This is a genomic window from Pseudomonas oryzihabitans, from assembly GCF_032027545.1.
In the GTDB taxonomy this organism is placed as follows: domain Bacteria; phylum Pseudomonadota; class Gammaproteobacteria; order Pseudomonadales; family Pseudomonadaceae; genus Chryseomonas; species Chryseomonas oryzihabitans_F.
Genome location: NZ_JAVSJB010000012.1, coordinates 54,966 through 109,170 on the forward strand (window position 1 = coordinate 54,966; position 54,205 = coordinate 109,170).

Consider the following 54,205-nt stretch of genomic DNA (forward strand, 5'->3'; position numbering starts at 1 on the left):
CGGGGTGGCGGTCATGGCAGTGCTCCGGGAGGGCATCCTGTCGTCGGACCGCGATCCGGGACGGATGTTCGCTGAACAGGTCGATATCTGCCGGAGATCGCGCACAGACCTCTTCCAGGCCAGGCGCGCGCCATCCTGCCAGCGTCCCGTGCACGTCCCGGCAAGGCTTCACATCCGGAAAAGATAAAGCCTGCCTCGATACCAGGAATGCGTGGCGAGCCTCTTTCCAGAGACCTCCGCTGAACCTGTGCCAGCCCCCGGGTTCGTATGCGAGCATCTTTTCCTTCAGGCGATCAGGAACATCAACGTGGGTTTCATCGACCGCAAAGTGACCTTCCTTCGGCAGACCTTCTCCTATGTCGGCTGGTCGGTGTTCTGGCTACTGCTCTGGGACATCGCCGTGACCGTCGACTACATGATCTTCGTCGATCAACGCGCCCAGTTGCCCAGTATCCCGCTGACCCTGATCGGCTCGGCGCTGATCGTGCTCACCAGCTTCCGCAACACCAGCGCCTACCAGCGCTGGTGGGAGGCACGCACCCTCTGGGGTGGCATGGTCAACAGTTCGCGCAGCTTCGGCCGCCAGGTGCTGACGCTGATCGACGACGGTGACGAGCATTTCAACGCCATCAAGACCGTGCTGATCGAGCGCCACCTGGCCTATGTGCGTTGCCTGGCCTGCCAGCTCAGCGGCGATTCGCTGCCCAAGGAGGTCCGCAACTACCTGGGCAAGGAAGAGTGGGCGATGCGCAAGGAAACCAACAACTTCGCCAACGCCATCCTGAGCGGCTCGGCGAACCTCATCGCCCTGGAGTATCGCGCGGGACGGCTGGACAGCATCCGCCTGGAGCGCCTGGAGGCGACCTTCGTCGACATGTCCAACTGGCAGGGCGGCATGGAACGTATCGCCAACACCCCCTTGCCCTATCCCTACGTCAACTTCCCGCGGTTGTTCATCTTCCTGTTCTGCGCGTTGATGCCCATCGGGCTGGTGGAGAGCCTGGAGTGGTACACGCCGCTGGCGTCCACGGTGGTGGGCTTCATGTTCCTGGCCCTGGAGAAGGTCGGTACCGATCTGCAGAGTCCCTTCCAGCGCAGTCGCCACCAGATCACCATGGGCACCATCTGCACCACCATCGAGGGCAACCTGCGGACGATGCTGCGCGATGCCCGCGGCGGCTACGCCTCGGTCACTGAGATTGTTCGAGACTGTCGGACGTTATCAGACGAAAAGGAATCCAGCTGACGTGCTCCGATACCGGTTGGCCCTGGGCCATGGCCAGCGCCACGTCGACGGCCGTGCCACCCTGGCCCTTGGCATCCTGCAGCACGGTCACCGCCAGCTTGCCGGAACGCAGCTCCTGTAGGGCCTCGGGGGTGGCGTCGATGCCACCGATGAGTGCGTCCTTGGAATTCTTGCCCGCCTTTTCGAGTGCGCGAATGGCGCCCAGGGCCATCTCGTCGTTGTTGGCGGCGATGATGTCGAAGGCCATACCCTTCTTCAGCCAAGCGGCGACGGCATCGGTCGCCTGGTTGCGCTCCCAGTTGGCGGTGGTCTTCTGCACCACCTGCATCTCGGGATACTTGGCCACCACCTTCTCCACGTCCTCGGTACGCATCCGCGAGGAGGGATTGTCGGGGTCGCCCACCAGGATCGCGACCTTGCCACGGTAGTGCGCCCGCCGCGCCAGCTCTTCCATCTGCAGGGTGCCGGATTCCAGCTCGTTGGAGCCGACATAGGCGGCCTTGGCTGGCCATTGCTCGGGCAGGTACTGGCGATTGAGCAACACGATGGGAATGCCGGCAGCCGTCGCCTCGCGCAGGATGTCCGGTGCGGCCTTGATGACGGTCGGCACCACGATGAGGGCATCGACCTTGGCCGCGATCAGGTTCCGTACCTGGCGCTGCTGCAGGACTGGATCGTTGTTGGCATCCATCACGAAGGTATCGGCGCCGAGCTGGCTGGCATGCTGTTCCATGCTGCTGCGCAACAGGTTCTGGAAGTTGTCGCTCTTGGCACCGGCGATACCGATCAGGGGTGTCGCCCCCAGGGTCGGGACCAGCCAGGCACTGGCGAGGAGGGCGACGAGCAGGGAGCTGAAACGGATAGGAGTCATGGCGAGGTCCCTTCAGACAGTAAAGCGATGCAGGAGTTGGCGTTGTCCCTGGGCCATCCGCGCCAGACCGTCGCTGCTGCGTGCGGTATCGTCCGCGCCCTGGGCCACCTGGGTGGCTGCGGTGCTGATATGCACCATCATGCGGCTGGTTTCCTGCACCGTGGTGCTCTGCTGTTCGGTGGCGGTCGCGATCTGCACGTTCATATCGCGGATGGTCGCCACCGCCTCGCTCATTACCTGTAGTGCCTGCTGGGAGCCGGAGGCGCGCTGCACGCAGTCGTCCGATAGCGCCTGACTGGTTCCCATGACGCTGACCACCGACTGAATCTTCTGCTGCATTTGCCCGATCATCTGCTGGATCTCGCTGGTGGAGCCCTGGGTCCGGCTGGCCAGGGAACGAACCTCGTCCGCCACCACGGCGAAGCCACGGCCTTGCTCGCCGGCGCGGGCCGCCTCTATGGCGGCATTGAGGGCCAGCAGGTTGGTCTGTTCGGCGATGGTACGAATGGCATCGACGATGCCGTCGATGCTCTGGCCATACCCCTGCAGCTCATGGGTGGCGCCGGTCGCCCGCTGGATCTGTTCAGCCTGCTGCTGGATGCCGCTGATGGTATCGCTGACCGCTGTCTGTACGCGCTGGGTGAGGCCGAGCGTCTGGTCGACCGCCTCGCGGGTTTCGTGGGCGCGCCGGGCGACTTCCTGGACGGTGCTTTCCATCTGGGTCATCGCCGAGGACGTCGACTCCAGGTGCTGGGTCTGAGCCTCCACCGCCGCCGTGGTGCGGCCGCTGACGGCCGCGTTCGTGTCGGCGGTACTCGCCAGGTCATCGGCGGATCGGGTCAGCTCGCCGAAGGTACCCCGCAGCATCTCGGTGAGTTCGTTGAGATAGCCGCCCAACTCGCCGAATTCATCCCGGCTGCCGGTATCGAAGCGAACCCGTAGATCGCCAGCGGTGACCTGGCGCAGGGCTTCGCGGAAGCGCCGTAGCGGACGGCGCAGGCCGCGCGCCACCCACAGGCCGATCAACAGGGCCGCGGCCACTGCGGCGGCGCTGGCGATCAGCAGCACAAGGCGGCTGCTGTGCACGGTCGCATCGGTGTCCTGCTTGCTCTGGGATGCCATGTCCACGGCCTGGGTACTGAGTTCACCCAGTTTCGCCAGCACGGCGTTCAGCGCCTGCTCGGTGCTCTGGCGCTGGGCGTTCAGGCGGGTCTGCATCGCGTCCTGCTGGCGGTAGGCCTGATAGAGCCCGTCCGGGGCTTCGAGATCGTGCAGCAGGCCGGTGACCATCACCCCGACATAGCGGGCCGTCCGCGGGTCGACGACGGCCAGAGCCTTGAGACGGTCGCGGATCACGTCGGTCTGCCCGGTGAGGGTACGATCCAGCTGGGTCTGGTCCGGCTTGGTCGCCTGGGTGGCGAAGCCGCCATAGGCCTTGGCCGTTTCCACCAGCAGCAGTTCGGCCAGGCGCGCCGCTTCGGCACCTTCGGTAGCCTTCTGCCGCGCGGCATAACCTTGCAGGTAGCGCGTCAGGCGATCACCTTCGGCGGTGGCATAGCCCTGCAGTGTCAGGACCTTGTCCTGCGCCGCCAAGACCTCCTGCTGCAACCGTGCCAGCTGACGGCCCTGGTCCGCATAGGCCTGGCCCAGTTGTTTTTCCTGTTGCAGGGTAGCAGCCAGTTGCGGATAGCCTTCGAGCAACGCCGGAATCTGGCCGAGCGCCTCTTCGTAACGCTTGATCTGCTCATCGAAGGTCTTGAGGGAGACGGCGACCTGAGCTTCGCTCCGGACGGCCAGTAGGCTGAGGATGGCCTGGTTGGCGCTGAGAATGCGCACACCGAGTTCACTGGTGGTGCGACCGAGAGGTGCGGATTGGTTGGTGATGACCGCGAGGCGATCCTGGATCGAGGCGGTACTGCGGTAGCTGACCGCGACGATGCCAAGCAGTACCAGGAGCAAGAGGCCGAAACCGCCGGCGACACGTTGCAGGATTGTCATTGTGTTATCCCCGGAGTGAAAGGTCCGCGGGATTCGAGCGGATCGAGAAAGCGGCTACAGTCACTTCCATCGACCTACCCTGGACACAACCCGCCACCAGGCTATCGGCAGCTCTGGGGCGGGCTTTAGAACGGTTTTACAAAAAGTTTCTTGGGGCGGATGGCGTCACTTGAAATCCCATTGCATCTGGGCGGGAATGCTGATGTCGCGCGAGGAATTCACGCAGACGTCCAGGTAGTCGGTGAAGCGGGGCGGGGCGGCGATGCCTTCCTCCAGCAGACGCTGGTTGTCGAACAGGTAATTGAGGTCGGCGAAGCCACCGTAGAGCTTCAGGGCACGCAGCACCAGGCGCGGGTTGGCCGGGCCGATGCGCTCGTTGAAGTCCGCGGCCAGCTCCTTGAGGTCGGCACTGTCCACCTGCCGATAGCGCTCGCCTACCGGGGCATCGCCCATGGCGCCGGCGTAGGCTTGGTCGATCTCGCCGAAGGTGCAGGCGCCGGCGTGCCCAGCGGAGATGTGGTAGAGGCCATGGTTGAGCGCGGGTTTCAAGGCCAGTTCCACCAGCGCCTCGGCGCAATAGTCCACCGGGATGACATCGATCTGCTCGTCGAGGCCGCAGGTGAAGCGCTCCAGGGCGAAGCCCATGCGGAACACCCAGAAGATGCTGCCCGAGGCCTTGCAGCCCGAGCGGCGATGGCCGACCACGATGGACGGCCGGGCGACCACCAGCGGCAGCTGCGGCAATTCGTTGCGCAGCTTCAGCTCGATGGCGGCCTTGGAGGCGGTGTAGTCCACCAGCTGTTGCTCGGGCTCCGGGAAATCCCAGGTCTCGGCGACCGGTGACTGGCGCTGGGGACCGCAGGCCATGGCGGTGCTCACGTGCAGGAAGCGCTTCAGGCGTTTGGACTGGGCGCACGCCTCGGCGAGGGCGAAGGTGCCTTCGACGTTGACCGGCCAGATCTTCGGATTGCGCGAGAAGGAGGCTACCGCCGCGCAGTTGATGACCTCGTCCAGCGCTGTCAGCTGCGGAAGGGCCGCTTCGATCCACTGGGTGTCCAGCAGGTCGCCGCAGATGATCTGCTCGGGCTGCAGCAGCGCGGCCAGGCGTTCGTCGACATCGTGCATGCGCAGATTCTGCAGGAGGCGCTCCAGGCCTTCCGCCTGGTTGGCCGCGCGGACCAGGAACCTCAGCCCCTCAACGTGGCCCAGCTCCAGCAGGCGCTGGGTGACGGCGCCGCCAAGAAAGCCGGTAGCACCGGTGACGAGAATGCGACGCGGCGCGGGGGTGAACTGGATCGAGGAGGAGACAAGCGACATGGCAAAGGCCCTGGTTGGGGTGAACGTGGGCCAACCTTAAGGCGTGACGCTGAAGGAATTATTAAGGCCGGGGAACCCCTTGAGGCTGACGTCTTTCTAGATGCCAATGCTCACCGACCGCCACTTGCCTGGAGACCGCCATGGAATTGCCCGTTCACGACCTGACGACCCTTTTCGAACAGCTGGGCCTCGACTCGGACCCTGCCAGCATCGATGCCTTCATCGCCAGCCACTCCCCGCTGCCGCAAGAGGTGAAGGTATCGGAGGCCGACTTCTGGTCACCCGCGCAGAAGGCCTTCCTGAAGGACGAGATCATGGAGGACGCCGACTGGGCACCGATCGTCGACGAGCTGAACGTCCGCCTGCATCGCCGGGACTAATCAGAAGGGCAGGATTTCCTGTTCCTCATTTTGCCAAGCATCGCCTGGAGAAGCGCCATGAATGCCGTATTTGCCCAGCAACAGCCCCAGGATCCGCCCGTCGACGACGAAGATGAGGTGAGCGAAGAGCAGCTCGACGAATCCGTCGAGGAAACCTTTCCCGCCAGCGATCCGATTTCGCCCTGATGATTTCTTGGCGCCGTTCTCACGGCGCTTTTCTACCCTTGATCCTGCTTTCCGGTGCATTCGTCGTACCAGTCCGCCCCAGTGACCAGCACCGAGCCCTGCGGCTGCTAAGGTGAGGGCGTCGCAACCGCACCATTCGTGGGCTGGCGTGCGACCTGATGGATCGTCAATCGCAGGGATTCCCATGACCAAACGCTTCTTCGCTACCCTGGCCGTTGCGCTGCTCGGTAGCGCCGCCTGGCCGGTGCTGGCCGACCCCGTCGTCATCAAGTTCGCCCATGTGGTGAACGACGATACTCCCAAGGGCCGCGGCGTCCTGCAGTTCCAGAAGCTCGTGCAGGAGCGGCTGGGTGGGCAGGTGAAGATCGAGGTCTATCCCAACTCCACCCTGGTGGGCGACGCGGACGAACTCGAGGCTCTGAAAGCCAACAAGGTACAGTTGCTCGCGCCTTCGGTATCCAAGCTCAATGGCATGGCCAAGGGCCTGCAGGTCTACGATCTGCCCTATCTGTTCGACAACCTGGAAGCGGTCAAGCGCTTCCAGCGCCGCGACAAGAGCCGCGAATTGCTCGGCAGCCTGGTAGCACACGGCATCACCGGGCTCGGTTACTGGAACAACGGCGGTCGGCAGCTTTCCGCTACCCGCGACATCCGCACCCCGGCTGACCTCAAGGACCTGACCTTCCGCATCGAGTCTTCCGACGTCCTCGCCGCCTATTTCCAGCAACTGGGCGCTCAGGCGGTCAAGCTGCCGTTCGCCCAGGTCTACGAAGCCCTGCAGAGCGGCAAGGTGCAGGGCGCGGAGAATCCCTGGTCCAATCTGCTGGGACAGAAGCTCAACACCGTCCAACCCTATATCGTCGAAGACAACCACAGCTTCCTGACCTACATGGTCATCACCAATACCAACTTCTGGAATGGCTTGCCGTTCGGGATCCGGGCGGAGCTGGAAGCCATCCTCGACGAGGTGACGCTCTCGGTGAACCGCGATGCGGAGGCCATCAACGCCAGGGCCCGCGAGCGGGTGGTGGCCGCCAACACCAGCAAGATCCTGGTGCAGACCCCGGCCGAACGTGAGGCCTGGCGAGCGGCCGTGGCGCCGCTGGTCAAGAGATACGAAAGCGAGGTGGGCAGCGATGTGCTGCGGGCGGCCGAGGCGGCCAACCGGCGCTGAGATTGCACGGGCGTCCACCCCCGATTTACGGCAAACTGGCACGGCGTCATCCTGACAACAAGAGGAATAGCCGTGCAGCACGCGGTCATCAGCGGTAGTGGGCTCTATACGCCGCCCGAAAGCATCTCCAACGACGAACTGGTTGCCTCTTTCAACCAGTGGGCTGGCCAGTGGAATGCCGAGCATGCCGAAGCCATCGCCCAGGGCACCCTGGCCCCCCAGCCGGAGTCCAGTGCCGCCTTCATCGAGAAGGCCTCCGGCATCCGCAGTCGCCATGTGGTCGACAAGACCGGCATCCTCGACCCGGCGCGCATGGTGCCGCGCATCCCCGAGCGCAGCAACGACGAGCCTTCGATCCTCTGCGAGATGGGCGTCGCCGCGGCCCGTGAGGCCCTGGCACGTGCCGGGCGTACCGCTGCCGACATCGATGGCGTCATCGTCGCCTGCTCCAACCTGCAGCGCCCCTATCCGGCGGTGGCCATCGAAGTCCAGGCCGCCCTCGGTATCCAGGGCTACGGCTTCGACATGAATGTCGCCTGCTCCTCGGCGACCTTCGGCCTGCAGACCGCCGCCAATGCCGTGCAACTGGGCCAGGCCCGGGCAGTGCTAGTGATAGATCCAGAAATCTGCACGGGTCACCTGAATTTCCGCGACCGCGACAGCCACTTCATCTTCGGCGACGCCGCCACCGCCCTGGTGGTGGAGCGCGCCGACCAGGCGACCTCGGCGCACCGCTTCGAGATCCTCGGTACGCGCCTCTTCACCCAGTTCTCCAACAATATCCGCAACAACTTCGGCTTCCTCAACCGGGCGGCGGAGGAGGGCATGAGCAGCCCGGACAAGCTGTTCGTCCAGGAAGGCCGCAAGGTATTCAAGGAAGTCTGCCCCTTGGTGGCCGAGTTGATCGCCGCTCACCTGGCCGAACTGGACATTCCGGTAGCGCGGGTCTCGCGCTTCTGGCTGCACCAGGCCAACCTGGCGATGAACCATCTCATCGTCAAGCGCCTGCTGGGTCGCGAACCAGAGCCCAACGAAGCCCCGGTGATCCTCGATACCTACGGCAACACCAGTTCGGCAGGTTCGGTCATCGCGCTGCATCTGCATCATGAAGACCTGGCCAGCGGCAGCCTGGGGGTGCTCAGCTCCTTCGGCGCCGGTTATTCCATCGGCAGCGTGGTGCTGCGCAAGGTCTGATCGGCGGCAGGAGTCTTCCCCGGTCGTCCGTTGTCGGACCTGGGAAGACGTCTGCGAGAAAATAGGGAGGCCACGTGCAGCCAGGACACCTGCTCAGGGTACAGCTGCGACAGCTGCGCCCCACCCAGCCCGCCATCGGTCACGACCAGGTGCTGTACAAGCTCGGCAAGTACGCCAGCGACCGGCGCAAGCTGTTCGATGACTACTGTGAAGCCAACGGCCAGCATCTGAGCGGTGGCTTCCAGCCCGCCACCACCTTGCGCTCGGCAGACGACAGCCTGGGGGCCCGGCCACCCGGCAGCTATCCGGACGAGATGAAGACCGTCGTCATCGGGCCGGGGCAGCAGCCTTATCTCACCGATGGGCATCACACCTTTTCTGCCTTTTGGGAGCAGCCGGGGGGTGGTCCGGACACCTGGGTCTGGGTGAGGGTGACCGACGATTTCAGCCAGAGCGCCAGCCCGGCAGAGTTCTGGATTCGCCTGCTGGAAGAGCGCAAGGCCTGGCTCAAGGACCCCCAGGGCCGGCCGATCCTCCCCGAGCAATTGCCGCTTTCCCTCGGCCTCACCGCCATGGCGAACGATCCCTACCGGGCCCTGGTGTATTTCACCCGGCAGATCGGCTACGACAAACCGCGCACGCCAGACGGCCGGGTCCTGCCTTCGGAGTTCCTCGAGTTCTACTGGGCCGAGTGGCTGCGCATGCTGTTGCCGCTGCAAGACTACGACCTGAACGACCGCAAGAGCTACGCCAGGGCCGTGGAGCGGGCCGCCAGGTTGATGGTGGCCAATCCCGGCATGGTGATCGGCAGCTCGGGGCGGACGGCGCTGGAAATGGGCGCCTATCGCGCCTTGGACAAGAAGGTCCTGCGCAAGCTGTCGACGAGCGACGGCAAGTTCGCCTATCTGTTGGCCGCCCGTGCCCAACGTGCGGCCCTGTCCCGGGCGATTTGAGCGGAGCGGGGCATAAGTGTCTGTTACTAGCAGCTTTTTTGCTTTTTGGTGTTGACAGTGAAGGCGAGGCCTCTTAACATGCGCCCCGTCCTGACCGACGGGGCTATAGCTCAGCTGGGAGAGCGCTTGCATGGCATGCAAGAGGTCGACGGTTCGATCCCGTCTAGCTCCACCAAATTTCGGTTTCGCCTGCGGGGGAAATCGGTAGAAGGTTTCGTCCCCTTCGTCTAGTGGCCTAGGACACCGCCCTTTCACGGCGGTAACAGGGGTTCGAGTCCCCTAGGGGACGCCATATCAGTCACGTATCCCAGGCGTGGCGAATGTTGTACGCGGGGCTATAGCTCAGCTGGGAGAGCGCTTGCATGGCATGCAAGAGGTCGACGGTTCGATCCCGTCTAGCTCCACCAAATTCGTGATCCGTAAGGGTCGCACCAGGGTAACGTCCCCTTCGTCTAGTGGCCTAGGACACCGCCCTTTCACGGCGGTAACAGGGGTTCGAGTCCCCTAGGGGACGCCATATCGGTCACGCAGCCCAGGCGTGGCAAGATGCTGTACTTGGGGCTATAGCTCAGCTGGGAGAGCGCTTGCATGGCATGCAAGAGGTCGACGGTTCGATCCCGTCTAGCTCCACCAAATTCGTGATCCGCTAAGGATCGCACCAGGGTAACGTCCCCTTCGTCTAGTGGCCTAGGACACCGCCCTTTCACGGCGGTAACAGGGGTTCGAGTCCCCTAGGGGACGCCACACGCGAAAGAAACCGCCTCAAGGCGGTTTTTTTTCGTCCGCACGAAAGCCAGCCGTCAGGGTCTTTCCCAGGTGCCCATCGCGGCGCTCAACTGTGTTAGAAGCTTTTCACGATCTCGCTAGCTAGGGCCAAACAAGGCGAAAATGCCTGAGGAAGCGGAGTTTGCGAGTGGTAAATGAGCATTCCGAAGGCATTTTCAACGCCGTTTGGCCGACGCGCAGCAGATCGTGAAAAGCTTCTTAGACCTGTACGCCGAGTCCAAGCGAGGGGAGTGGGATGATCGTCGAGTATCTGCACAGCCTGGCCCAGTTGCCCGCGGACCAGTGGAATGCGCTGCTGGCGGATGACCAGCCGTTTTTGCGCCATGAATTCCTCGCCACCCTCGAGGATAGCGGTAGCCTCGGCAAGGGTACCGGTTGGCAACCGGCGCACCAGATCCTCAAGGACGCCCAGGGGCGACTGCTGGCGGCGATGCCGGCCTATCTCAAGGCGCACTCCTACGGCGAGTACGTCTTCGACTGGGCCTGGGCCGATGCCTGCCGCCGCGCCGGGATCGACTACTATCCCAAGTTGCTGGCCGCGGTACCCTTTTCGCCAGTGCAGGGCGCGCGCCTGCTGGGCGAGCCGGCCGCCTGCGCGACCCTGCTCGACGCCACCACGGGTAGCCTGGCCGGCCTGGAGCTGTCCGGCTTGCACATCAACTTCACCGATCCGAAGGCCGACGCCGTGCTTCAAGAGCGCGAGGACTGGCTGGCGCGTATCGGCTGTCAGTTTCACTGGCACAACCGCGGCTACCGGAACTACGCCGATTTCCTCGCGGCCCTGACCTCGCGCAAGCGCAAGCAACTGCGCAAGGAACGTGATCAGGTGGCTGGCCTGGGCGTGACTTTCGACTGGCGCACGGGAGGCGAGCTGAGCGAAGCGGAGTGGGACTTCGTCTATGCCTGCTATGCCAATACCTATGAAGTGCGGGGTCAGGACCCCTACCTGACGCGGGCCTTCTTCAGCCTGCTGGCCGAGCGCCTGCCGCAGGCCATCCGCGTGGTACTCGTCCACCAAGGCAATCGGCCGGTGGCCATGGCCTTCTATCTCAAGGACCAAACGACTCTCTATGGCCGCTACTGGGGCTGCCTGCAAGAATTCGACTGCCTGCATTTCGAGACCTGCTTTTACCAGGGCATCGAATACGCCATCGCCCAAGGGCTGCAACGCTTCGACGCCGGGGCCCAGGGCGAGCACAAGCTGATCCGCGGCTTCGAGCCGACCCTGACCCGTTCCTGGCACTACTTGGTGCATCCCGGCTTGCGAGCGGCGGTGGCGGAGTTTCTCGACCAGGAGCGCGCCGGGGTCCGGGCCTATGCGCGGCAGGCCGTCGAGGCCTTGCCCTATCGCCAGGAGGATGGCGCGACCCCATGCTGAACTACCTTTGGTTCCTATTGGCTGCGCTGTTCGAGATCGCCGGCTGCTATGCCTTCTGGCTCTGGCTGCGCCTGGATCGCAGTCCCTGGTGGATAGCACCGGGGCTGGCCAGCCTGGTGCTCTTCGCCCTGTTGCTGACCCGCATAGAAGCGGCCTACGCCGGGCGGGCCTATGCCGCCTATGGCGGTATCTATGTCATGGCGTCCCTGGGCTGGCTGGCACTGGTCGAACGCACCCGACCGACTTGGACGGACCTGGCCGGAGGCTTGCTGTGCGTGGCAGGGGCGCTGGTGATCCTGTTGGCGCCGCGAGGTAGCGCCTAGCCGGATTTTCAGCCTAGTCGTCCAGCAATTCGCGCGGCACGTCGCGGCGCAGGACCAATTGGCAGAGGGCGCTGTCCGGATCGAAGAGGATCACCGCCTCGCCACTTTCCAGGGCGCGACGGGCGCGTTGGGTACGGGTCGCGAGAGGGGTGTCGTCGCCGTTGTCCGTGCCGTCGCGGGTGACGAAGTCTTCCAGCAGATTGTCGAGGGTGGCGGCGGCGAGTTGGTCGTGGGGAATGATCATCGAGAGGAGCCTGGGAAAAGGCGCCCAGGATATCCCAGACGCCGTATTCGAGCGCTATTTGCTACCGTCGCCGACGACCTCTTCCAAAGGCGGTAGCTGCGTCTGGTTGTCCAGGTGGGTGTCCTCGGGCAGCAACTGGTGGCCGAAGCGCTCCAGGGAGCTGTCGGCGGGCTGGGCATCGCTGTCGAACACCGGCGGACTGAGGATGTAGCCGGTCAGCAACTGGCTCAGCGCGGCCAGACTGAGGATATGGGTGCGCTCGTAGCCGTGGGTCGCGTCGCAGCCGAAGGCCAGCAGGGCGACCCGTACGTCCTGCCCGGAGCTGATCGCCGAGTGGGCATCGCTGTAGTAATAGCGGAACAGGTCGCGCCGTACCGGGATATCGTTGCGCTCGGCCAGCCGCAGCAGGTGCCGCGACAGATGATAGTCGTAGGGCCCCGCGGAATCCTGCATGGCCACGCTGACGCGATGCTCGTCGGAGCGTTGCCCCGGGGCCACCGGGGCGATGTCGATGCCGACGAATTCGCTGACGTCCCAGGGTAGAGCGCCGGCCGCGCCCGAGCCGACTTCCTCGGTGATGGTGAACAGCGGATGGCAGTCGATCGGCGGCGTCTGGCCGGATTCCTTGAGCATCTTCAGCGCGGTGAGCAGGGCGGCGACGCCGGCTTTGTCGTCGAGATGGCGCGAGCTGATGTAGCCGCTGTCGGTGAATTCCGGCAGCGGATCGAAGGCGACGAAATCGCCGATCTGCACGCCCAGTTTCTCCGTTTCGTGGCGACTCTTGGTCACGGCGTCCAGGCGCAACTCGATGTGGTCCCAGCTCACTGGCATCTTGTCGATCTCGGTGTTGAAGGCATGCCCGGACGCCAGTAGCGGCAGCACGCTGCCCCTCAGGGTGCCATCGTCGGTGAACAGGCTGACGCGGCTGCCTTCGGCGAAGCGGCTCGACCAATGGCCCACGGCCGCCAGACCCAGGCGGCCGTTGTCCTTGATCTCGCGGACGATGGCGCCGATGGTGTCCAGGTGCGCGGAGACCGCGCGATCCGGACTTTCCTTGTGGCCCTTGAGGGTGGCGCGGATGGTGCCGCGGCGGGTCAGCTCGAAGGGAATGTCCAGTTCGTTGAGCCGCTCGGCGACGTACATGACGATGGTGTCGGTGAAGCCGGTGGGACTGGGGATCGCCAGCAGGTCCAGCAGGACCTTGCGCAGGTAATCCAGATCCGGTTCGGGCAATCGATTCATAGCGGAACCTCCCGGGACAGCGGGAACAGCAGGTCGATGAAGCGTTCAGCGGTGGGGCGCGGCTCGTGATTGGCCAGGCCCGGCCGTTCGTTGGCTTCGATGATGACGTAGTCGGGCGCGTCGGCAGCGGGAACCAGCAGGTCCATGCCCGTCACTGGGATGTCCAGCGCCCGCGCCGCCTGGACGGCGGCGTCGGCCAGTACCGGATGGAGGACGTCGGTGACGTCCTCCAGGATGCCGCCGGTATGCAGGTTGGCGGTCTTGCGCACCGCCAGGTGGGTGCCGGCAGGCAACACGCTATCCCAGTCGTGACCGGCGCCGCGGATGGTGCGCTCGGTTTCCTCGTCCATCGGGATGCGCGACTCGCCGCCGGTAGCTGCCTGACGGCGGCGGCTCTGGGCTTCGATCAGGTCCCTGACGCTATGCTGGCCGTCGCCGATAATCTCCGCCGGGCGGCGGATGGCTGCAGCCACCACTTCATGGCCAATGACCACCACGCGCAGATCGAGCCCCTGGTGAAAGCTTTCCAGCAGCACGCGATCGTCATGGCGCTGCGCCGCCTGGATAGCGGTGGCGAGATGCTCGGCATCGCGGATATCCACGGCCACGCCCTTGCCCTGCTCGCCGTTGACCGGCTTGACCACCAGAGCGCCGTGCTTCTCCAGAAAGGCGGCGTTGTCTTCGTCGCTGCCTGCCAATTGCTGCTCCGGTACCTTCAGCCCGGCACGGGCCAGGGTGCGGCTGGTCAGCACCTTGTCTGCGCAGAGTGTCATGGTCACGGCGGAGGTGAGGTCGGTGAGGGATTCGCGGCAGCGGATGCGCCGGTTGCCCTGGATCAGGGTGAAGAGGCCGCCTTCGGCATCGTCCACCTGCACCTCTATGCCACGTCTCAGGGCTTCGTCGACGATGATCCGGGCATAGGGGTTGAGATCGGCGCCCGGGCCGGGACCGAGGAACAGTGGCTGATTGATACCGTTCTTGCACTTGATGGCGAAGGTCTGCAGCGGGCGGAAACCCAGCTTGTCGTAGAGCCGCTTGGCCTGCTGGTTGTCATGCAGGACCGACAGGTCCAGGTAGGCCAGGCCCCGACTGGCGTAATGCTCGATCAGGTGACGGACCAGCGCCTCGCCAACGCCAGGGCGACTGCAGTCGGGCGAGACCGCCAGGCACCAGAGCGAAGAGCCACCGTCGGGGTCCCGGAAGGCCTTGACATGGTTGAGGCCCATTACCGAGCCGATGATGGCGCCGCTGTCGTCGTCTTCCGCCAGCCAATAGACCGGCCCGCCCCTGTGCCTGGGCGTGAGGCGCTCGGTGTCCACCGGCAGCATGTGCCGCTGCTGGTAGAGCCGGTTGATTTCGCTCCAGTCCTGCGCCGAGCAAGCGCGGCGGATGCGAAAGCCGCGGTAGATACGGCGGGCGGGGCGATAGTCGCTGAACCAGAGGCGCAGGGTATCCGAAGGGTCGAGGAACAGCTGCTGCGGCGCCTGGGCCAGCACCTGGTGCGGCGCGGCGACGTAGAGGGCGATATCGCGCTCGCCCGGCGTTTCCGCCAGCAGTTCCTTGGCCAGGCTGGCGGGGTCGGGATAGGTGTGGCCCACCAGCAGTCGACCCCAGCCGCAATGCAGGCAGAGCGGCTGGCAGTCGGGGTGGTCGCCTTCCGCCAGACGCGCCTGCAGGCGTTCGTAGGAGGGTGTCTGGGCGCGTTGCAGGCGCTGGTTGTAGCTAGAGGCTTTCATGCGTCTTGCACCCTTAAAGTCCGTGTTCGCTCAGCCAGAGGTTGAGCGCCGCCAACTGCCATAGCTTGGACCCGCGCAGGGGCGTGATGCGATCAGCCGGATTGGTCAGCAGGCGATCGATCTCGGCGGTCTCGAACAGGCCACGATCCTGGCTGGGGTCCAGCAGCAACTCGCGGACCCAGGTCAGGGTATTGCCTTCCAGGTGCTTGAGACCCGGTACCGGGAAATAGCCCTTGGGTCGGTCGATCACCTCGTGGGGAATGACCTTGCGCGCCGTGGCCTTGAGCACCTGCTTGCCGCCGTCGCCCAGCTTGAATTCGGCGGGAATGCGCGCCGATAGCTCGGCCAGGCGATAGTCGAGGAAGGGCACCCGGGCTTCCAGGCCCCAGGCCATGGTCATGTTGTCGACTCGCTTGACCGGGTCGTCCACCAGCATCACGGTACTGTCCAGGCGCAGGGCCTTGTCGACTCCGGCACTGGCGCCTGGTTTGGCGAAGTGCTGGCGGACGAAGGCTTCGGCCGCATCCTCCTCCAGCCGCACGCCAGCCTGCACCGTGGCGGCGTACTGGGCGTAGTCGCGGTCGAAGAAGGCGGCGCGATAGGCGGCGAAGGGATCGGCGGCGCCATGCACCTGGGGATACCAGTGGTAGCCGGCGAAGAGTTCGTCGGCGCCCTGGCCGCTCTGCACCACCTTGCAGTGCTTGGAGACTTCCCGCGACAGCAGGTAGAAGGCGATGCAGTCATGGCTCACCATCGGCTCGCTCATGGCGGAGAAGGCACGCGGCAACTGCTGGATGATCTCGTCTTCGGCGATGCGCAACTGGCGGTGACGGGTGCCATAGTGGTTGGCGATCAGGTCGGAATACTGGAATTCGTCGCCGCGCTCGCCGCCGGCATCCTCGAAGCCGATGGAGAAGGTCAGCAGGTCCTTGACCCCCGAGTCGTGCAGCAGGCCGACCAGCAGGCTGGAATCCACGCCGCCGGACAGCAGCACGCCCACTTCGCGCGCGGCGCGCTGGCGGATCGCCACGGCATCCTTCAGGCCGTGGAGGACCCGTTCGGCCCAGTCGTCCAGGGTGAAGCGGCGTTCGTCCTCGTGGGGACCGTAATCCAGGGTCCACCAGGTGTCCTGCTGCTGCTTACCGGAGGCGTCAAAAGTCATCCAGGTCGCCGGTGGCAGTTTCTGCACCCCTTGCAGGATGGTGCGTGGGGCCGGGACCACGGCGTGGAAGTTCAAATAGTGGTTGAGAGCGACCGGATCGATGCGGGTATCGATGTCGCCGGCTTCCAGCAGTGCGGGCAGGCTGGAAGCGAATCTCAGGCGCTTGTCGGTGAGGGACAGATAGAGCGGCTTGATGCCCAGGCGGTCGCGGGCGATGAACAGCCGGCCGCTGTCGCGCTCCCAGATGGCGAAGGCGAACATGCCATTGAGCTTGGGCAGCATGTCCTTGCCCCAGGCATGATAGGCCTTGAGCAGGATCTCGGTATCGCCACCGGAATGGAAGCGATAACCCTTGGCCTCGAGTTCGGTACGGAGCTCTGGATAGTTGTAGATGGCGCCATTGAACACCATGGACAGGCCCAGTTCCGGCTCGATCATGGGTTGGCCCGAGGCTTCCGCCAGATCCATGATCTTCAGCCGCCGATGGCCCAGCGCGACAGGACCCTGGCTATGAAAGCCCCAGGCGTCGGGTCCACGCTGTTCCAGACGGTGGGTGATGCGCTCCACCGCGCTGATGGCTGCGGGTTGTTGATCGAAACGAAGCTCGCCGGCGATGCCGCACATGGTTCTGTGCCTCTTGAATCCTTGGGATGCGGCGCGGTGGGTTCAGTCCCGAACCCGGCGTGCGCATCCAATGCGTGTGGACTTCTCTGCGTCCTTGAGAAGCCAATGCAGGGCGCTGTGCGTGCAGGTAGGGCGCGGAAGAGGGCAGCTCGTCTGCCGGAGATCATCGGCCTGGCCGCACGCATCGACCGGCGGCGGGTCTCATGGAACGTGGAGATGCCGCCAGTCAGGGCCTCAGGTTACGAGCCCCAAGCGCGGCGGATGGTTCCATGGCAAGGCCCAGAGCTGTCGCTGACGTCACAGGCAGGGCTGCAAGAGTCTCACCTATATGTTATAATGTATCTTTATCGAGCGCGCCGATGGACATTCCGTCGCAGGTGCCCAGAGCAGGAGAAGCAACATGAAACCCGGTATCCATCCCAACTATCGCCCGGTGCTGTTCCATGACACCACTTCGGACACCTACTTCCTGATTCGCTCCACCGCCGAGAGCGACCGGACCCAGGAATACGAAGGCCAGACCTACCCCTACATCAGTCTCGACGTGTCCAGCGCCTCCCACCCCATCTATACCGGCGAGCAGCGTCAGATGAAGGTCGAAGGCCGTGTCTCGAGCTTCAACAAGAGATTCGCCGGCTTTCCGGGTGGCAACAGCAAGTAAGCCCCAGAGCAGCGCGCCGGCTCAGCGCGCGCTGCTGACCCCTTCGAGGGTAGCGAAGGAGGTGTCCTTGGCCGTCAGCAGGAAGTCCTGCATGAAGGGCGCCTCCAGCATGTCTTCGCGGATCGCCGCATAGAGCGTCGCATAGAGCCCTTTCTCTCCCAGCCGGCGCGCCGTCACATAGCCGCGCGAGCTGTACTCGTGGATCGCCCAGTTGGGCAGGCAGCAGACGCCGCGGCCCGAGGCCACCAGTTGCAGCATCATCACCGTCATCTCCGCCGTACGAATCGACAGGGGTTCGACATCGGCCGGATCGAGAAAGCGGGTGAAGATATCCAGCCGATCGCGCTCCACCGGATAGGTGATCTGGGTCTCTTGGGCGAGGTCCTCGGGCACGATATAGGGCCGCTGTGCCAGTGGATGCTGGTTGGCTACCGCCAGCAGGGCTTCGTAGGTGAACAGCGGCACATAGGTGACCCCAGAGAGGTCCACCGGATCGGCTGTCACCACCAGATCCAGATCGCCCCGCGCCAGCGCAGGCAAGGGTGCGAAGGAGAACCCGGAGGCCAGGTCCAGCTCCACTTCCGGCCAGGAGTCGCGAAACTGGTCTATGGTCGGCATCAGCCACTGGAAACAACTGTGGCATTCGATGGCCATGTGCAGGCGACCCGCCGTTCCGCCCACCAACCGCGCCAGATCCCGCTCCGTACTGCGCAGGTGGGGCAATACCGCATCGGCGGTCTGCAGCAGGCGCAGGCCGGCACTGGTGAAGCGGATGGGCTTGGTCTTGCGGATGAACAAGGGTGTGCCCAGGCGCTCTTCCAGTTCCTTGAACTGATGGGAGAGGGCGGACTGGGTCAGATGCAGGCGCTCCGCGGCTTCCACCAGGCTGGAGGATTCGCGCAGGGCGTGCAGGGTCTTGAGGTGGCGAAGTTCGAACATGGCTCGGGCACAGGCACTAAAGGCGCATCATGAAGGTTTTTCATGTTGCTGCCTATGCCCCGCTGGGGAAGCTGCATCGACCGCGACGTCGGCAGACGTCGCGGCCAGTGCTGCCGGCGATCAGGCTGCGTTGCTGCCCTTGGCGGTCTGGACCAGCGGCGCGGAATGGGCGAGGAAATCCTCCAACGCCGAATGCTCGGCCTCGGTGAAGGTCAAGCCCAGCTTGGTCCGCCGCCAGAGGATGTCGTCAATGCTGATGACCCACTCGTGACGTTGCAGGTACTCCACCTCGCGAGCGTGCAGGTCGGCGCCCAGTACGGTGCCCAGGTCGTCCACGGAGCGGGCATCACCGAGCAGTGTCCAGACCCGGCTGCCGTAGGTGGTCGCCCAGCGCTGGGCCAGGGCAGGCGTCAGGCCACTGACCTTGTCCAGCAGTTCGCGAGTGAGGGCCTGGGGGGTGGTCATGTTCTCGCCGCCGGGCAGCGGCTCGACCGCCGTCCAGCTGCCGCCCAGGGCCGGGAAGTAAGGCTGCAACTGAGCCATCGCCGACTCGGCGAGCTTGCGATAGGTGGTCAGCTTGCCGCCGAATACCGACAGCAGGGGCGCTCCCTGTTCTTCGGCCAGCGACAGGGTGTAGTCCCGGGTGATGGCCGAGGGATTGTCCGACTCGTCGTCACACAGCGGACGAACACCGGAGAAGCTGTGCAGCACATCGTCACGGCTGAGCTGCTTGCGGAAGTGGGCATTGGCCACCCCCAGCACGTAGTCGATTTCCTGTTCGGTAATGGTCACCTTGGCCGGATCGCCCTGGTATTCGCGATCCGTGGTGCCGACCATGGTGTACTGGCCTAGGTAAGGAATGGCGAAGACGATGCGACGGTCTTCGTTCTGCATGATGTAGGCCTGCTCGCCTTCATACAGCTTGGGCACGATGACATGGCTACCCTGGATCAGGCGAATGCCGTAAGGCGATTTTTGTTGCAGATCCTGGCGAATGAAGCTGGCTACCCAGGGGCCGGCGGCGTTCACCAGAGCCTTGGCGCGAATCTGTTGGCGACCTGCGGGTCCTTCGAGCTCCACCTCCCACTGGCCGTCCACTCGACGGGCACTGACGCAGCGGGTGCGGGTGACGATCTCGGCACCTTTCTCTCGTGCCTGCATGGCGTTGAGCACCACCAGGCGGGCGTCATCCACCCAGCAATCGGAATATTCGAAGCCGCGCTTGATCTCGGCCTTGAGCGGACCGTGAGCGTCGAATTTCAGACCACGGGAGCCCGGCAGCTTCTCGCGCTTGCCCAGATGGTCATAGAGGAACAGGCCGGCACGGATCATCCAGGCCGGACGCAGATGCGGGCGGTGGGGCAGCACGAAGCGCATTGGCTTGACGATATGCGGCGCCTTGGCCAGCAGCACCTCGCGTTCGGCCAGGGCTTCGCGCACCAGGCGGAACTCATGATGCTCCAGATAGCGCAGGCCACCATGGATCAGCTTGCTGCTGGCGGAGGAGGTATGGCTCGCCAGGTCGTCGCGCTCACAAAGGAACACCGACAGGCCTCGTCCTGCGGCGTCGGCGGCGATGCCGACGCCGTTGATACCACCGCCGATGACGGCGAGGTCGTAGGTCCGGGGAGTTACGGTGGGTGCCTGGGCCATGGTGCCTCCTTTGAAACGAACATAATTATTCGGTTTCGAACATCATAGCCCAGAGAAATTGGCTGTTCTAGCTGGACTCCTCTGCTGAGACCACTAAAACGAAAAAAAACGAATATATGCGAAGGTTTGGCGACGAATGGTCGTCGCCAGGGGCGTCAGCGCGGACGTGCCACTTCCACCTTCACCTGCCACTCCTTCAGGCAGCGGGCAAAGGCCGGGGAGGGCTCCCGCTCGGTGAAGAGGTGATCGATCTGCTCCAGGCTGCCCAGGCGGATCATGGCGCTACGGCCGAACTTGCTGGAATCGGCGGCGAGAAACACCTGGCGGGCGTTATGGATGATGGCCTGGGACACGCAGACTTCCTGGTAATCGAAGTCCAGTAGCGTGCCGTCCTCGTCGATCCCGCTGATGCCGACCAGGGCATAGTCGACCTTGAACTGCTTGATGAAGTCGGCGGTGGCCTGGCCGACCACGCCGCCGTCGCTACGCACCTTGCCGCTGGCGATGAGGACGTCGAAGTCGTCCTTGGCACTGAGGATGTTCGCCACGTGCAGGTTATTGGTGATGACCTTGAGGCTGCGATGCCCGAGCAGGGCATGGGCGATGGCCTCGGTAGTGGTGCCGATGTTGATGAACAGCGAGGCATGGTCGGGCACCGCGGCGGCCACGGCTTCGGCGATCAGGCGCTTCTCTTCGCGCATCTGGCCGGCCCTCATGCTGTACTCGGTGTTTTCCACGCTGGAGTCGTGGGCGGCACCGCCGTGGTAGCGCCGCAGCAGGCCGGCTTCGGCGAGCTGGTTGATGTCGCGACGGATCGTCTGGGGGGTGACGGAGAAATGTTGCGCCAGTTCTTCGATGCTGACGTAGCCGCGCTCACGGACCAGTTCGAGAATCTGCTGTTGGCGAGGCGCCAGGCTCATTGCGGCTTCCTTGAGGTGATCGAGTAAATTCACAGAGGATGCCGGAGGTCTTTCAACGTGGAAAGCGCTTGTCGCGCAAAGCAAGACCGGCGTCGGAAGACGCCGGTCTCGTTGGGTGCCGTCTGAAGCCGTCAGGCAGATGCCGACAGCCCCCAGATCAGCTTCATTCAGTCGAGTGCCCAGCCGCGGGTACGCTCGACTGCCTTCTTCCAGCCTTTGTAGAGGTGGTCACGCTTGCTGTTGTCGCAGGCCGGCTCGAAGACGCGCTCGATGGTGCTCTTGCTGCGCAATTCGTCCAAGCTGCTCCAGAAACCGGTGGCCAGGCCCGCCAGGTAGGCCGCGCCCAGGGCGGTGGTCTCCTTCATTTCCGGGCGCTCGACACGGGTGCCGAGGACGTCCGCCTGGAACTGCATGAGGAAGTTGTTGGCGGTGGCGCCGCCGTCCACGCGTAGCGACTTGAGCGCCTCGCCGGCATCCTGCTGCATGGCATCCAGCACATCGCGGGTCTGGAAGGCGATGGATTCCAGGGTGGCACGGATGATGTGATCCACCTTGACGCCACGAGTCAGGCCGAACAGCGCACCGCGGGCATAGGGGTCCCAGTAGGGGGCGCCCAGACCGGTGAAGGCGGGTACCAGGTAGACGCCATTGCTGTCGGTCACCTTGGTGGCGAAGTATTCCGAATCCAGGGAGTCGTTGATCACCTTGAGTTCGTCACGCAGCCACTGCACGGTGGAACCGCCGTTGAAGATGGCGCCTTCCAGGGCATAGTTGACCTCGCCGCGCGGGCCGCAGGCGATGGTGGTGAGCAGGCCGTGCTGGGACTGCACGGCTTTTTCACCCGTATTCATCAACAGGAAGCAGCCGGTGCCGTAGGTGTTCTTGGCCTGGCCGGGCTCCACGCACATCTGGCCGAACAGGGCCGCTTGCTGGTCGCCGGCGATACCGGCGATGGGGATGCCGGTGGTCTGGCCGCTGCCCAGATGCGCCTGGCCGTAGACCTCGGAGGAAGACTTCACCTCCGGCAGCATCTCGCGGGGGATATCCAGCACTTCCAGCATAGTGGCGTCCCACTCGCGCTTGTGGATGTCGAACAGCAGGGTGCGCGAGGCGTTGGTGTAGTCGGTCACATGGGCCTGGCCCTGGGTCATCTTCCAAATCAGCCACGTATCCACGGTGCCGAACAGCAGCTCGCCGCGACGGGCACGTTCACGGCTGCCCTCGACGTGGTCAAGGATCCACTTGATCTTGGTACCGGAGAAGTAGGGGTCGATCACCAGGCCGGTGGTCTTGCGGATATGGTCTTCCAGGCCGTCGCGCTTGAGCTGGTCGCAGATCGCGGTGCTCTGGCGGCTCTGCCAGACGATGGCATTGTAGATGGGGCGACCCGTGGTCTTGTCCCAGACGATGGCGGTTTCACGCTGGTTGGTGATACCGATGGCCGCGATCTGTTCGTTGCTGATGCTGGCCTGGGCCAGCGCCTCGACGAAGACGGCGCTCTGGGTGGCCCAGATCTCCATGGGGTCGTGCTCGACCCAGCCAGCCTGCGGGTAGATCTGCGCGAATTCGCGCTGGGCGATGGTCACCACGTTGGCATTGCGGTCCAACACGATGGCGCGCGAGCTGGTGGTGCCCTGGTCGAGCGCGACGATGTACTGCTTGTTCTGGTCGGTCATGGTCTTGTTCCTTATTGTGATTCGCGGCGATCAGGACGCTTTGGAGGCGGAGGTCACTTCGGTGCGGGCACTGTCCTCGGCCTTGGCCGGGACGTCACAGGCACCCGAAGCCAGGCCGGGCAGATGGCGGCAGATCAGCGCCTTGTAACCGGCGGCGCCCAGGCAGGCCCCGACGATGGGCGCGAAGATCGGCACCAGGAAGTAGGGGATGTCCCGGCCACCGGTGAAGGCGATCTCACCCCAGCCGGCGAAGAAGGTCATCAGCTTCGGCCCGAAATCCCGCGCCGGGTTCATGGCGAAGCCGGTCAGCGGACCCATGGAGCCGCCGATCACGGCGATCAGCAGGCCGATCAGCAGGGGCGCGAGCGGGCCACGGGGCAGGCCGTTGCCATCGTCGGTGAGGGCCATGATCATCGCCAGCAGGATGGCGGTGATGACGGTTTCCACCAAGAAGGCCTGGCCGATCGACAGGGAAGGATTGGCGTAGGTGGAGAAGACGCCGGCCAACTCCAGGCTCGCCTGGCTACCGCGGATCATGTGGTGCGTCTGTTCATAATCGAAAAACAGGCTGCTGTAGAGGCCGTAGACCAGCGCCGCGCCGCAGAAGGCACCGGCGACCTGGGCCAGGATGTAGGCCGGGACCTTGCGTCTTTCGAAGCCGCCGAACAGCCAGAGGGCGATGGTGACGGCAGGGCTGAGGTGCGCACCGGAGACGCCAGCGGCGAGATAGACCGCCATGCTCACACCCACGCCCCAGATGATGCTGATTTCCCACAAGCCAAGCGTCGCACCGCCGACCTTCGCCGCGGCCACGCAACCGGTACCGAAGAAGATGAGCAGGGCAGTGCCGAGGAACTCGGCGATACATTGACCGCGTAAGGTTGGAGCGAGGGGAGTACTCATTGGGGAGCCTCGTGTTGTTGTATTTATTAAGGGGTAGCTGGATAGCTATTTGTTCGCAACCGAAAATCTAATTTCAAATTCGAAAACTGTCAAAGCCCCTGAGCGCAAAAACAGTGACGACGTTCGACAATTCATTGCCAAGGCGACGGTGCCTGCTACCTTGGTCAGGTAGGTCCGCGAGACGAATTCCACGTTGCCAGGTCTGACGTACTGCCCGTCGATGCCGGCCCAGCCTAGGGAGGGCGCAGGTACCGCCGACTTTCGCCGTTCATCCTTCTCTGCTCAGGAAGCGTGCATGTCCCTAGAATTCCATCAGGTCGATGCCTTCACCGATCAGCTCTTCCGTGGCAATCCCGCCGCCGTGTATCGACTGGAGAGCTGGCCAGCCGACGAGCTGCTGCAACGCATCGCCGCCGAGCACAACCTTTCGGAAACCGCCTTCGTGGTCCGCGAGGGCGATACCTGGCGGATTCGCTGGTTCACACCGCGCGTGGAAGTACCGCTCTGCGGTCACGCCACCCTGGCCGCGGCGCACGTGCTGTTCGAGATATACGGGGAGGCGGGTGATCGGCTGGAGTTCATCAGCCAGTCCGGCACCCTGAGGGTGTTCCGGGAGCCGGACGGCTTGCTGGCGCTGGATTTTCCCGCGCTGGTGCCCTCGGAGCTGGGGGTCACGCCGGAGCTGGAGCGGGCACTGCGGGTGTCGCCGGTGGATGCCCTGGCGGCCGATAAGTTGCTGGTGCTGCTGGAATCCGAGCAGGCGGTGCGTGACTGCACACCGGACCTCGCCGCCATCGCCCGGCTACCCTGGCAGGGCGTCATCGTCACGGCTCGCGGCCAGGAGGTCGATTTCGTGTCGCGCTTCTTCGCGCCGGCGGTGGGGGTGGCCGAAGACCCGGTCACCGGCTCGGCGCATTGCAGCCTGATTCCCTACTGGTCGCGACGACTGGCCAAGCGGATGCTCACCGCCCAGCAACTATCGGCCCGGGGTGGGCAGCTCTGGTGTCGTCTGGATGGGGATCGCGTCAGTATCGCCGGGCGGGCGGTAACGGTGTTCAGCGGGCGCCTGCTGCTCTGATCCGGGGGCTTCGGGCATTCGCTATGCCCGAAGTCTCCGCACGATCAGACGTGCAGCGGCGGCTTGATGAGGAATTCCAGCAGGGCCTTCTGCGCGTGCAGGCGATTCTCGGCTTCGTCCCAGACCACGGCGCGGGGATCATCCAGCAAGGTGTGGCTGATTTCTTCGCCGCGATGGGCCGGCAGGCAGTGCATGAAGAGCACGTCGGGCGCCGCGCCGTCGAGCAGTTCCGCGGTCACCTGGTAGGGTTTGAAAGCCGCCAGGCGCAGGCGGGTTTCCTCTTCCTGGCCCATCGAGGTCCAGACGTCGGTGCTGACCAGGTGAGCCTGGGCCACGGCTTCGCGCGGCTCGCGAACCACCCGGACCCGTTCGCCCGCGCGGGCAAGGAAGCGCGGATTGGGCTCGTAGCCCTCCGGACAGGCGATGCGCAGGTGGAAGTCCAGCTGTTCGGCGGCCTCGATGTAGCTGTTGCACATGTTGTTGCCGTCGCCGATCCAGGCCACCGTCTTGCCCTGGATGTCGCCCCGGTACTCGAAGAAGGTCTGCATGTCGGCCAGCAGTTGGCAAGGATGCAGATCGTCCGACAGGCCGTTGATCACCGGTACCCTGGAGTTGGCCGCGAAGGTGGTGAGCATCTCGTGGGCGAAGGTACGGATCATCACCCCGTCGAGCATGCTGGACATGACCCGGGCACTATCCGGTACCGGTTCGCCGCGGCCGAGCTGGGTGTCGCGGGAAGACAGGAAGATCGCCTGGCCGCCGAGCTGGATCATGCCGGCCTCGAAGGAGAGGCGGGTACGGGTCGAGGCCTTCTCGAAGATCATGCCCAGGACACGATTGCGCAGGGGCTCGTGCAGGACGCCCTGGTTGCGCAGGGCCTTGAGTTCGATGCCGCGGTTGATGAGCTGGCGCAGTTCCGCGGGGGAACAGTCCATGAAAGAAAGAAAATGGCGAACCGTCATTTCGTTACCCTAGCGTCCCATCCAGGTAACGGCCGCCCGGGAAGGGCGCGGCGAACCTGAGAACATGCCGTTTCGAACGGCGGAAAGACCAAAGGCGAAATGGTATAAGTTCATGTCGCATTTTACCACCATCGCACGCCTGGGCTTTTCCGGCATGCCGGGCGTGCGGTGGGGGCCAAGCCCTCGGCGGGCGGCCTGGCTGAGCCTTACAGCAGATCGGCCGGCACGTTGCCGCCGTTATCGGCGAGCTTCTGCAGTACGGCCTTGTGCAGCCACATGTTCATCTGGGCGGAGTCGCCCAGCTTATCGGCCGGGCAGTTCAGCTCCTTGGCCAACTCCTGACGGGCGGCGAGACTACTGTCCAGGTCGAGTAGCTTGAGCAGGTCGACGATGGAAGTCTTCCAGTTGAGCTGTTCGCCCTTCTGGGCGGCCAGGGCATCAAGCTTGGCGGTGACGTCCACCGGGCTGATGGGCGCAGCGCCACCGGCCGGAGCGGTGCTGCCAGCCGGCGCAGCGGTGTCGGTCGCGCCGGTGGTAGGCGCTGCGGCGGGGGTGTCCGCCTGGGCTTCGCCGATACCGAGCTTGGAAAGGATCTTGCTGAACAGGCTCATGGAGTTCTCCTGGGATCATGAAACAGGCGCACCGAGCGGCGCCTACCCTTAACCTGACCACAGGTCCGGCGGCAAAGTTTGCTGGCCGCTGATCGGGCGTGCTGTCGCGAACGGCCGGGCCGGCGCGTGGTCGATTACCCATTCGAGGCACGCCGGCAAAGGCCTGCCGTCATGGAAATTCCGGCGTCTGACGGGCCTTTCCGTTACAATCGTCCCACCGTATTAGCGAGGTGCATCGTGGACATCATCGATACCATCAAAGACCAGATTGCCAACAACCCCGTGCTGCTCTACATGAAGGGTTCGCCGAACGCGCCTCAGTGCGGTTTCTCGTCCCGTGCCGCCCAGGTGCTGATGGCCTGTGGCGAGAAGTTCGCCTATGTCGACATCCTGCAGAACCCGGAAATCCGCGCCAACCTGCCCAAGTACGCCAACTGGCCGACGTTCCCCCAGCTGTGGGTCGGTGGTGAACTGGTCGGCGGCAGCGACATCCTGGCCGAGCTGTACGAAAAGGGCGAGCTGCAAACCCTGATCAAGCAGGCCGTGGAGCAGAAGGACGCCTGATTCCTTTTCCTTTGCCCATGAAAAAGCCCGCATCAAGCGGGCTTTTTCATGGGCGCGATTCACTCAGTCATCGTCGTCGTGCATCTGCGACTGGATGTAGTTCTCGATGCCGACGCTGGCGATCAGGGTCAGCTGGGTCTCCAGCCAATCGATGTGCTCTTCCTCTGACTCGAGGATGTCCTTGAGCATGTCGCGGCTCACGTAGTCGCGCACGCTCTCGCAGTAGGTGATGGCTTCGCGCAGGTCGGCCACGGCACTGATCTCCAGGCGCAGGTCGCACTGGATCATCTCCTGGGTATTCTCGCCGATCATCAGCTTGCCCAGGTCCTGCAGGTTGGGCAGGCCTTCCAGGAACAGGATGCGCTCGATCAGACGATCGGCGTGCTTCATCTCGTCGATGGATTCCTTGTACTCGTGGTGGCCGAGCTTGCGGATACCCCAGTCGTTGTACATCCGCGAATGCAAGAAGTACTGGTTGATGGCGACCAGTTCATTGCCGAGGATCTTGTTCAAATGCTGGATGACGGTGATATCGCCTTTCATGGCCTGACCTGCGAATGGGTGGGATTGCCGCGAGTCTGAGCGTCGAAAAGGCCTTTGTCAAAAGCTTAAGTCGTTGAAAAATCGACGAAAATCGAACGGTAATCGAAAGCTTTTCCATCCTTTTCGTAAGCGTTTGATTAGACAATAAAAAAGCCGGACACAAGGTCCGGCTCTTTTACAAAAAATCGCCTAGACGCGGGGTACGTCCAGGGCATAGGCGAGCTGCTGTGCGCCATGCAACTCGCCAAGGGTCTCCTTGACCACTTGCTTGGCAAGGCAGGCGCACTTGCCACACTGGGTGGCGCAACCGGTGCTTTCCCGAACTTCCCGATAACTGCAGCAGCCGTCATAGATGGCTTCACGGATCTGCTTGTCGGTCACGCCACGGCAAAGACACACGTACATGGATCGCCTGCTGAATGAGTGGAGGTGCCGCCAAAGCTAATGACAATGAGAATGATTGTCAAAGTTGTAGGAGGCAAAATCTCATCAAAGGCGGTCCAGGCGACGAGTGGTCAATCGAGATCGACCCAGCCACCCATCTCACGCCAGCGGTTGACGATGCCGCAGAACAGCTCGGCAGTCTTCTCGGTGTCGTAGCGCGCGGAGTGGGCCTCGCGATTGTCGAACTCGATACCCGCCGCCTGGCAGGCCTTGGCCAGTACCGTCTGGCCATAGGCCAGGCCGGCAAGGGTCGCGGTATCGAAGCTGGAGAAGGGGTGAAAGGGGTTGCGCTTCAGGCCGCAGCGCAGCACCGCGGCATTGAGGAAGCCGAGGTCGAAGCTGCTGTTGTGGCCGACCAGAATGGCTCGCTTGCAGCCGCTGGCCTTGAGCGACTTGCGCACGCCCTTGAAGATCTCGCTGAGCGCCTGCTCTTCGCCGACCGCCATGCGCAGCGGATGGTCGAGCTTGATGCCGGTGAATTCCAGCGCCGCCGGCTCGATATTGGCACCGGCGAAGGGCTCGACGCGGAAGAAGTAGGTGTGGTCCGGATAGAGCACGCCTTCGTCGTCCATGGCCACGGTGGTGGCGGCGATTTCCAGCAGCGCATCGGTGGCGGCGTTGAAGCCGCCGGTCTCGACGTCCACCACCACCGGCAGGTAGCCGCGGAAACGTCGCGCCATGGGGATGCGCGAGTCGGACATCGGCTGGCTGGCGTCCAGTTCGTCGCTGAAGGTCTCGTCCATGCTCATGCGCCCACCTCCAGGCGCCAGCGTAGGGTCTCGCCCGCACGCAGGGGAATCACTTCGTGATCGCCGAAGGGCAGGGACGCCGGTGCCTGCCAGTCTTCGCGGACCAGGGTGACGGTCTCGGTGTTGCGCGGTAGGCCGTAGAAGTCCGCGCCGAAGTGGCTGGCGAAGCCTTCCAGGCGCTCCAAGGCATTGCGGCTCTCGAAGGCCTCGGCATAGAGCTCCAGGGCGCCGTAGGCGGTGTAGCAGCCGGCGCAGCCGCAGGCCGCTTCCTTGGCATGACGAGCGTGGGGCGCCGAGTCGGTGCCGAGGAAGAACTTGGGATTGCCGCTGGTGGCGGCGTCCAGCAGGGCGCTCTGGTGGGTATTGCGCTTGAGGATCGGCAGGCAATAGAAGTGCGGCCGGATACCACCCACCAGCATGTGGTTGCGGTTGTACAGCAGGTGGTGGACGGTGATGGTGGCGCCCACGTTGGCTGGGGCCTCGCGCACGAAGGCAGCGGCATCGCCGGTGGTGATGTGCTCGAAGACCACCTTCAACGTCGGGAAGCGCTGGACGATGCGCACCAGGTGCTCGTCGATGAACTTCTTCTCACGGTCGAAGACGTCCACCTCGGCATGGGTGACCTCGCCGTGCACCAGCAGCGGCAGGCCGATCTCGGCCATGGCTTCCAGGGTGGGAAAGAGGTTGTCCAGGGAGGTGACACCGGAATCGGAATTGGTGGTGGCGCCGGCCGGATAGAGCTTGGCGGCATGCACGAAGCCACTGGCCTTGGCGGTGCGGACGTCTTCCGGACTGGTGCGGTCGGTGAGGTAGAGCACCATCAGCGGCTCGAAGCGGCTGCCAGCCGGGCGGGCGGCAAGGATGCGCTCGCGATAGGCGGCGGCCTGCCCGGCGTTGCGCACCGGCGGCACCAGGTTGGGCATGACGATGGCGCGACCGAATTCGCGGGCGGCGTCGGCGACGGTCTGCTGCAGGGCGGCGCCGTCGCGCAAGTGAATGTGCCAGTCGTCGGGACGGGCGAGGGTGATCCGGTCGGTCATGCGGGATTCCAGGCTGCGGGAAAGTAGGGAAATGCTACCGGAAAAGGCGGATAGCCGGCACCCGTGAGGCCTATCGGTACTCAAGTTTTCCGCCTGCCCGACCGATAATAAGCCCAAGTACCTTTCGCTCCCGGAGCTTCGCCGTGCGCCCGCGCTACCTCATCCTCACCACGCTACTGCTTGCCGTACCGGCCTGGGGGACCACCTTCCAGAGCCGGCTCGAGAGCGTGGAATGGAAGGTGGAGGGCGATATCTTCGCCTGTCGGCTGGTACAGCCCATCCCGCGCTTCGGCAGTGGCGGCTTCCTGCGCCGCGCTGGCGAGGCCACGGTGTTCGAGCTGCGCCCCAGCGGCCAGTGGCTGCCGGCCGGCAGCGCCAGCCTGAAAGCGGCGGCGGTGCCCTGGAAGCCGGGGTTGGGCGACATCAATCTTGGCTCGGTGCAGGTGGTGGAGGGCGAGCAGGCCCTGGCGACCACCGCGCAGCAGGCCCAGCGCCTGCTGTCGGGGCTGATGGAGGGGCGTATGCCCCAGGTCAGTCGACCAGGTGCCCTGAACGAGCACGTCGAGGTGCGGCTGCTGCCGGTGCGTTTCGAGCCGGCCTACCAACAATTCCAGGCCTGCACCCAGAAGTTGCTGGCGGTCAACTTCGAGCAGATCCGCCGCTCCCAGATCAATTTCCCAGGCGGCGGCGATACTCTGGATGACGTCGCCAAGGCCAAGCTCGACCTCATCGACGACTACCTGAAAGCCGATCCGACGGTCAACCACGTCATCGTCTCCGGCTACAGCGACAACCAGGGCACGCGCCTGGACAATCGCCAGGAATCGCGCCTGCGCGCCATCGCGGTGATGGAGTACCTCAAGACCAAGGGCTTCGCCGCCGAGCAGATCGAATTGCGCTTCTTCGGCGAGCAGTATCCGGTGGCGCCCAACAACAGCAAGACGAATCGAGCGCTGAACCGGAGGGTGACCCTGGTGTTCTCGCGGGTGCCGCCAAGCAGCGCCCCGGCGCCGGCGACCCCTACCAGCACGGCGGCCAATCCCGCCGAGCCGGCGGCGCCTACCCCTGCACCGCCGGCCAAGCCCAAGGGCTAGTTACCCGGGCGCGGATGTCGCTCAGACATCTGACCGGGTCGCACCCCTATAAAAGGTGCGCCACGACCAGTAGAATTGCCGCTTTCCGACTCAACGCAACACACGGGAGCGAACGGCATGGCGGATGTGAAGAAGGTTGTCCTGGCGTATTCCGGCGGCCTGGACACCTCGGTGATCCTCAAGTGGCTGCAGGATACCTATAACTGCGAAGTGGTGACCTTCACCGCTGACCTCGGCCAGGGCGAGGAAGTCGAGCCGGCCCGCGCCAAGGCCAAGGCCATGGGCGTCAAGGAAATCTACATCGACGACCTGCGCGAGGAATTCGTCCGCGACTTCGTCTTCCCGATGTTCCGCGCCAATACCGTCTACGAAGGCGAATACCTGCTGGGCACCTCCATCGCCCGTCCGCTGATCGCCAAGCGCCTGATCGAGATCGCCAACGAAACCGGCGCCGACGCCATCTCCCACGGTGCCACCGGCAAGGGCAACGACCAGGTGCGTTTCGAGCTGGGCGCCTATGCGCTCAAGCCGGGCGTCAAGGTGATCGCCCCCTGGCGCGAGTGGGATCTGCTCTCCCGCGAGAAGCTGATGGACTACGCCGAGAAGCACCAGATCCCGATCGAGCGCCACGGCAAGAAGAAGTCGCCGTACTCCATGGATGCCAACCTGCTGCACATCTCCTATGAAGGTGGCGTGCTGGAAGACACCTGGACCGAGCACGAAGAAGACATGTGGCGCTGGACCAAGTCCCCGGAAGCCGCGCCGGACACCCCCGCCTACCTCGAGCTGACCTACCGCAATGGCGACATCGTCGCCATCGACGGCAAGGAGCTGAGCCCGGCCACCGTGCTGGCCGAACTCAACCGCATCGGCGGCGAGAACGGCATCGGTCGCCTGGACATCGTCGAGAACCGCTACGTGGGCATGAAGTCCCGTGGCTGCTACGAGACTCCCGGCGGCACCATCATGCTCAAGGCTCACCGTGCCATCGAGTCCATCACGCTCGACCGCGAGGTGGCCCACCTCAAGGACGAGCTGATGCCCAAATACGCCAGCCTGATCTACACCGGCTACTGGTGGAGCCCCGAGCGCCTGATGCTGCAGCAGATGATCGACGCTTCCCAGGCCAACGTGAACGGCGTGGTGCGTCTGAAGCTGTACAAGGGCAACGTCATCGTCGTCGGTCGCAAGTCCGACGAATCGCTGTTCGACGCCAACATCGCCACCTTCGAAGAGGACGGTGGCGCCTACAACCAGGCCGACGCCGCGGGCTTCATCAAGCTCAACGCCCTGCGCATGCGCATTGCCGCAGGCAAGGGTCGCACCCTGCTGTAAGGGTGGTTCAGTGTGCAAAAACCCCAGCCTAGGCTGGGGTTTTTTCTTGGCTCAAAGATCGAAGTCGTATTCGGAGATCTGCTTCTTCAGGCGCCGCTCTTCGAGCATGTTGTCGATCAGCCGGCGCTTGGTCAGGTTGGTCTTGCTGACCACGGGCTCGACGGCCTCGGGCGCCTCGCCGTCGGTCTCGAAATCCTCGTCTACATCGATGTCGCTTTTGTCTTCGGCCATGGGTAACTCCTGCAAGGCTGGACAGGGTCACACGCCAGTCATCGACGGGGCTGCGAACCTTTTCGCCGACCTTATAGCGACAAAGCAGAGGCCGGTAAAAAAGATTTTTTCAATCGCTGAAGGGCTTTGATACGCCCTTTTTCAATCGTCCGATGTTTTCGCCTTGTATTCGCAGAGATCCTCGATGCGGCAGCTGCCGCAACGGGGTCTGCGCGCCTGGCAAACGTAGCGGCCGTGGAGGATCAGCCAGTGATGGGCATCCAGCAGGTAGTCCCTGGGTACCACCTTGAGCAGCTTGAGTTCGACCTCCACCACGTTCTTGCCGGGGGCGAGGTTGGTGCGGTTGCTGACCCGGAAGATATGGGTGTCCACCGCCATGGCAACCTGGCGAAACGCGGTGTTGAGCACCACGTTGGCGGTCTTGCGTCCCACGCCGGGCAGGGCTTCCAGTTCCTCGCGGGTCTGGGGTACCTCGCCGCCATGGCGTTCCAGCAGCAGCCGGCAGGTCTCGATGACGTTCTTGGCCTTGCTGTTGTAGAGACCGATGGTCTTGATGTACTCCGACAGCCCCTCCACGCCCAGCTCATGGATGGCCTGGGGCGTGTTGGCCACCGGATAGAGGCGCGCGGTGGCCTTGTTGACGCTGACGTCGGTGGCCTGGGCGGAGAGGATCACGGCGATCAGCAGCTCGAAGGGCGAGGCGTAGGACAGCTCCGTCTTGGGATCGGGATTGTCCTCGTGCAGGCGACGGAAGATCTCCAGGCGTTTGGCGGCGTTCATGGGGCGGTTCGCTCTTCCAGGGCGGCGAGGTGGTGGGCGGCCTGCCGGGCAGCGCCACGTAGCGCTTCCAGTTGGGCGGCTTGCTCGGGGGTAGGCATGACCCCGAAGGCGCGCTCGGCCTTGGTCAGCTGGGCGCGGGCCAGGGTGGCGGCGATGCGGGCCTGCTTGAGGGCGGCAGGGTCCTGGACAGGAGGCGTCCGTGCAGTCGCCGCCGGATCTACCGGCGCCTGCTGGGCCTGGTCCAGCGCTTCCTGGGCCTGTCGAGCGGCCTCACGCAACTGCTGAACCTGGGCCGTCAGGGCTGGCGTACCGTATTGGGCCAGTTGCCGCTCGGCCTTCTGCAGGGCGACGCGGGCCATGGCGGCGGCGATCTTCAGGGACTTGAGCGGGGCTTCCGCGGCGGCGTTCGCCGGGGATGGGGCGATAGCGGCTGCCGGTGCCTGGCGCCGCTGACGCTCGGCCTCCAGCCGCTCGCGCTCTCGCTGCAGGCGCGCCTGCCGAGCGTCGAAACGGCGACGATAGTAACGCGCGCGCTGGCGCGACGCTTCTCGATCCGCAGGTTCCACCATGGGTACCAGGTCGATGCAGTCCACCGGACAGGGTGCCAGGCACAGCTCGCAGCCGCTGCATTCGCTGGCGATTACCGTGTGCATCAGCTTGGCTGCGCCGAGGATGGCGTCGGTCGGGCAGACCTGGATGCACTTGGTGCAGCCGATGCACTCGTCCTCGCGGATCACCGCGCGCTGGCTCGGCGTGACCGGATAGGGTGAATCCAGCGGCAGCGCTGGCCGTTGGAGCAGGGCAGACAGCTCGAGGATGGTGGCCGCGCCGCCGGGCGGGCACTTGTTGTGCGCCTCGCCCGCGACGATGCCCGCCGCATAGGGCTGGCAACCGGGGTGGCCGCACTTGCCGCACTGGGTCTGGGGCAGCAGGGCATCGATGGCGCTGATGAGGTTGGCTTGGGCGTTCATGGTCGTTGCATAGGAGGAAGAACGGCGCCCTGAGGCGCCGTATTCATCACATCACCCGCTGGCCCGGCTTGGCGCCGCTGTCGGGGCTGAGCAGGTGGATCTCGGTGCCGCCAGGGCCGGCGGCCAGGACCATGCCTTCGGAGACGCCGAACTTCATCTTGCGCGGTGCCAGGTTGGCGACGTAGAGGGTCAGGCGGCCTTCGAGCTTGCTCGGCTCGGGGTAGGCGCTCTTGATGCCGGAGAAGACGTTACGCTTGGCATCGCCGATGTCCAGGATCAGGCGCAGCAGCTTGTCGGCACCTTCGACGAATTCGGCCTTCTCGATCAGGGCGATGCGCAGATCGACCTTGGAGAAGGTGTCGAAGTCGATGGTCTCGGCCAGAGGGGCCTTGGTCAGTTCGCCGTTGCCGGCGGGTTGGGGCGCGGCCTGGGCGGTCAGGTCTTCCTTGGAAGCGTCGATCATGGTCTGCACCTTGGCGGGTTCGATGCGGGTGAGCAGGGGCTGGAAGGCGTTGAGCTGATGGTTGGCCAGGCGCGTCCCGAGGTCGGCCCAGGTCAGGGGGGCGACGTTCAGGAAGCTCTCGGCGGCAGCGACCAGGTTGGGCAGCACCGGCTTGAGCAGGATCGCCAGCTGGCGGAACAGCTCGATGCCCTGGGCGCAGATGGCCTGGACCTCGTCCGCCTTGCCGTCCTGCTTGGCCAGGCTCCAGGGCGCCTTATCGGCGATCCAGGCATTGGCGCGGTCGGCCAGGGCCATGATCTCGCGCATGGCGCGGCCGAAATCGCGGGTCTCGTAGGCTTCGGCGATGCTCGGCGCGGCGGCGCGGAAGGCGGTTTCCAACTCGGGCGCGGCCTGGGCATCCACCAGCAGGCCGGCATTGCCCTTGTGGATGAAGCCGGCGCAGCGGCTGGCGATGTTGACCACCTTGCCCACCAGGTCGGAATTGACCTTCTGCACGAAGTCCTCGAGGTTCAGGTCGATGTCTTCGACATGGCGCGAGAGCTTGGCGGCGAAGTAGTAGCGCAGGTACTCGGGATTGAGGTGATCCAGGTAGGTGCGCGCCTTGATGAAGGTGCCACGGGACTTGGACATCTTCTGGCCGTCGACGGTGAGGAAGCCGTGGACGTTGAGCGCGGTCGGCTTGCGGTAGCCGGCACCTTCGAGCATGGCCGGCCAGAACAGTGCGTGGAAGTTGACGATGTCCTTGCCGATGAAGTGGTACAGCTCGGCGCTGCTGTCCTTGTTCCAGAAGGCATCGAAGTCCAGGTCGTCGCGGCGGGCGCAAAGATTCTTGAAGCTGGCCATGTAGCCGATGGGGGCGTCCAGCCAGACGTAGAAGTACTTGCCCGGGGCGTCGGGGATCTCGAAGCCGAAATAGGGCGCATCCCGGGAGATGTCCCACTCCTGCAGGCCGGCGTCTAGCCATTCGGCGATCTTGTTGGCTACCGATTCCTGCAGGGCGCCGCCCCGGGTCCAGCCCTTGAGCATGTCGGCGAAGTCGGGGAGCTTGAAGAAGAAGTGCTCGGATTCGCGCAGCACCGGCGTCGCGCCGGAGATGGCCGACTTCGGGTCCTTCAATTCGGTGGGCGCATAGGTGGCGCCGCACTTCTCGCAGTTGTCGCCGTACTGGTCGGGGCTACCGCACTTGGGGCAGGTGCCCTTGATGAAGCGGTCGGCCAGGAACATCTGCTTGTCCGGGTCGAAGTACTGGGTGACCGGGCGGGTGGCGATGTGACCATTTTCCCGCAGCTTCAGGTAGATGGCGCGCGACAGCTCGCGATTCTCTTCCGCATGGGTGGAGTGGAAGTTGTCGAAGGCCACGCCGAAGTCGGCGAAGTCGGCGCTGTGCTCGCGCTTGACGTTGTCGATCAGTTGCTCGGGCGTGATGCCTTCGCGCTCGGCGCGCAGCATGATGGCCGAGCCGTGGGCGTCGTCGGCGCAGACGTAGAGGCACTGGTTGCCGCGCAGCCGCTGGAAGCGGGCCCAGATATCGGTCTGGATGTACTCGACCATATGGCCGAGGTGGATGGAACCATTGGCGTAGGGCAGGGCGCTGGTGACGAGAATCTTGCGGGGCTCGGTCATGGTCTTGGCTGGATCGCGACGCTGATAAGGTGACCGACCATCATAGCGAAATGGCCGGTCGGTTTCATCCGTGGGGACGGGCGAGGGCAGGAGCAGGCCTAGAGATCGGCCAACTGCCAATACAGCGCACTGACCATGGCGGCGCCCAGGGCGGCGCTACGGGCGCCGTTCCAGCCGACGTCCGGACGCGGATCGTTGGCGTTATCCTTGAACGGCAACTCCAGGGTCAGGGCCAGGCAGCCATGGGTATGGCCGACGTACTTGGTGGCGAGCTTCAGGGTCTCGCTGCCGAAGTGACCGCGAGGGTAGCCATAGCGAGTCTGGAAGTCCGGGCTGGCGCGCAGGAAGCGTTGCAGGAAGGCCCGCTGCTCGGCTTCTTCGCGCTCGCCGAAGTTGGGCAGGCCGTTGCAGCCGTCGACGAAGACATAGGGCAGGGCCTCGTCGCCGTGGATGTCGAGGAAGAGATCGCAGCCGGTCGCGGCGATGGCGCGACGTACCGCCAGTACCTCGGGACTGCGCTGTTCGTCCGGCTCCAGCCACTCACGGTTGAGGTTGGCACCGGCGGCGTTGGTGCGCAGATTGCCCAGTGCCGAACCGTCGGGATTCATGTTGGGCACCACGTGCAGCACCGCCTGCTCCAGCAGCTTGGCGCCGACCGGATCGCCCTGATGCTCGCCCAAGCCGAGCAGGCGTCTCACCAAGCCTTCGACGAACCACTCGGCCATAGGCTCGCCGGGATGCTGGCGGGCGATGATCCAAAGGTTCTTCTTCTCTGCGCTTGGCGTGCCGATGCGCAGCAGGTCCAGCGAACGCCCCAACAGTGAGCGACCGACGGTTTCCAGACGGACGGCGGGGTGACGCTGCGCTTCGCCCATGAAGGCCAGGTGACGACTCTCGGAATAGGGCTCGAAGTAGGCGAAGAACAGGCTGTCGTATTCCGGTGTCACCGTCCAGCTCAGGGTCTTGCCGTCGTAGCGGGTGGGGATGCGGAACCACTCCCGGCCGTCGTGGCTGGCCACCACGCCGTAGTCGCGCCAGCCCTCGGGGTAGGCGCACTCGCCGGCGTTGTCGAAGCTTAGCCGGCAGGGCAGGCCGCGGGCGCCTTCCAGGCGGAAATGGAACCACTGGGTGAAGGGCGAGGCGCTGTCGGGGCGGATGCGCAGGCGGATGTCGGCGGGGTCGGCCAGGGACAGCACCTCAACGGCGCCGCTGTCGAAGGTGGAACTGATGTGCAGGGAAGGGGTGTTCACACGGGGCTCCGCGAGAGGGACATAAGCCCGGAGTGTAGCGCCGCGCGGATAGGCTTTACCAAGGACAGTGGGTAGCATAGGCCGCAGCTGCTTTTTCCTATCCGTCGTTTCCGGGAGTCTGCATGACCGCTCCGACCCGCGAGGCCATCGAGGCCGCGCTGCGCCAGTACCACGATCCCTATCTCGAACAGGACCTGCTCAGCGCCGGCGCCCTGCGGGACCTCGCCCTGGACGGCGGCCGCGTGCGTGCCCGCTTCGAGCTGGGCTATGCCGCCGGGCTGTTCAAGGGCGGTCTGGCCCAGGTGCTCAAGACCGCCCTGGAGAACGTGCCCGGGGTCGAGACCGCCGAGATCCAGATCGATTGCCACATCGCGCCCCACGCAGCCCAGCCGCAGCTGGACGCCATGGGCAACGTCAAGAACATCATCGCCGTGGCTTCGGGCAAGGGCGGCGTGGGCAAGTCCACCACTGCCGCCAACCTGGCGCTGGCGCTGGCCCGCGAAGGTGCCCGGGTGGGCGTGCTGGACGCCGACATCTATGGTCCGAGCCAGGGCATCATGTTCGGCTTCGCCGAGGGTACCCGTCCCGAGGTGCGTGACGAGAAGTGGTTCATTCCGCTGCAGGCCCATGGCGTCGAGGTGATGTCCATGGCCTTCCTGACCAACGACAAGACCCCGGTGGCCTGGCGCGGGCCGATGGTCTCCGGCGCCCTGATCCAGCTGATTACCCAAACCGCCTGGAATGACCTCGACTACCTGGTGATCGACATGCCGCCCGGCACCGGCGACATCCAGCTGACCCTGGCGCAGAAGGTCCCGGTGGCCGGCGCGGTGATCGTCACCACGCCTCAGGACCTGGCGCTGCTGGATGCCAGAAAGGGCGTCGAGATGTTCCAGAAGGTCAACATCCCGGTACTCGGAGTGGTGGAGAACATGGCGGTGCACATCTGCTCCCACTGCGGTCATGCCGAGCACCTGTTCGGCGAAGGCGGCGGTAGCCGGCTGGCCGAGCAGTACGGCGTGGATCTGCTGGCCTCGCTGCCGCTGGCCATGGCCATCCGTGAACAGGCCGATGCCGGCCGCCCCACGGCCATCGCCGATCCCGACAGCCAGATCGCACTGATCTACCAGGAGCTGGCGCGCAAGGTCGGGGCGCGTATCGCCCAGGGCGGCCAGGCCGGTGACGGTATGCCCACCATCACCGTCAGCGACGACTGATTTCGTCCCTGTGCCTTTGAGACCGCGCTGCGATCCAATACAATGCGCGGTCAACTTTTTCGCCCGGAGCTAGACCTGCCATGAGCATCAAATCGGACAAGTGGATTCGCCGCATGGCCCAGGAGCACGGCATGATCGAGCCCTTCGTCGAGCGCCAGATGCGTGGCGCGGACGACAGCCGGGTGATCTCCTACGGGGTGTCCAGCTACGGCTACGACGTGCGTTGCGCCAATGAATTCAAGGTGTTCACCAACATCCATTCGGCGGTGGTGGACCCCAAGAACTTCGATGACAAGAGCTTCGTCGACGTGGTCAGCGACGTCTGCATCATTCCGCCGAACTCCTTCGCCCTGGCGCGCACCGTGGAATACTTCCGCATCCCGCGCGACGTCCTGACCATCTGCCTGGGCAAGAGCACCTATGCCCGCTGCGGCATCATCGTCAACGTCACCCCGCTGGAACCCGAGTGGGAAGGCCACGTGACCCTGGAGTTTTCCAACACCACCACCCTGCCGGCGAAGATCTACGCCAACGAGGGCGTGGCCCAGATGCTGTTCCTGCAATCCGACGAGGCCTGCGAGGTCTCCTACAAGGACCGTGGCGGCAAGTATCAGGGGCAGCGCGGCGTGACCCTGCCGCGCGCCTGAGCCACTGGTAGATCGCTGAAGCCGCCCGTTCGGGCGGCTTCGTCGTTTCTCGGCCCTCAAGAGCTGGCGATTGCAGCCGATAGCCTTCCACCTGACTTATCTTTGGAGCGGATTTCCATGGCCAGCATTCTCGATACCGTCGATCAACGTACCCAGTTGGTTGGCGAGAACCGCCTGGAAATTCTCATGTTCCAGCTGTCCAGCCGGCAGATGTTCGCCATCAACGTGTTCAAGGTGCAGGAGGTACTCAAGCTGCCGCGCCTGACCCTGATGCCCAAGCGCCATCCAGTGGTCTGCGGGGTGGTCCATCTGCGCGGCCAGACCCTGCCGGTGATCGATCTAGCCGCCGCCATCGGCATGCGGCCCATCACCCCCGACGAGAACAGCACCATCATCGTCACCGAGTACAACCGCTCGGTGCAGGCCTTCCTGGTGGGCGGCGTCGACCGCATCATCAACCTGAATTGGGACAGCATCCAGCCGCCACCCGGTGGCGCCGGGCGCCAGCACTACCTCACCGCCATTACTCGAATCGAAGACAAGCTGGTGGAGGTCATCGATGTCGAGAAGGTGCTGGCCGAAATCGTCCCCTACAACGTCAAGGTCTCCCAGGAGCGCTTGGCCGATCCGCTGCTGGCCAAGGCCCGCGGGCGCGAGGTGCTGCTGGTGGACGACTCCAGCACCGCCATTGGCCAGCTGCGCGATACCCTGGTGCAGCTGGACCTGAAATTCCATGTCGCCACCGATGGCCTGCAGGCCCTGCGCAAGCTCAAGGCCTGGGCCGACGAAGGCGTGGTGCTGACCGACAAGCTCTTGATGGTACTGACCGATGCCGAGATGCCGGAAATGGACGGTTACCGGCTGACCACCGAGATCCGCCAGGACCCACGCCTCGCCGACCTCTACGTGGTGTTGCACACCTCCCTGTCGGGCAGCTTCAACGAAGCCATGGTGAAGAAGGTGGGTTGCAACGCCTTTCTGTCCAAGTTCCAGCCCGATCTGTTGGTCGAGGAAGTTCGTCGGCGCCTGGCGCTGTCCGAAGAGAGCTGATCCCCGCGGTTTCGCCTGCCCGGCACCTCCCTTACACTGGCGGCCCTCCTCAGCTGCCAGGAAGCCGCGCCCATGCCGCACCTCAGTGCCCTCTACCGTTATCCCGTCAAGTCGACGGCCGTGGAAACCTTGGCGCGTGCCGAGGTGGACGCCCTGGGCCTGGTCGGTGACCGGCGCTGGATGGTGGTGGATGCCGACACCGGTCGCTTCCTGACCTTGCGCCAACTGGCCCGGATGAATCGCATCGAAGCACGCTGGCTGGCCGCTGATCGCCTGCGCTTGAGCGCGCCCGACCGCGAGCCGCTGGAGGTCGCCGTACCCGATGCCCAGGCAGAGCGGCTGGGCGTGACCATCTGGCGCGACACCCTGCAGGCGCCAGTCGCCGCCGAAGCGGACGCCTGGCTGAGCGACTTCCTCGGTCGTCGCTGTCGCCTGGTGCACATCGCCGAGCCCTTTGCCCGCCAGATCAATACCGACTTCGCCGAGCCCGGCCAGCAGGTGCATTTCGCCGATGGCTTTCCGCTGCTGCTGACCAACGAGGCCTCCCTGGCCGACCTGGTGGCGCGGGTGGGTAAACCCTTGGAGATGCTGCGCTTTCGACCCAACCTGGTGGTGGAAGGCGCCGCTGCCTATGCCGAGGATGGCTGGAGGCGCCTGCGCATCGGTAGCGTGGATTTCGCCGTGGCCTGTCCCTGCTCGCGCTGCATCGTCGTCACCCAGGACCCGGTGACGGGCGAGAAGGATCCTGATCGGCAGCCGCTGACCGCCTTGCGCGAATACCGCTTCGAAGACAACCGCATGCTGTTCGGCATGAATGTCATCCCGCTGGGGCGGGGCGTCATCGAAGCCGGCATGCCGGTGGAGGTGCTGGAGTGACCCCTGTACAGCGTGTGGCGCTGGTCAGTCCGGCGGGTGCGGTCAAGGAAGAACTGGTCACGGCGGCGATGGAGCGGCTACGGGCCGCCGGCATCGAACCCGTGCTCGGCGGGCAGGCGCTCAGCCGGCATCGCTATCTGGCCGGGACCGCGCAGGAGCGGGCAGCGGATCTGCACTGGGCCTTCAGTCAGGCCGATGTGGACGCCGTCTGGTGCCTGCGCGGTGGTTATGGGGCCGCCCAACTGCTGCCCTGGCTGGACTGGTCGCGGCTGTCCAGCAGCAAGGGCCGCCCGTTGATCGGCTATTCGGACCTGACCGTGCTGCTGGAGGCCTTCCATCGCCGTGGCCTGACCGCCATTCATGGGCCCGGTGCCCTGGACTGGGGACGTACCGAAGAAGACCCGGCCGTCCAGGCGGCGCGGACCCGCTCGCTGGAATCGGTCCTGGAGCTGTGTGCCGGCGCACGTCCGGCCTGGGACCTGGAGCGTCTGGCCGGCCCCGCCCACGTCCCGGCGGGCGAGTTGATCGGCGGTAATCTGACCACCCTGGCCAGCATAGTGGGTACTTCCGCCGCCTTGCGTCCCCACGACGGGGCCATCCTCATGCTGGAAGACGTCGGCGAACCCTACTATCGCCTGGAACGTAGCCTGTGCCAGATCTTGGGCGGCCTGACCGAGCACCGTATCGGCGCGGTCTGCCTGGGCACCTTCACCGCTTGCCCACGGCGCAATGTCGAGCAGTCGTTGGAGGAGATCTTCGCCGAATGGCTGGAGCCGCGGGGTATCGCCCTCTATCGCGGCCTGCCCAGCGGCCATGGCCCGGCTAACGAGGCCTGGCCGTACGGTGCACGGGTGCGTCTGGACGCGGACCGCCTCCAGGTGCTCTGACGCAGCCCGCCCTGGTCGGCTCACTCCGACCAGGGCGACGCCAGTTCCAGCTTGCGCAGCATCTGCCGCTTCTTGCTGTTGTAGCCCTGCATCCGAACCAGTAGCTCATCCAGGGTGGCGACCGCCTTGTGGATGTGCGGACCCTTGTTCAGCATCACGCATTCGGCGCGCACCCCGGTGGCCGCGTCGGTGATCTCGGCGCGCGAGGGCGATCCCTTCTTGGCCAGATTCTCCAGTACCTGAGTCGCCCAGATCACCGGTACGTGAGCCGCTTCGCACAGGCAGAGGATATCTTCCTGCAACGCCGCCAGCCGCTCGAAGCCGCCCTCTACGGCAAGATCGCCGCGGGCGATCATCACGCCGAAACCACCGCGGCGCATACCCGCCAGCAACAGCGCGGGCAGATTATCGAAGCCGCGTCGCGTCTCGATTTTCAGTACCACGCCCAAACGATCCGCCTGTAGCCGTTCCAGCTCCGCGAGCAGCTCCTGAACGTCGTCCGCGGTGTTGACGAAGGACATCTCCACGCCATCGGCATGCGCGGCGGCGAAGGCGAGCGCCGCGAGATCCTGCTCGCCCAGCGCCGCGAGTCGCAGCGTGCTCTTGGGAAAGTTGATGCCCTTGTCACCCTTGAGCTTGGCCCCGCCCGGGGCATGGGTGATGCGTACCTGCAGCGCCTCCTGACTGGCCTGCTCCACCACTCCGCCGATCTTGCCATCGTCGAACCAGACGGGCTCGCCACCGCGCACGTCGGCGAACACCTGGGGCAGGGTGCAGCCCAGGGTCGCCGGGGTCAGCAGGCGGCCGCTGCTGTCGTGGCTGGCGGGGCGTCCCGGTGCCTGTTCGGCGGTCAGGATCAGCAGGTCGCCTTCAGCCAGCCGCAGGGCGCCCGGCTGAGGGGCGAACTCGCCGATGTGGCTGTATTTCTTGCGGCCGCCGTGCTTGACGCCCAAGCGCAGGCCGGGGGCCAGGTAGGTGGTCTTGTGGACCTCCGCCCAGCAACCCTTGGCGGTCACCTCGACGACCTCCAGCCGGCGCTCGGCCTGACGGGTATCCACCAGGCGAATCCGTTCGCCGGCCTGCAGTCCGCCCAGCCAGCGATCACCCACCTCGAGGCTGGCGGCGGCAGAGGAAGGCGCCGGTCGCGGGCTACGCCGGCCAGTCAGCCAAACCCGCGCTGCATGCCGTACGCGGCCCTGGTCGTCGCGCTCGGGTTTTACCTTGCATACCGCCGCGCCCGGGGCGACCGGGCCTGTCCGCAGCTTGGGGCCCGGTAGGTCCATGAACACCTGGCACGGCTGGTCCAGCTCCGCGCTGGCTCGGCGGGTGTGTTCGATCATCCGCGTCCAGGTGGCGGGGTCGTCATGGGCGCAGTTGATACGCACGCAATCCATCCTGGCCGCGAGCAGATCGCGAACCAGCGAATAGTGGTCTGCCGCCTCACTCGGCAAGGTGACCATGATGCGCACTGTGCGCTCGCGCGGTGCCGCGCCGAACAGGGCGCGGGCGTGGCGTGCCAGCGGGTTAGGGGCCCTGGCCACCGGCTTCGCCCCCGAGCTGGATCCCAGTAGCCGCTCCAGGGTGCCGATGAGGGTCGCCACCGTAGGCAGCACGGCAGCCTCGGAGCGACCCAGGGATGACAGCCCCTGGGCGGACAGCTGCAGCTGCAACGCGTGCAGGTCCTGCCCACGCAGGGCCAGATAGGCGAGCAGATTCTGGGCGCTGGCCTGATAGGCGGGATTGAGCGCCTGATGCTCCAGGCGAGGATCTGTAGCAGCCCGCTCCAGGGTGGTGTGCAGGCGGCGCAAATCATCGAGCAGGGTGGCGAGGTCTTGCTCGGATGGCCGGGAACGCGAGGTCGAGCGAGGCGGCACTGTGGGTCTCCAGGAAGACGCCAGGCGATACGCTCGCCTGGCATTGCTGTCTCGGACCTGCCGCCGCCGCAGAAGTGAAAAGCCAAGTGTTGCCAGACATTAGCGGCAGATGGCCACTCATCAGCAAAGATCACCGCGGGCGACCGTAGGGAGTCGGCGAGGATGCTGCTATGATGCGCGGCCTTGACGACCCCCGTTTTCAGGTACCCGCCATGGCGCAGATTTCCGAACGTCTCCTGGTCCAGGCCCATCTGGCCGCCAAGCAGCCCAAGGCGCTCGGGCCGGACGAGATCGCGGCCTACAAGACCGCCATCGCCCGCGAACTCAAGGCGCAGAACGCGGTGTTGCTGGCTCACTACTACACCGATCCGCTGATCCAGGCCCTGGCCGAGGAAACCGGCGGTTGCGTTGCCGACTCCCTGGAGATGGCCCGCTTCGGCAATCGCCATCCGGCGTCCACGGTGGTAGTGGCCGGGGTCAAGTTCATGGGCGAGACGGCCAAGATCCTCAACCCGGAAAAGCGGGTGCTGATGCCGACCCTGGAGGCTACCTGCTCCCTGGACCTGGGTTGCCCGGTAGAAGAGTTCTCCGCCTTCTGCGACCAACACCCCGAGCGCACCGTGGTGGTCTACGCCAACACCTCCGCTGCCGTGAAGGCCCGGGCCGACTGGGTGGTGACCTCCGGCTGCGCCCTGGACATCGTCGAGCACCTGATGGACAACGACGAGACCATCCTCTGGGCGCCCGATCGCCACCTGGGCCGTTATATCCAGCGTGAGACCGGCGCCGACATGCTGCTCTGGGAAGGCTCCTGCATCGTCCATGAGGAATTCAAGGCCAGCCAGCTGGAAGACCTCAAGCGCCTCTATCCCGAGGCGGCGATTCTGGTGCATCCGGAATCGCCCGAGGCGGTGATCGAGTTGGCCGACCATGTCGGCTCCACCAGCCAGATGATCAAGGCTGCCCAGACGCTGCCCAATCGTGAATTCATCGTCGCCACCGACCGCGGCATCTTCTACAAGATGCAGCAGGCCTGCCCGGACAAGGTCTTCATCGAGGCACCCACCGCCGGCAACGGCGCCGCCTGCCGCAGCTGCGCCCATTGCCCCTGGATGGCGATGAACACCCTCGAGCGCACCCTCAACTGCCTGCTCGACGGCTCCGGCGAGGTGCTGGTCGATCCGGCGCTCATTCCCAAGGCGGTCAAGCCGCTCAAGCGCATGCTCGACTTCACCCAGGCGCTGCAGCTAAAGATCAAGGGCAACGCCTAAGGGCGCTGCCCGCATGTCTTAGCGCAGGATATCTTCGCTCAGCTTGCGCTGGGCAATCATTTCCTGCTGGCGAGCGTCGATCCGCGCCGCGAGCTGGTAGTTGCTGGCCGCGCGCTGCTTGGCGAAGCCCAGCTGCTGGATGGCCTGGTTGTAGTCGCCGGTCAGGGCGAAGTATTCGGCGCGGGCCTGGTGCACTCCGATCAGATCACCGGCCTGGCCACGAATGTCGGCGGCCAGGTTCCAGATGTCCGGGTCGATCGGTCGCTGCTTGAGCAGCTTGTCCAACAACTGGCTGGCGTCCTTGGCCTTCTGGGTGCGATTGAGCATGTCCACCTGGGCCAGGGTGACGGCCAGATCGCCCGGATAGAGTTCTACCAGACGCTGGACCCGCTTCTGCGCCTCGGGCAGGCGATTGGCGGTGATGTCCAAGTCGACCTGGGCGAGGTTGTAGCTGACGTCGTCCGGCGCCTTGCGCAGCAGCGGCGCCAGGGTGTCGCGGGCTTCGTTGAGCTGGCCCTGGCGGGTCAGGCCCATGGCCAGGCCATAGCGCACGGCATCGTTGTCCGGATTGTCCTGCAACTGGGCGCGATAGCGCTTCACCAGCAGACCGGCGGTTTCCTCGAAGTACAGCTGGGCACGCACCTTCATCAGCTGGAAGCGCTTGCTATCCTCGACGCCGCCCTTGGGAAAACGCTCGGCACGCGCCTGGGTATCGGCGATCCGGCTGTCGGTGACCGGGTGAGTCAGCAGGAACTCCGGTGGGGTACGGTCATAGCGATACTGGCGGGCGAGCCGACCGAACATCTCCGGCATGGCGCGCGGATCGTAGCCGGCCCGTTCCAGGTTGACGATGCCAACGCGATCGGCCTCCTGCTCGTTCAGCCGCGAGAAGCGCAACTGACTCTGGATCGCCGCCGCCTGGGTCGAGGCGATGGCGGCGATGCCGGCATCACCGCCGCCCGCGGCAGCCGCCACGATGCCGGCGAGCAGCGCCGCCATCAGCGGCAACTGCATGCGTTGCTGGTTTTCCACCCCGCGAGCGAAGTGGCGCTGGATCAGGTGACCCAACTCGTGAGCCATGACCGCCGCGTACTCGGCTTCGGTCTCCGATTTGAGGAAAAGCCCACCATTCACCCCGATCACTCCACCGGGAGCGGCGAAGGCGTTGATCTCCGGGTCCTTGATCAGGATGAAGACCAGGCGGTGGTCCTGCAGGTCGCTGGTCTCGGCCAGCTTGTAGACGGTCTGCTCGACGAATTGCTTGAGCTGCGGATCGTTGATGGTCGGTACCTGGCCGCGCAACATGCTCAGCCAGGCGCGGCCCATCTGAAACTCCTGCTCGGGCGAGACGATCGAAGAACTGGCGTCGCCCAGCGAGGGTAGCTCGTTCGCGCCGTGCGCCAGGAATGGCGCGGTGAGCAGCGCCAGGGACAGCAGGGCGGGGCGCAGGACTTTCATGGCATGACTCATGGTCGCAAAAGGGCTACTTTAGCGGCCCGCCGTCCGAGTGCCTAGCAAGCGCGGGCGTTGTCGTACCCCGTACCGGAGAAACCCATGGCAGAGATGAGCCAACCCTACACCGGCGCCGTGACCGCCCAGCTGGACGCCAGCGGTCTGAGCTGCCCCATGCCGCTGCTCAAGGCCAAGCTGGAACTCAACCGGCTGGCGCCGGGGGAGGTGCTCGCGGTGATCGCTACCGATGCCGGCTCGCAACGGGATTTTCGTACCTTCGCCAAGCTGTCGGGCCATGCCCTGGTGGGCGAAGAAGTAGCGGGAGAAACCTTCCGCTACTGGCTGCGCAAAGCCTGATCAGGCCTCGTTCAGCGCCTTGGCGGCGGCCAGTACCTCGTCGACGTGGCCGGGCACCTTCACGTTGCGCCAGATCTTGCGAACCACGCCGTCACGATCCACCAGGAAGGTGCTGCGATCCACGCCGATGTACTCCTTGCCATAGAGCTTCTTCGGCTGCAGCACCGCGAAGAGGTTGCACAGCGTCTCATCCTTGTCACTGATCAGCTCGAAGGGGAAGCCCTGCTTGGCGCGAAAGTTCTCGTGGGTGCGCAGGCTGTCGCGGGAAACCCCCAGGATCTGGGTATTGGCGGCGGCAAATTGCTCGTGCAGGTCACGAAAGCCCTGGCCCTGGGTGGTGCAGCCCGGGGTGTTGTCCTTGGGATAGAAGTACAACACCACCTGGTGACCGCGCAGGCTGTCGGGCGAGACCTCGAGGCCGCTGGTGGCCTGGGCCTGGAAGGTGGGAAGCGGCTGGTCGAGGGTCACGCTCATGGACAGGTCCTCCGGTCGTTCAGTTGTTCTGTGGCCGCCAGGGCTCGATCAGGGCGTCGAGGTTCAGGGCATCGGCGAAGTCCAGGAACTGGTCGCGCAGCCAGCTGATCTGGGTACCGGCGGGCAGGGTCACGGTGATGGTGGCGTTGAGCATGGTGCCGCCGGTCTGGGGCGCCTGGTAGGAGTCGCACACCAGGTTCTCCACCTCGATCTTGTGGTCAGCGAAGAACTGGCAGAGCTCGTTGAGGATATCCGGGCGATAGGCCGCGCTGACATAAACGACGTACGGCAGCGCCTGCGGACGATTCTCCAGCGCGGCGCTACGGGTCACCCCGACGGTGAAGCCATGGCGCTTGCCGAGGCCGGCGAGGCCGCCCTCGAGGCGTGCCAGGCCGTCCCAGTTGCCGGACACCTGCAGGATCAGCGCGCTGTATTCTCCGTGCCGGCTCAGGCGGCTGCTGACCACGGCGCAGCGATTGTCCATGCAGCTGCGAAAGAGCACGTTGGTCAGCTCCATGGGATTGGCGCCCATGGCACTGATGACGAGAAATTGTTCGCGAATCGGGGGGGTAGCGGACATTGGGGTTCCTGGCAGGGGGGATAACACTGGCAAAGGCGAAAGGGTAGCGAAAAGCGCTCGCGGGGGGAATGCCCGTCGGGGTGCGTTGCTTGTGCTGGCGCGGAGGCGTCAGTACCATTACCGCTCTCTTTTTCCGGCAGGAGCGGTTGCATGATTGCGGGGAGTATGGTGGCGCTGGTCACCCCCATGGACGCCCAGGGGCGTATCGATTGGGATAGCCTGACCAAGCTGGTGGACTTCCATCTCGCCGAAGGCACCGATGCCATCGTCGCGGTGGGCACCTCGGGCGAGTCGGCGACGGTCGATGTCGACGAGCACGTCGCCGTGATCCGTCATGTGGTCGAACAGGTCAAGGGCCGCATCCCGGTCATCGCCGGCACCGGTGGCAATTCCACCCGTGAGGCCATCGACCTGACGCGTGCCGCCAAGGACGCCGGGGCCGATGCCTGCCTGCTGGTCGTGCCCTATTACAACAAGCCCACCCAGGAAGGGCTGTACCAGCACTTCCGCATGATCGCCGAAACCGTCGCCATCCCGCAGATCCTCTACAACGTGCCGGGCCGTACCGCCTGCGACATGCTGGCCGAGACCGTCGAGCGCCTGGCCAAGGTACCGAACATCATCGGCATCAAGGAAGCCACCGGCGACCTGGCCCGTGCCCGCGACATCCTCTCCCGGGTGAGCAAGGATTTCCTGGTCTACTCCGGCGACGACGCGACCGCGGCCGAGCTCATGCTGCTGGGCGGCAAGGGCAACATCTCGGTGACCGCCAACGTCGCGCCCCGGGCGATGAGCGACCTCTGCGCCGCCGCCATGCGCGGCGATGCCGACACCGCACGCGCGCTGAACGAGAAGCTCATGCCGCTGCACAAGAATCTGTTCATCGAATCGAATCCGATCCCGGTGAAGTGGGCCCTCCATGAAATGGGCATGATCGACGCCGGTATCCGTCTGCCCCTGACCTGGCTCAGCTCGCGCTGCCATGAAGTGGTACGTCAGGCCCTGCGTCAGGCGGGAGTGCTGGCGTGATTAGGAAGCAGGCGATGAAACGTATTCTTGGATTGACGACGTTGGGCCTGGCCGTGGCCAGCGCCAGTGGTTGCAGTTGGTTGTGGGGCGAACATGGCTACTTCCGTGATCGCGGCAACGACTACCTCGAATCCCGCGAGACCGGCCCGATGCAGGTGCCGACCGATTTGCAGGCCAAGCCGCTGGACCCGCTGCTGCCGGTTCCGGCCAACGTGGCCGACACCCAGAACCGCTCCTATGGCTTCGAGGTGCCGCGGCCCCAGGCACTGAGCGTCCAGGGCGGTGGCAGCGAGCAATTCAGCGTCCAGCGCAGCGGCAATGCCCGCTGGCTGGCCGCGCAGAAGGTCCCGGCCACGATCTGGCCAACGGCTCGCCAGTACTTCACCGACAACGGCTTCCGCATTGCCGAGGAGCGTCCGCAGACCGGCGAGCTGGTCACCGCCTGGCAGTCGCCCACCGAGCTGACCACGCCGCTGGCCCGTGCCCTGAGCACCAACGGTCGCCTGGAGCCCGGTAAGGAACTGCGGGCGCGACTGCGTATCGAGCCGGGCGTGCAGTCCGGCAGCAGCGAAATCTTCGTCCAGACCCAGACCCGCAGCCAGGGCAGCTCCAGCGATCCGTCCTGGTCCAGCAGCCAGAACAGCTCGGCGCTCGACGATGCCCTGTTGAACCAGGTGCTGGCTGGTCTGGATCGTAGCGCCGAGGGTGGCGGTTCGGTGTCCCTGCTGGCCGCGGGCGGCTACGATACCCCCGAGCGTGTCACCTATGAGGTCGATGGCAGCGGCGTGCCCATGCTGGTGCTGGAAAGCGACCTGAACCGTGCCTGGTCCAGCGTCGGCCGCGCCATCGAAGGCGCCGACATCCGCGTCGACGACATGGATCGCAGCCTGGGCGTGTACTACGTCAACCTCGCCGAGGGGGCGCAGAAGCCGGAAGAGCGCAAGCCGGGCTTCTTCGGTCGCCTGTTCGGCAAGGGCGAGACCAAGGAAGAGGAAGACGCCCGGGCGCGGCGCTTCCAGGTGCGCCTCACCTCGGTCGGCAACACCGTTCAGGTCACCCTGGACAAGACCATCAACACCGCAGCACCCCAGGATATCGCCGAAGGCGTGCTGAAGAAGCTTCAGACGAGCATGCAGTATGCGCTTCGCAATCCTGGGCAGCGGCAGTCGGGGCAACTCGACCCTGGTGCACAGCCATAACAGCTACGTCCTGATCGACTGCGGCTTCTCCCTGCGGGAAGCCGAGCGTCGCCTGGCCCGGCTGGGTGTGGTACCTGCCCAGCTGGATGCCGTCCTGGTCACCCACGAACACTCCGATCATGTCCAGGGCGTCGAGCTGCTGGCGCGCAAGCACGGGGTGCCGGTCTACTACAGCGCCGGCACCGGACGTGGCCTGCGCAAGCCGGTGGCGGCCGAGGGCCTGCTGGTGGATGGCGAGCGCCTGGTGCTGGATGCGCTGGAAGTGACCGTGGTGCAGGTCTCCCATGATGCCCTGGAGCCGACCCAGTTCGTCTTCGACGATGGCCGCAAGCGTCTGGGCGTGCTCACCGACCTCGGCGAAGCCACGCCGGGCGTGCTGCAGCACTATCGCGGGCTCGATGCCCTGGTGATCGAGGCCAACCATGACAGTGCCATGCTGGCCAATGGGCCCTATCCCTATCATCTCAAGGCGAGGGTTGGCGGGGTGCGCGGGCATCTCAACAACCGGCAGTCGGCCGACCTGGTGCTGGACCTGGCCTGTCCAGGGCTGCAGCATCTGGTGCTTGCCCACCTGAGCGAGAAGAACAACAACCCCTGGCTCGCCCGCGCCTGTTTCACCAATGTACTGGGTTGCGATGCGGACTGGCTGCAGATCGCCGACCAGCAGCAGGGGCTGGCGTGGCAGGCCATCGCCTGAGGCACCAGTCGAGTTTTCTTTGGCGGCCGCGCCTTGCCGCGCGGCCAAAAGATCCACGATCCTATGTAAACTGCGCTTCCCGGCTGTACTCGTCCCGAACCGCTCGTCTCACCTGGGTTCGTCCACAGCCTGCAAGCCATTCGAACCGGAGTCCAAGATGGAAAAACGCGCAGAACTCTACCGTGGCAAGGCCAAGTCGGTATTCACCACCGACGATCCCGACCGCCTGGTCCTGTTGTTCCGCAACGACACCTCTGCCTTCGATGGCGAGCGCATCGAGCAGCTCGAGCGCAAGGGCATGGTGAACAACAAGTTCAACGCCTTCGTCATGCAGAAGCTGGAAGCCGCCGGCATCGCGACCCAGTTCGAACAGCTGCTGGGCGACAACGAATGCCTGGTCAAGAAGCTGGACATGATCCCGGTGGAGTGCGTGGTCCGTAATTTCGCCGCCGGCAGCCTGGTGCGCCGCCTGGGCGTGGAGGAGGGCCTGGAACTCACCCCGCCGACCTTCGAGCTCTTCCTGAAGAACGACGCCTTGCACGACCCCATGGTCAACGAAAGCCACGTCCAGGCCTTCGGCTGGGCCACCCTCGACCAGCTGGCCGAGATGAAGGCGCTGACCTTCCGCATCAATGACATCCTCAAGCAACTGTTCGACGACGCCGGCCTGCTGCTGGTGGATTTCAAACTGGAATTCGGTCTGTTCCACGGCAAGGTCGTCCTGGGCGACGAATTCAGCCCGGACGGCAGCCGCCTGTGGGACAAGGCCACCCGCAAGAAGATGGACAAAGACCGCTTCCGCCAGGGCTTGGGCGGCGTGATCGAGGCCTACGAAGAGGTAGCCCAGCGCCTGGGCGTCCCCCTCTAAACGCAAGCCGCTGATACCAGAGCTTTTTTTGCAATTGCTTGTTCGCTTTTGTACGCGTGGCTGGTATCATGCGCCGCGTTGGAGAGATGCCGGAGTGGTCGAACGGGACGGATTCGAAATCCGTTGAGTCAGCAATGGCTCCTAGGGTTCAAATCCCTATCTCTCCGCCATATCCGAAGAACCCCGAGTGTGCCAGGCACCTCGGGGTTTTTTATTGGCTGGAATTCGGCTCGGCCGTGGCACCACCGCTGTCTGCCCGGCCGCTCCCGACTGCTGTCGGGTGCGATCAGTCGCAGTGTGGCGCTGAGCGAGGTCATGGTAATGCGCGCCATTCTATGCAGCGAGACATGCTGCGTCCGCGCACGAGACCGGCGCCGCCGGATGGCAGGCGCGGGGTTGCTCGATAGCTGGACGGCCCGCTGAAATGGAGCGATGCTGGAAACGTGCACCCGAGCACAGGCTACGACCCGCTGGCGGGCCTGCACGCCTAGCTTCCAAGTGTGGCTTCAGTGAATAACAATAAAAGAGGAGTCGAGCGATGTTCTACAAGGTCAGCGTGTATTCACGGCCTGAAGATCGTGGGCTGTTGGTCTGGCGGTGGAAGAAGCAGTTCCTCGGCGAGTGGGTCGAGTCCCGCCAGGAATTCGAGGACTGCGAGCATTGTGTCCACCATGCTCTGCAGGACGCCAGGGGGCAGAGAGTGCATCTCGAGACTGATCGCTGCACCCTCTATCGCTACCGCTTCCAGAGCATGCTGCATCAGTACGGCAGTTGCTATTGCCTGAGCGGTGGCCGGGCGTCGGAGGCCGTCCTGGATCTCATCGCCCAGATCGAAGAGCGCCACAACGTCATCGTGCTGCGCGATGGCCAGCCGTTCTTCGCCCATTATCGGGCGGACCTGCGAGCGGACGGCACGCTGGCACCCGAACTCTGGCAGGGCGTGGAATGGCGAGGACTGGAAGGGCGCTTCGAGTATGCCCACAACCCCAGGCCGGTCTGAACCTCAGGTCAGAACGGCAGCAGCTCCTGGCGCATGATGCTGATGTCGGCGGGTGCCTGGATGCCGACCTGTACGCGACCGCCCTGAACTTTCAGGATGCGCACGTTGATGCCGCCATTGAACAGCTGATCCAGCACCTGTTCTTCATCCGCTCCCGGTTTGAGGGAAAGGTTGATGATTTCATCGGTGCGGCGGGTCAAGACCAGATAAGACATGAGCATCCCTGCCATGATTCCAAGGCCCGGATGATAGCCAGTTCCGCTTGGGATGAGAACAAGTTGGCAGATTATTCGCTCTAGGACAGCAGTCTGCGCCTGTTCAGCCGTCGCTGCCGCGGCTTCAGTTGCCAGCGCCGGATGGCGAAACCCAGCAGGCCAGCCGCCAGAGTCAGCAGGTTCACTCTGTCCGTGGGGCCACTGCCATGATGGCCGGCAGCCAAGGTGAGCAGGGTGGCGAGCGCCCACATCGAGATGGCCGCCGCGACGGCGACGGCCATTTCATTCAGGTCGGAGGCCGGTACTCGCCGGGCGGCGGGGAGCGGTTCGCTGTCGTAGTCTTCTTCGGGCATTCGGGCCTCCGGATGGCTTCCTGGTCGAGAGTATCGCCAAGAGTCTTATCGACCGCTTATGGGGAGTCTGGATGGGATCGATAGTGCGGTCAGCGCCTTTTTCCGCCGAACGGACGAGAGGTACTCGCCAGGGCTACGGATGGTCGCCGGAAGCACCAAGGCGTCGTTCTACTGAGAGACGGCTCGTTTGGCGATGGACAACGGGTGGCAGGGCGGTCGGTCATTGCTGGGTTCCATGTGAATAGCAGGAGACCGTCATGAGCGATGACAGCAGCACTTTCACTATCTGCCAGGGCCACCCGCTCCGGGACAACCAAGGCCCGCGCAGCGTGGGGGAGCGGGGCCCGGCCGCGACCTGCCAGGGGCGAACAGGAAGCGCCCGCGCCCGGCGCTGCCGGGTAGTTCGCCGCGCGCGGCCCGCCCGCTGCCGCTGGTGGTCGTCAGCGCTCGGCAGCTTCGTCCGCGACGCGTGCCCAACACCGCGCGAAATCCTCCCGCCAGTCGGGCAGGGGGAAGGGCAGCAGTGCCTGGGCCTTGCGGCAATCCAGGCGCGAGTAGCGGGGCCGGGTCGCGGGAGTCGGATAGTTGTCGGTGGAGGTGGGATAGAGGCGCGCACGGAGCTCGCCGCGTTCGGCCAGGCGTTCGGCGATGGCGTGGGCGAATCCGTGCCAGGAGGTCTGGCCGGCGCTGGTCAGGTGGTAGAGCCCGGTGCTGTCGCGTCGCTCCAGGAGACGCTCGACCAGATGGCGCGTAGCCCGGGCGATGGTGGGTGCCCAGGTGGGCGCGCCCAGTTGATCGTCCACTACATGCAGTTCATCGCGCTCGGCGAGCAACTGCCGCATGGTGTTGAAGAAG

Annotated in this window: 56 protein-coding genes, 7 tRNA genes and 1 pseudogene (2 of these 64 only partly in view); 32 read left to right on the forward strand and 32 right to left on the reverse strand. The window is 64.8% G+C overall.

Going from position 1 to position 54,205, the window contains the following annotated elements; all coding sequences use genetic code 11:
- Nucleotides 1–15, reverse strand: partial view of a DsbA family oxidoreductase gene (locus tag RND78_RS18835; RefSeq protein ID WP_312731158.1) — the start only. Its footprint begins 657 nt before the window's first position; the window shows 15 of its 672 coding nt (coding positions 1–15); it begins with the start codon at nt 13–15; its stop codon lies beyond the left edge, outside the window.
- A gap of 292 nt (nt 16–307) precedes the next feature.
- Between RND78_RS18835 and RND78_RS18840 the strand changes: the two genes are divergently transcribed.
- Nucleotides 308–1,246 carry a bestrophin family protein gene (locus tag RND78_RS18840; protein WP_312731159.1) on the forward strand — a complete coding sequence of 313 codons (939 nt, stop codon included), beginning with the start codon at nt 308–310 and terminating at the stop codon, nt 1,244–1,246.
- On the opposite strand, the gene RND78_RS18845 is transcribed toward RND78_RS18840, so the two are convergent.
- From RND78_RS18845 to cprA, 4 genes and pseudogenes are all read right to left on the reverse strand, one after another.
- Nucleotides 1,191–2,117: a substrate-binding domain-containing protein gene (locus RND78_RS18845; RefSeq protein WP_312731162.1), complete on the reverse strand. Its 927-nt coding sequence runs from the start codon at nt 2,115–2,117 to the stop codon at nt 1,191–1,193. The genes RND78_RS18840 and RND78_RS18845 overlap by 56 nt on opposite strands.
- 12 nt (nt 2,118–2,129) lie before the next feature.
- Nucleotides 2,130–2,984, reverse strand: a complete 855-nt coding sequence (locus RND78_RS28360) for a methyl-accepting chemotaxis protein (protein ID WP_409457077.1) — start codon at nt 2,982–2,984, stop codon at nt 2,130–2,132.
- A gap of 3 nt (nt 2,985–2,987) precedes the next feature.
- Nucleotides 2,988–4,115, reverse strand: a pseudogene (locus RND78_RS28365) (HAMP domain-containing protein); the annotation flags it as partial.
- Nucleotides 4,116–4,280: 165 nt separating this feature from the next.
- Entirely contained in the window at nt 4,281–5,432 is a 1,152-nt protein-coding gene (cprA, locus tag RND78_RS18855) for a cationic peptide resistance protein CprA (RefSeq protein ID WP_312731166.1), read from the reverse strand.
- 140 nt (nt 5,433–5,572) lie between these two features.
- Here cprA and RND78_RS18860 point away from each other — a divergent pair, with 140 nt between their 5' ends.
- From RND78_RS18860 to RND78_RS18920, 13 genes are all read left to right on the forward strand, one after another.
- Nucleotides 5,573–5,812, forward strand: coding sequence for a DUF2789 domain-containing protein (locus tag RND78_RS18860; RefSeq protein ID WP_059227549.1), 240 nt, complete (start codon nt 5,573–5,575; stop codon nt 5,810–5,812).
- Between the two features lie 57 nt (nt 5,813–5,869).
- On the forward strand, nt 5,870–5,998 hold the full coding sequence (locus RND78_RS18865) for a hypothetical protein (protein WP_269085518.1): 129 nt from the start codon (nt 5,870–5,872) through the stop codon (nt 5,996–5,998).
- A gap of 184 nt (nt 5,999–6,182) precedes the next feature.
- Entirely contained in the window at nt 6,183–7,172 is a 990-nt protein-coding gene (locus RND78_RS18870) for a DctP family TRAP transporter solute-binding subunit (RefSeq protein ID WP_312731168.1), read from the forward strand.
- Between the two features lie 72 nt (nt 7,173–7,244).
- A complete protein-coding gene (locus tag RND78_RS18875) occupies nt 7,245–8,366 on the forward strand; it encodes a beta-ketoacyl-ACP synthase III (RefSeq protein ID WP_312731169.1) in 1,122 nt (373 codons plus the stop codon).
- Nucleotides 8,367–8,440: 74 nt separating this feature from the next.
- Nucleotides 8,441–9,319 (forward strand): ParB/Srx family N-terminal domain-containing protein, encoded by an 879-nt coding sequence (locus RND78_RS18880; protein ID WP_312731172.1) that lies wholly within the window; start codon nt 8,441–8,443, stop codon nt 9,317–9,319.
- A 99-nt stretch (nt 9,320–9,418) separates the two neighbouring features.
- Nucleotides 9,419–9,494 (forward strand) — tRNA-Ala (locus RND78_RS18885).
- Nucleotides 9,495–9,535: 41 nt separating this feature from the next.
- Nucleotides 9,536–9,611, forward strand: a tRNA-Glu gene (locus RND78_RS18890).
- A 39-nt stretch (nt 9,612–9,650) separates the two neighbouring features.
- Nucleotides 9,651–9,726: transfer RNA gene (locus RND78_RS18895), tRNA-Ala, on the forward strand.
- A 34-nt stretch (nt 9,727–9,760) separates the two neighbouring features.
- Nucleotides 9,761–9,836 (forward strand) — tRNA-Glu (locus tag RND78_RS18900).
- A 40-nt stretch (nt 9,837–9,876) separates the two neighbouring features.
- Nucleotides 9,877–9,952: transfer RNA gene (locus RND78_RS18905), tRNA-Ala, on the forward strand.
- Nucleotides 9,953–9,987: 35 nt separating this feature from the next.
- A tRNA-Glu gene (locus RND78_RS18910) sits at nt 9,988–10,063 on the forward strand.
- A 277-nt stretch (nt 10,064–10,340) separates the two neighbouring features.
- Nucleotides 10,341–11,483 (forward strand): GNAT family N-acetyltransferase, encoded by a 1,143-nt coding sequence (locus RND78_RS18915; RefSeq protein ID WP_312731173.1) that lies wholly within the window; start codon nt 10,341–10,343, stop codon nt 11,481–11,483.
- On the forward strand, nt 11,477–11,806 hold the full coding sequence (locus tag RND78_RS18920) for a YnfA family protein (RefSeq protein WP_183630485.1): 330 nt from the start codon (nt 11,477–11,479) through the stop codon (nt 11,804–11,806). Before RND78_RS18915 ends, RND78_RS18920 begins: the two co-directional genes overlap by 7 nt.
- A 13-nt stretch (nt 11,807–11,819) precedes the next feature.
- Here the strand turns inward: RND78_RS18920 and RND78_RS18925 are convergent, their stop codons facing one another.
- The 4 genes from RND78_RS18925 to RND78_RS18940 are packed head-to-tail and all read right to left on the reverse strand — an operon-like array spanning nt 11,820 to nt 16,814.
- Nucleotides 11,820–12,050, reverse strand: coding sequence for a YheU family protein (locus tag RND78_RS18925; protein WP_059227559.1), 231 nt, complete (start codon nt 12,048–12,050; stop codon nt 11,820–11,822).
- Between the two features lie 54 nt (nt 12,051–12,104).
- Nucleotides 12,105–13,292: an osmoprotectant NAGGN system M42 family peptidase gene (locus RND78_RS18930; protein ID WP_312731177.1), complete on the reverse strand. Its 1,188-nt coding sequence runs from the start codon at nt 13,290–13,292 to the stop codon at nt 12,105–12,107.
- A complete protein-coding gene (gene ngg, locus RND78_RS18935) occupies nt 13,289–15,028 on the reverse strand; it encodes an N-acetylglutaminylglutamine synthetase (RefSeq protein WP_312731179.1) in 1,740 nt (579 codons plus the stop codon). Before ngg ends, RND78_RS18930 begins: the two co-directional genes overlap by 4 nt.
- Before the next feature lie 13 nt (nt 15,029–15,041).
- Nucleotides 15,042–16,814, reverse strand: coding sequence for an N-acetylglutaminylglutamine amidotransferase (locus RND78_RS18940; RefSeq protein ID WP_312731181.1), 1,773 nt, complete (start codon nt 16,812–16,814; stop codon nt 15,042–15,044).
- Nucleotides 16,815–17,214: 400 nt separating this feature from the next.
- Between RND78_RS18940 and RND78_RS18945 the strand changes: the two genes are divergently transcribed.
- The gene (locus RND78_RS18945) at nt 17,215–17,475 is read left to right on the forward strand and encodes a type B 50S ribosomal protein L31 (protein ID WP_059227567.1); all 261 of its coding nucleotides are present in this window, start codon (nt 17,215–17,217) and stop codon (nt 17,473–17,475) included.
- Between the two features lie 21 nt (nt 17,476–17,496).
- On the opposite strand, the gene metR is transcribed toward RND78_RS18945, so the two are convergent.
- The 5 genes from metR to RND78_RS18970 all read right to left on the reverse strand — a co-directional run bounded on the left by metR (nt 17,497) and on the right by RND78_RS18970 (nt 23,566).
- Entirely contained in the window at nt 17,497–18,414 is a 918-nt protein-coding gene (gene metR, locus RND78_RS18950; protein WP_312731182.1) for a transcriptional regulator MetR, read from the reverse strand.
- A gap of 120 nt (nt 18,415–18,534) precedes the next feature.
- Nucleotides 18,535–20,067, reverse strand: a complete 1,533-nt coding sequence (gene glpD, locus RND78_RS18955; RefSeq protein WP_312731183.1) for a glycerol-3-phosphate dehydrogenase — start codon at nt 20,065–20,067, stop codon at nt 18,535–18,537.
- A 155-nt stretch (nt 20,068–20,222) separates the two neighbouring features.
- Nucleotides 20,223–20,987 (reverse strand): DeoR family transcriptional regulator, encoded by a 765-nt coding sequence (locus tag RND78_RS18960; protein WP_312731184.1) that lies wholly within the window; start codon nt 20,985–20,987, stop codon nt 20,223–20,225.
- A gap of 167 nt (nt 20,988–21,154) precedes the next feature.
- The gene (gene glpK, locus RND78_RS18965) at nt 21,155–22,663 is read right to left on the reverse strand and encodes a glycerol kinase GlpK (protein WP_312731186.1); all 1,509 of its coding nucleotides are present in this window, start codon (nt 22,661–22,663) and stop codon (nt 21,155–21,157) included.
- Nucleotides 22,664–22,693: 30 nt separating this feature from the next.
- Entirely contained in the window at nt 22,694–23,566 is an 873-nt protein-coding gene (locus tag RND78_RS18970; RefSeq protein WP_312731187.1) for an MIP/aquaporin family protein, read from the reverse strand.
- Nucleotides 23,567–23,861: 295 nt separating this feature from the next.
- Between RND78_RS18970 and RND78_RS18975 the strand changes: the two genes are divergently transcribed.
- Nucleotides 23,862–24,644 carry a PhzF family phenazine biosynthesis protein gene (locus RND78_RS18975; protein ID WP_312731188.1) on the forward strand — a complete coding sequence of 261 codons (783 nt, stop codon included), beginning with the start codon at nt 23,862–23,864 and terminating at the stop codon, nt 24,642–24,644.
- Between the two features lie 44 nt (nt 24,645–24,688).
- Here RND78_RS18975 and argF read toward each other — a convergent pair whose 3' ends face one another.
- Both argF and RND78_RS18985 read right to left on the reverse strand, forming a co-directional pair.
- Nucleotides 24,689–25,606, reverse strand: coding sequence for an ornithine carbamoyltransferase (gene argF / locus RND78_RS18980; RefSeq protein ID WP_312731190.1), 918 nt, complete (start codon nt 25,604–25,606; stop codon nt 24,689–24,691).
- 206 nt (nt 25,607–25,812) lie between these two features.
- On the reverse strand, nt 25,813–26,217 hold the full coding sequence (locus RND78_RS18985) for a DUF3597 domain-containing protein (protein WP_312731192.1): 405 nt from the start codon (nt 26,215–26,217) through the stop codon (nt 25,813–25,815).
- Nucleotides 26,218–26,454: 237 nt separating this feature from the next.
- Here RND78_RS18985 and grxD point away from each other — a divergent pair, with 237 nt between their 5' ends.
- On the forward strand, nt 26,455–26,781 hold the full coding sequence (gene grxD / locus RND78_RS18990) for a Grx4 family monothiol glutaredoxin (protein WP_059227585.1): 327 nt from the start codon (nt 26,455–26,457) through the stop codon (nt 26,779–26,781).
- A 63-nt stretch (nt 26,782–26,844) separates the two neighbouring features.
- Here grxD and bfr read toward each other — a convergent pair whose 3' ends face one another.
- From bfr to pyrC, 4 genes are all read right to left on the reverse strand, one after another.
- Nucleotides 26,845–27,324, reverse strand: coding sequence for a bacterioferritin (gene bfr, locus RND78_RS18995; RefSeq protein ID WP_059227587.1), 480 nt, complete (start codon nt 27,322–27,324; stop codon nt 26,845–26,847).
- Nucleotides 27,325–27,513: 189 nt separating this feature from the next.
- Nucleotides 27,514–27,729 carry a bacterioferritin-associated ferredoxin gene (locus RND78_RS19000; protein ID WP_058760977.1) on the reverse strand — a complete coding sequence of 72 codons (216 nt, stop codon included), beginning with the start codon at nt 27,727–27,729 and terminating at the stop codon, nt 27,514–27,516.
- A 110-nt stretch (nt 27,730–27,839) separates the two neighbouring features.
- The gene (gene rnt / locus RND78_RS19005; protein WP_409457078.1) at nt 27,840–28,511 is read right to left on the reverse strand and encodes a ribonuclease T; all 672 of its coding nucleotides are present in this window, start codon (nt 28,509–28,511) and stop codon (nt 27,840–27,842) included.
- A 2-nt stretch (nt 28,512–28,513) separates the two neighbouring features.
- On the reverse strand, nt 28,514–29,557 hold the full coding sequence (pyrC, locus tag RND78_RS19010; RefSeq protein WP_312731199.1) for a dihydroorotase: 1,044 nt from the start codon (nt 29,555–29,557) through the stop codon (nt 28,514–28,516).
- 143 nt (nt 29,558–29,700) lie between these two features.
- Between pyrC and RND78_RS19015 the strand changes: the two genes are divergently transcribed.
- A complete protein-coding gene (locus RND78_RS19015; protein WP_312731201.1) occupies nt 29,701–30,651 on the forward strand; it encodes an OmpA family protein in 951 nt (316 codons plus the stop codon).
- A 117-nt stretch (nt 30,652–30,768) separates the two neighbouring features.
- Nucleotides 30,769–31,986, forward strand: a complete 1,218-nt coding sequence (locus tag RND78_RS19020; RefSeq protein WP_312731202.1) for an argininosuccinate synthase — start codon at nt 30,769–30,771, stop codon at nt 31,984–31,986.
- A 51-nt stretch (nt 31,987–32,037) separates the two neighbouring features.
- Here RND78_RS19020 and RND78_RS19025 read toward each other — a convergent pair whose 3' ends face one another.
- The 5 genes from RND78_RS19025 to RND78_RS19045 all read right to left on the reverse strand — a co-directional run bounded on the left by RND78_RS19025 (nt 32,038) and on the right by RND78_RS19045 (nt 37,304).
- Entirely contained in the window at nt 32,038–32,217 is a 180-nt protein-coding gene (locus tag RND78_RS19025; protein WP_312731203.1) for a PA3496 family putative envelope integrity protein, read from the reverse strand.
- A gap of 141 nt (nt 32,218–32,358) precedes the next feature.
- Nucleotides 32,359–32,997: an endonuclease III gene (nth, locus tag RND78_RS19030; RefSeq protein WP_312731204.1), complete on the reverse strand. Its 639-nt coding sequence runs from the start codon at nt 32,995–32,997 to the stop codon at nt 32,359–32,361.
- Entirely contained in the window at nt 32,994–33,968 is a 975-nt protein-coding gene (locus tag RND78_RS19035; RefSeq protein ID WP_312731206.1) for an RnfABCDGE type electron transport complex subunit B, read from the reverse strand. The genes nth and RND78_RS19035 overlap by 4 nt, the downstream gene beginning before the upstream one ends.
- 46 nt (nt 33,969–34,014) lie before the next feature.
- The gene (gene metG, locus RND78_RS19040) at nt 34,015–36,054 is read right to left on the reverse strand and encodes a methionine--tRNA ligase (protein ID WP_312731208.1); all 2,040 of its coding nucleotides are present in this window, start codon (nt 36,052–36,054) and stop codon (nt 34,015–34,017) included.
- A gap of 98 nt (nt 36,055–36,152) precedes the next feature.
- A complete protein-coding gene (locus RND78_RS19045) occupies nt 36,153–37,304 on the reverse strand; it encodes a M14-type cytosolic carboxypeptidase (RefSeq protein ID WP_312731209.1) in 1,152 nt (383 codons plus the stop codon).
- A gap of 122 nt (nt 37,305–37,426) precedes the next feature.
- On the opposite strand from RND78_RS19045, the gene apbC reads away from it, so the two are divergent.
- The 5 genes from apbC (at nt 37,427) to RND78_RS19070 (ending at nt 41,981) form a co-directional block, all read left to right on the forward strand.
- Nucleotides 37,427–38,521, forward strand: a complete 1,095-nt coding sequence (gene apbC, locus RND78_RS19050; protein ID WP_312731210.1) for an iron-sulfur cluster carrier protein ApbC — start codon at nt 37,427–37,429, stop codon at nt 38,519–38,521.
- 80 nt (nt 38,522–38,601) lie between these two features.
- Entirely contained in the window at nt 38,602–39,168 is a 567-nt protein-coding gene (gene dcd / locus RND78_RS19055; RefSeq protein WP_007162761.1) for a dCTP deaminase, read from the forward strand.
- 117 nt (nt 39,169–39,285) lie between these two features.
- Complete coding sequence (locus RND78_RS19060; protein ID WP_312731212.1) at nt 39,286–40,218, forward strand: chemotaxis protein CheV; 933 nt, start codon at nt 39,286–39,288, stop codon at nt 40,216–40,218.
- Nucleotides 40,219–40,290: 72 nt separating this feature from the next.
- Nucleotides 40,291–41,094, forward strand: coding sequence for an MOSC domain-containing protein (locus RND78_RS19065; RefSeq protein WP_312731214.1), 804 nt, complete (start codon nt 40,291–40,293; stop codon nt 41,092–41,094).
- Nucleotides 41,091–41,981, forward strand: a complete 891-nt coding sequence (locus RND78_RS19070; protein WP_312731216.1) for an LD-carboxypeptidase — start codon at nt 41,091–41,093, stop codon at nt 41,979–41,981. The genes RND78_RS19065 and RND78_RS19070 overlap by 4 nt, the downstream gene beginning before the upstream one ends.
- Before the next feature lie 20 nt (nt 41,982–42,001).
- Here the strand turns inward: RND78_RS19070 and RND78_RS19075 are convergent, their stop codons facing one another.
- Nucleotides 42,002–43,855 (reverse strand): pyruvate kinase, encoded by a 1,854-nt coding sequence (locus tag RND78_RS19075; RefSeq protein WP_312731219.1) that lies wholly within the window; start codon nt 43,853–43,855, stop codon nt 42,002–42,004.
- Nucleotides 43,856–44,067: 212 nt separating this feature from the next.
- On the opposite strand from RND78_RS19075, the gene nadA reads away from it, so the two are divergent.
- Nucleotides 44,068–45,126, forward strand: a complete 1,059-nt coding sequence (gene nadA, locus RND78_RS19080; RefSeq protein WP_312731221.1) for a quinolinate synthase NadA — start codon at nt 44,068–44,070, stop codon at nt 45,124–45,126.
- An 18-nt stretch (nt 45,127–45,144) separates the two neighbouring features.
- Here nadA and RND78_RS19085 read toward each other — a convergent pair whose 3' ends face one another.
- Nucleotides 45,145–46,584 (reverse strand): M48 family metalloprotease, encoded by a 1,440-nt coding sequence (locus RND78_RS19085; protein WP_312731223.1) that lies wholly within the window; start codon nt 46,582–46,584, stop codon nt 45,145–45,147.
- Between the two features lie 96 nt (nt 46,585–46,680).
- Here RND78_RS19085 and RND78_RS19090 point away from each other — a divergent pair, with 96 nt between their 5' ends.
- Nucleotides 46,681–46,935, forward strand: coding sequence for a sulfurtransferase TusA family protein (locus RND78_RS19090; RefSeq protein ID WP_312731225.1), 255 nt, complete (start codon nt 46,681–46,683; stop codon nt 46,933–46,935).
- Here the strand turns inward: RND78_RS19090 and RND78_RS19095 are convergent, their stop codons facing one another.
- Together RND78_RS19095 and RND78_RS19100 are read right to left on the reverse strand one after the other, a co-directional pair.
- Nucleotides 46,936–47,409, reverse strand: a complete 474-nt coding sequence (locus RND78_RS19095; protein WP_312731226.1) for a peroxiredoxin — start codon at nt 47,407–47,409, stop codon at nt 46,936–46,938. It lies immediately after the preceding gene.
- A 19-nt stretch (nt 47,410–47,428) separates the two neighbouring features.
- Entirely contained in the window at nt 47,429–47,989 is a 561-nt protein-coding gene (locus RND78_RS19100; RefSeq protein ID WP_295516853.1) for a glycine cleavage system protein R, read from the reverse strand.
- 150 nt (nt 47,990–48,139) lie between these two features.
- Between RND78_RS19100 and dapA the strand changes: the two genes are divergently transcribed.
- The 6 genes from dapA (at nt 48,140) to RND78_RS19130 (ending at nt 52,782) form a co-directional block, all read left to right on the forward strand.
- Nucleotides 48,140–49,018 (forward strand): 4-hydroxy-tetrahydrodipicolinate synthase, encoded by an 879-nt coding sequence (gene dapA, locus RND78_RS19105; RefSeq protein WP_059227626.1) that lies wholly within the window; start codon nt 48,140–48,142, stop codon nt 49,016–49,018.
- A 14-nt stretch (nt 49,019–49,032) separates the two neighbouring features.
- Nucleotides 49,033–50,217, forward strand: a complete 1,185-nt coding sequence (gene bamC, locus RND78_RS19110; RefSeq protein WP_312731235.1) for an outer membrane protein assembly factor BamC — start codon at nt 49,033–49,035, stop codon at nt 50,215–50,217.
- Nucleotides 50,156–50,914, forward strand: coding sequence for an MBL fold metallo-hydrolase (locus tag RND78_RS19115; protein ID WP_312731236.1), 759 nt, complete (start codon nt 50,156–50,158; stop codon nt 50,912–50,914). Before bamC ends, RND78_RS19115 begins: the two co-directional genes overlap by 62 nt.
- Before the next feature lie 157 nt (nt 50,915–51,071).
- Nucleotides 51,072–51,782 (forward strand): phosphoribosylaminoimidazolesuccinocarboxamide synthase, encoded by a 711-nt coding sequence (purC, locus tag RND78_RS19120; protein WP_312731237.1) that lies wholly within the window; start codon nt 51,072–51,074, stop codon nt 51,780–51,782.
- 80 nt (nt 51,783–51,862) lie between these two features.
- Nucleotides 51,863–51,952: transfer RNA gene (locus tag RND78_RS19125), tRNA-Ser, on the forward strand.
- A 368-nt stretch (nt 51,953–52,320) separates the two neighbouring features.
- Entirely contained in the window at nt 52,321–52,782 is a 462-nt protein-coding gene (locus RND78_RS19130) for a hypothetical protein (protein ID WP_312731238.1), read from the forward strand.
- Between the two features lie 8 nt (nt 52,783–52,790).
- Here the strand turns inward: RND78_RS19130 and RND78_RS19135 are convergent, their stop codons facing one another.
- From RND78_RS19135 to rfbD, 3 genes are all read right to left on the reverse strand, one after another.
- Nucleotides 52,791–52,997: a carbon storage regulator gene (locus tag RND78_RS19135; protein ID WP_312731241.1), complete on the reverse strand. Its 207-nt coding sequence runs from the start codon at nt 52,995–52,997 to the stop codon at nt 52,791–52,793.
- A gap of 80 nt (nt 52,998–53,077) precedes the next feature.
- Complete coding sequence (locus RND78_RS19140; RefSeq protein ID WP_312731242.1) at nt 53,078–53,350, reverse strand: hypothetical protein; 273 nt, start codon at nt 53,348–53,350, stop codon at nt 53,078–53,080.
- A gap of 440 nt (nt 53,351–53,790) precedes the next feature.
- A protein-coding gene (gene rfbD / locus RND78_RS19145) for a dTDP-4-dehydrorhamnose reductase (RefSeq protein ID WP_312731244.1) crosses the window boundary here: on the reverse strand, nt 53,791–54,205 show its 3' portion. Its footprint extends 470 nt past the window's final position; 415 of the gene's 885 nt are visible here — the last part of the coding sequence; the start codon falls outside the window, past its right edge; its stop codon occupies nt 53,791–53,793.

Excerpts from the sequence above, each read along its gene's own strand:
- RND78_RS18845 (WP_312731162.1), bottom strand. The coding sequence starts at position 2,117 with ATGACTCCTATCCGTTTCAGCTCCCTGCTCGTCGCCCTCCTCGCCAGT.
- RND78_RS28360 (WP_409457077.1), bottom strand. The coding sequence starts at position 2,984 with ATGCTGCGGGGTACCTTCGGCGAGCTGACCCGATCCGCCGATGACCTG.
- cprA (WP_312731166.1), bottom strand. The coding sequence starts at position 5,432 with ATGTCGCTTGTCTCCTCCTCGATCCAGTTCACCCCCGCGCCGCGTCGC.
- RND78_RS18860 (WP_059227549.1), top strand. The coding sequence starts at position 5,573 with ATGGAATTGCCCGTTCACGACCTGACGACCCTTTTCGAACAGCTGGGC.
- RND78_RS18865 (WP_269085518.1), top strand. The coding sequence starts at position 5,870 with ATGAATGCCGTATTTGCCCAGCAACAGCCCCAGGATCCGCCCGTCGAC.
- RND78_RS18870 (WP_312731168.1), top strand. The coding sequence starts at position 6,183 with ATGACCAAACGCTTCTTCGCTACCCTGGCCGTTGCGCTGCTCGGTAGC.
- RND78_RS18915 (WP_312731173.1), top strand. The coding sequence starts at position 10,341 with ATGATCGTCGAGTATCTGCACAGCCTGGCCCAGTTGCCCGCGGACCAG.
- RND78_RS18920 (WP_183630485.1), top strand. The coding sequence starts at position 11,477 with ATGCTGAACTACCTTTGGTTCCTATTGGCTGCGCTGTTCGAGATCGCC.
- RND78_RS18925 (WP_059227559.1), bottom strand. The coding sequence starts at position 12,050 with ATGATCATTCCCCACGACCAACTCGCCGCCGCCACCCTCGACAATCTG.
- RND78_RS18930 (WP_312731177.1), bottom strand. The coding sequence starts at position 13,292 with ATGAATCGATTGCCCGAACCGGATCTGGATTACCTGCGCAAGGTCCTG.
- ngg (WP_312731179.1), bottom strand. The coding sequence starts at position 15,028 with ATGAAAGCCTCTAGCTACAACCAGCGCCTGCAACGCGCCCAGACACCC.
- RND78_RS18940 (WP_312731181.1), bottom strand. The coding sequence starts at position 16,814 with ATGTGCGGCATCGCCGGCGAGCTTCGTTTCGATCAACAACCCGCAGCC.
- RND78_RS18945 (WP_059227567.1), top strand. The coding sequence starts at position 17,215 with ATGAAACCCGGTATCCATCCCAACTATCGCCCGGTGCTGTTCCATGAC.
- metR (WP_312731182.1), bottom strand. The coding sequence starts at position 18,414 with ATGTTCGAACTTCGCCACCTCAAGACCCTGCACGCCCTGCGCGAATCC.
- glpD (WP_312731183.1), bottom strand. The coding sequence starts at position 20,067 with ATGGCCCAGGCACCCACCGTAACTCCCCGGACCTACGACCTCGCCGTC.
- RND78_RS18960 (WP_312731184.1), bottom strand. The coding sequence starts at position 20,987 with ATGAGCCTGGCGCCTCGCCAACAGCAGATTCTCGAACTGGTCCGTGAG.
- glpK (WP_312731186.1), bottom strand. The coding sequence starts at position 22,663 with ATGACCGACCAGAACAAGCAGTACATCGTCGCGCTCGACCAGGGCACC.
- RND78_RS18970 (WP_312731187.1), bottom strand. The coding sequence starts at position 23,566 with ATGAGTACTCCCCTCGCTCCAACCTTACGCGGTCAATGTATCGCCGAG.
- RND78_RS18975 (WP_312731188.1), top strand. The coding sequence starts at position 23,862 with ATGTCCCTAGAATTCCATCAGGTCGATGCCTTCACCGATCAGCTCTTC.
- argF (WP_312731190.1), bottom strand. The coding sequence starts at position 25,606 with ATGACGGTTCGCCATTTTCTTTCTTTCATGGACTGTTCCCCCGCGGAA.
- RND78_RS18985 (WP_312731192.1), bottom strand. The coding sequence starts at position 26,217 with ATGAGCCTGTTCAGCAAGATCCTTTCCAAGCTCGGTATCGGCGAAGCC.
- bfr (WP_059227587.1), bottom strand. The coding sequence starts at position 27,324 with ATGAAAGGCGATATCACCGTCATCCAGCATTTGAACAAGATCCTCGGC.
- RND78_RS19000 (WP_058760977.1), bottom strand. The coding sequence starts at position 27,729 with ATGTACGTGTGTCTTTGCCGTGGCGTGACCGACAAGCAGATCCGTGAA.
- rnt (WP_409457078.1), bottom strand. The coding sequence starts at position 28,511 with ATGGACGAGACCTTCAGCGACGAACTGGACGCCAGCCAGCCGATGTCC.
- pyrC (WP_312731199.1), bottom strand. The coding sequence starts at position 29,557 with ATGACCGACCGGATCACCCTCGCCCGTCCCGACGACTGGCACATTCAC.
- RND78_RS19020 (WP_312731202.1), top strand. The coding sequence starts at position 30,769 with ATGGCGGATGTGAAGAAGGTTGTCCTGGCGTATTCCGGCGGCCTGGAC.
- RND78_RS19025 (WP_312731203.1), bottom strand. The coding sequence starts at position 32,217 with ATGGCCGAAGACAAAAGCGACATCGATGTAGACGAGGATTTCGAGACC.
- nth (WP_312731204.1), bottom strand. The coding sequence starts at position 32,997 with ATGAACGCCGCCAAACGCCTGGAGATCTTCCGTCGCCTGCACGAGGAC.
- RND78_RS19035 (WP_312731206.1), bottom strand. The coding sequence starts at position 33,968 with ATGAACGCCCAAGCCAACCTCATCAGCGCCATCGATGCCCTGCTGCCC.
- metG (WP_312731208.1), bottom strand. The coding sequence starts at position 36,054 with ATGACCGAGCCCCGCAAGATTCTCGTCACCAGCGCCCTGCCCTACGCC.
- apbC (WP_312731210.1), top strand. The coding sequence starts at position 37,427 with ATGACCGCTCCGACCCGCGAGGCCATCGAGGCCGCGCTGCGCCAGTAC.
- dcd (WP_007162761.1), top strand. The coding sequence starts at position 38,602 with ATGAGCATCAAATCGGACAAGTGGATTCGCCGCATGGCCCAGGAGCAC.
- RND78_RS19060 (WP_312731212.1), top strand. The coding sequence starts at position 39,286 with ATGGCCAGCATTCTCGATACCGTCGATCAACGTACCCAGTTGGTTGGC.
- RND78_RS19065 (WP_312731214.1), top strand. The coding sequence starts at position 40,291 with ATGCCGCACCTCAGTGCCCTCTACCGTTATCCCGTCAAGTCGACGGCC.
- nadA (WP_312731221.1), top strand. The coding sequence starts at position 44,068 with ATGGCGCAGATTTCCGAACGTCTCCTGGTCCAGGCCCATCTGGCCGCC.
- RND78_RS19085 (WP_312731223.1), bottom strand. The coding sequence starts at position 46,584 with ATGAAAGTCCTGCGCCCCGCCCTGCTGTCCCTGGCGCTGCTCACCGCG.
- RND78_RS19090 (WP_312731225.1), top strand. The coding sequence starts at position 46,681 with ATGGCAGAGATGAGCCAACCCTACACCGGCGCCGTGACCGCCCAGCTG.
- RND78_RS19095 (WP_312731226.1), bottom strand. The coding sequence starts at position 47,409 with ATGAGCGTGACCCTCGACCAGCCGCTTCCCACCTTCCAGGCCCAGGCC.
- RND78_RS19100 (WP_295516853.1), bottom strand. The coding sequence starts at position 47,989 with ATGTCCGCTACCCCCCCGATTCGCGAACAATTTCTCGTCATCAGTGCC.
- dapA (WP_059227626.1), top strand. The coding sequence starts at position 48,140 with ATGATTGCGGGGAGTATGGTGGCGCTGGTCACCCCCATGGACGCCCAG.
- bamC (WP_312731235.1), top strand. The coding sequence starts at position 49,033 with ATGAAACGTATTCTTGGATTGACGACGTTGGGCCTGGCCGTGGCCAGC.
- RND78_RS19115 (WP_312731236.1), top strand. The coding sequence starts at position 50,156 with ATGCGCTTCGCAATCCTGGGCAGCGGCAGTCGGGGCAACTCGACCCTG.
- purC (WP_312731237.1), top strand. The coding sequence starts at position 51,072 with ATGGAAAAACGCGCAGAACTCTACCGTGGCAAGGCCAAGTCGGTATTC.
- RND78_RS19130 (WP_312731238.1), top strand. The coding sequence starts at position 52,321 with ATGTTCTACAAGGTCAGCGTGTATTCACGGCCTGAAGATCGTGGGCTG.
- RND78_RS19135 (WP_312731241.1), bottom strand. The coding sequence starts at position 52,997 with ATGTCTTATCTGGTCTTGACCCGCCGCACCGATGAAATCATCAACCTT.
- RND78_RS19140 (WP_312731242.1), bottom strand. The coding sequence starts at position 53,350 with ATGCCCGAAGAAGACTACGACAGCGAACCGCTCCCCGCCGCCCGGCGA.